This window comes from Mycobacterium neumannii, assembly GCF_002245615.1.
GTDB lineage: Bacteria > Actinomycetota > Actinomycetes > Mycobacteriales > Mycobacteriaceae > Mycobacterium > Mycobacterium neumannii_A.
Genome location: NZ_NKCO01000028.1, coordinates 1 through 57,671 on the forward strand (window position 1 = coordinate 1; position 57,671 = coordinate 57,671).

A 57,671-nucleotide genomic window follows, 5' to 3' on the forward strand; every position below is an offset into this window, starting at 1 on the left:
TGGATAAGGGGCAGGCGGCGGGGCGAAGGGATCGCCCGGGGGGGGCGGTGGCGGAGGCGCAGGTGCGGCCAGCGCGTCAACGGGTGCGGGCGGAGGCGGCGGAGCGAACGGGTCGAACGGCGGGGGTGGCGGTGGCAGCAGGTTGTTCACGGCCTCGACGGCGTCGTCGACGACATTGCGCGGCGTCGCACCCGACAATCCCTTACCGCACGTCGGCCACGCGCCCTTGCCCTGGCTGGCGAGCACGCGTTCGGCGACGGCGATCTGTTCTTCCTTGCTGGCCAGGTGTGCGGCGGGGGCGTACTCACCGCCGCCGTGACCGGTCCAGGTGCTCGGCGCGAACTGCAGACCACCCTGGTAGCCGTTGCCGGTGTTGATGGCCCAGTTGCCGCCGGACTCGCAGCTGGCCACCCGATCCCATTCGCCGTCGGTGGCGGCGTGGGCTTGGCCGGCGAGGGCAAGGCTTCCGGTTCCGAGCACAGCGCCCGTGAAGGCGACTTTCGCGACGCTTACAGCCGATGAAGCCGGCTTGCGGTGCCGTCCACTCATAGGTGCTTCCGGTCCTCTCTTCGGCGCCCACGAGGTCAGCTGTCGGGTTCGGGCTGGAGAGGTATTGCCCGGCCTTGTCGCACAATGCGATTCGGCTTCACCCCAAGGAACCGATCGGCTCCAGGTCCGTCTTTGACTCGGCGGACCGGTTGGGTCCCCCGCCTCCATCCAAGTTGTTCGTTGGTATCCCGTGCACCAACGGATGGAGCTCGGCGCGGTTGGGCACGGCGGGCCAGTCGGTTTGAGGTCGACCGGCTTGGGACTGAACCGTATCGGCTCGTTTTGGGCGCGTCATCTTTTGCCGATTACGGCGTTTTCGCCTTCGGCAAATCTTAAAAATCCTCTAAATGCCCAGCAGATTTCTGCGTTTCCGCAGGACTATCGCGCGCTAAATCGCGTCGTAGCCAGGTTGTGATCATTCCGTGATGTGACGGAAATCACCGTTATCCGCCGGCGAATGGGGGAAGAACATCGACGGTTTGGGCGTCGCGCAGCGCGACGGCGTCGTCGCGCACAGCGATGCCGTCAGTCAGAAAAGAGCAGCGTTTCAGCACTTTCGCCAGATTCTCGTCGCGCTCACTGAGCTGCCCGACGAGTTCGGCGAGCGTCGTTCCCGGCTGAAGCCGAATCGTCTCCCCATCGTTACCGGCGGCGGCCCGTGCGGCCGCGAAATAGCGGACGTTCACCGCAACCGTGGTCGTTGTCGTCGTCATTGCTTCCTTTGACTCATCCGCCGATCGCGCTCATCGGCCGATCGGGTTGTACGAAGTTCGGATCGTTGATTCCGTGGCCCGCCGCTTTCGCCCACATCGCCAGACGCCACGCGGCCTCGAGGGCGGCGTCGTCGGCGCCCGCGCGCATAAGGTGTCGCAGGTCGGTCTCTTGCTGCGCGAACAGGCAGTTGCGGACCTGGCCGTCGGCGGTCAGCCGGGTGCGATCGCAGGCGGAGCAGAACGCGTGTGACACCGAGGCGATGATGCCGACCTTGCCCACGCCGCCGTCGACGCGCCACAACTCGGCCGGCGCCGACCCGCGCGGGGCGGTGTCCGGGGTGAGGTCGAAATGCTGCTGCAGCGCGGCGAGAACGTCGTCGGCGGAGATCGCCTTGCCGCGTTGCCACGAGTGGCCGGCGTCCAACGGCATCTGCTCGATGATGCGTAGCTGGTAGCCGTGGTCGAGGCAGAAGCGCAGCAGCCCGACCGCGTCGTCAAGGCCGGTGACCGGGTCGAGGACGGCGTTGACCTTCACAGGGTCCAGGCCCGCCGTCTTCGCGGCCCGCAGACCGGCCAGCACATCGGGGAGCCGGTCCCGGCGGGTGATGGCGGCGAATCGCGCGGCGTCGACGGTATCCAGCGAGACGTTGATGCGGTCCAGCCCGGCCTGCCTGAGCCGTTCGGCCCGCTTGTCGAGGCCGATGCCGTTGGTAGTCAGCGTGATCTCCGGCCGGGGGCTCAGCGCAGTCGTCGCGGCGATGACGTCCTCGAGGTGGCGCGCGACCAGAGGCTCGCCACCGGTGAAGCGCACGCTTCTGACGCCGAGCCTCGTGACGGCGATGCGCAGCAGGCGGGTCAACTCCTCGGGCCGCAGCAGCCGCTCCAACGGCAACCAGTCCAGGCCCTCGGCGGGCATGCAGTAGGTGCACCGCAGGTTGCATCGGTCGGTCAACGACACCCGCAGATCGGTGGCGATGCGGCCGAAGGTGTCGATCAGCGGCCCGTCGGCCGGGGCGGGGGAGGACGGTGCGGCGGACGGCACGCCGAGGTGGACGACGGTCACGCGAATGCCCGCTCCGGGTTGTTCGCGGCGTCGACGGGCACGATCTCCTTGCCCAGCGGCATCAGCGACAGCGGGATCAGCTTGAGGTTGGCCAGTGCGAGCGGAATGCCGACGATCGTGATCGCCATCGCGATCGCGGTGATGATGTGCTCGAGGGCCAGCCAGACGCCGAACAGGATGACCCAGATGACGTTGCCGACCAGCGCGCCGGGCCGCGGCCCCGGCTTCTCGACGATGGTGCGGCCGAACGGCCACAGCGCATACATCGCGATACGAAGCGCGGCGAACCCGAACGGAATGGTGATGATCAGGACGAAACAGATCAGCGCCGCGAGCAGGTAGCCCAGCGCCAGCCACAGGCCGCCGAAGACCAACCAGATGATGTTGAGTATCAATCGCATATCGGCGCTTCTTCTCCTCCAGCGGTGGTCTTCAGCCTACCGATAAGGGGGTGCTGGCGAGTTAGAGGTCAGAGTAGGATCGAGCAGCACGCGTCCCGGCGCATCGGGGCGCTTTCCTTTTGTAGGTACAACGACGAGCGGGTGAGACCAGTGCCGACCGGCAGGGTTAAGTGGTACGACGCCGAAAAGGGCTTCGGGTTTTTGTCCCAGGAGGACGGCGAGGACGTCTACGTCCGATCCTCGGCGCTGCCCTCCGGTGTCGAGACCCTCAAGGCCGGGCAGCGCGTCGAGTTCGGCATCGCCGCGGGCAGGCGCGGGCCGCAGGCGCTGACGCTGACGCTCATCGATCCACCGCCGAGCCTGTCGCGCACGCGCCGGGAGGCCGCCGCCGCCGAGCGCAAGCACTCGCCCGACGAGTTGCACGGCATGATCGAGGACATGATCACGCTGCTCGAGAGCGCTGTGCAGCCCGAACTGCGTAAGGGTCGCTATCCCGACCGCAAGGCCGCCCGCCGCGTGTCCGAGGTGGTGCGGGCGGTCGCCCGCGAGCTCGAGGCCTAGTTTCTGGTCTTGGCGCCGAAGCCGAGGCCGAGCAGCGGGCGGACGGGGTACTGAAACTTCAGCCGAGTGTGGGGTCGCGTCACGCCCTCGACGGCCAAAGCGTGCTTCAATGCCACACTCGGCGGGCATGCTGAGTCGCATGGCATATGTGGCCGACAAATCCGACTCCGGTGGCGAGTTCAACCGCGACACCAAGTACATCGGCACTCGTATCACCGCCGATGGCCGCGACGGGTATCCCGTCGAACCCGGCCGCTATCGGCTCGTCGTCGCGCGGGCCTGCCCGTGGGCCAACCGCACGATCATCGTCCGACGGCTGCTCGGACTCGAGGACGCCCTGTCCATCGGCTTCTGCGGGCCCACCCACGACCAGGACAGCTGGACGTTCGACCTCGACCCGGACGGCGTCGACCCGGTGCTGGGAATCCCCCGGCTCAAAGACGCCTACCTGAAGCGTTTGCCCGACTACGACAAGGGCATCACGGTCCCCGCGATCGTCGACGTGCCAACCGGTGAGGTCGTCACCAACGACTTCCCGCAGATCACGCTCGACTTCTCCACCGAGTGGACGCAGTACCACCGCGACGGCGCGCCCGACCTCTACCCCGAGAAGCACCGCGACGAGATCGACGAGGTGGCCCACCGTATCTACACCGAAATCAACAACGGCGTGTACCGGTGCGGGTTCGCCGGATCGCAGGAGGCCTACGACAAGGCCTACGACAGATTGTTCTTCGCGCTCGACTTGCTCTCCGAGCGCCTGGACGGCCAGCGATATCTGGTGGGCGACACCATCACCGAGGCCGACGTGCGGCTGTTCACCACGTTGGCGCGCTTCGACCCCGTCTATCACGGGCACTTCAAGTGCAACCGCCAGAAGCTCGCCGAGCTACCCGTGCTGTGGGCCTATGCCCGCGACCTGTTCCAGACCCCGGGGTTCGGCGACACCATCGACTTCGTTCAGATCAAGCAGCACTACTACATCGTGCACACCGACATCAACCCGACGCAGGTCGTGCCGAAAGGACCAGATCTGGCCAACTGGTTGACACCGCACGGTCGAGAAGCCCTGGGCGGCAGGCCGTTCGGAGACGGGACACCGCCGGGTCCGACGCGCGAGGGTGAGCGGGTCGAAGAGGGCCACGGCGCCGGATGACGCCGACTCAGGACCAGACCGTGCGCACCGACCACTCGGCGTGCGGCGCCGGCACCTCCTCGTCGTCGATGCGCACCAGCGTGGGCAACAGCACGGCCAGCCCGGTGAGCTTGCCGCGCCGCGGGTCGACGGTCGGAATCGTCACCGCCAGTCGCGTCCCCGGGCGGAACTCCTCGACGACGTCGGAATCCTCATACTGGCGCAGCAACACCCACGGCGCCCTGGCGATCGCCGGTGGCACCGACAGCTGCACCGCGTCGCTCTCGGTGACGGGCAGTTCGCCCTGGTCTTGAAAGACCTCACACTTGGTGGGGTTGAGCACCTCGCAGTAGCGGTACGGGCCGACCCGCACGAGGTGTCCGTGCGAATACGCGCTGATCTCAGCGTATTTCGGTGAGTCGTCGTTGCCGCTGAGCCACCAGACGAGCACACCGGTACCCGCCGACGCGAGGATCACCACCGCGACGAGCGCGGCGATCATGCGTTTCACTCGTGCGCCACCGCCGCGGTCTCCGTGCGTCCGCCCTCCTGCTCGGCCAGCACGGGTCGGTTGCCGCCCAGACCCGGAATGAGCGAATCACCGCGGTAGCTCACCACGGTCTGCGCCAGACCGAGAATCAGCACCGAGGTGATCGCCGTGAAGCCCACCCACAGTTCGGTGTAGACGAGCACGCCGACCGCACCGCCGGCGACCCAGGCCAACTGCAGCACCGACTCCGAGCGGCCGAAGGCCGAGGCACGCGACTCCTCCGGGAGGTCGTCCTGCAGCGACGCGTCCAGCGAGGCCTTGCCGATCGCGCTGGCCCCCGACGTGAGCAGCGTGGCGATCGCGGCGACCAGCAGGTTGCCGGTCAGCGCTGCGGCCAGCGCCGCGAGGGTGACGACGATCGTGCAGCGCACCACCACCTGCGCCGGACGGCCCAGCTTGAGGCGCGCGCTGGTGAAGTTGCCCGCGAAGTTGCCGATGGCCGCGGCCGCGCCGATCAGTCCGAGTATGCGCAGCTGCTCCCACCCGCTGGCGTCGTGCGACTTGGCGACGAACGCCGGATACAGGAAAAGAAAGCCCACCATCACCTTGATGGTGCAGTTGCCCCACAGTGCGGCGATGGTGTTGCGGCCCAACGGCTGCCGCGCCGACTTCGGCGGAGGCAGATGCTCGGTGCCGCGCCGCAGTTCGCCCGTGCGACCGTGGTAGCTCAGCGTCGCAGGGACCTCGCCCTCGGTGACCTCGACCCATTTCGGGATCCGCATCGCCAGCGCCGCACCCGCCACCGACACCGCGACGATCACGTACAAGGCACCGGGCATCTGGAACAACTTGAACAGGTACTCCGCACCCGCGGCCACCGCGCCGCCGACCAGCGTGCCGCCGAGCAGACCGAACGTAGTCAGCCGCGAGTTCACCCGCACCAGGTCGATGGTCGGCGGCAACACCCGCGGCGTCACCGCGCTACGCAACACACTGAATGACTTGGACAGCACCATCATTCCGAGCGCGCACGGATACAGCACCCACGAAGGGAAGCTGCCGGTGACACCGTCGTAGTTGGCGATCAGCACCACCGCGAGCCCCGTGCGCAACGCGAACGACGTGGCGAGCGCGACGCGGCGGCCGTGTTGCAGCCGGTCCAGCGCGGGTCCGATGAGCGGGGCGATGACGGCGAACGGCGCGATCGTGATCAACAGGTACAGCGCGACTTTGCCCTTGCTCTCCCCGGAGGCCGCCGCGAAGAACAACGTGTTGGCCAGCGCGACGGCCATCGCGGCGTCGACGGCGAAGTTCGCCACCACCGGCCACGTCAACGCGGTCAGCCCCGACTTGTCGGCACCGTCCGCGGTCGCGGCCCTGTGCACCAGGCCGTACATCTTGGAGCCCATCTCGCGGCTGCGCTGCGCGGCCGCCCGTGTGACGGTGACCTTGTCGCCCTCGGCGCCGCCCATCCTGTGCGGCGGCGTCGTGGCACCGAATTCGCGGGTGGGCTCGTCGAGCGGAGGCAACCAGCGGTTGGCGCTGGGCGTCGGCCCGCTGCGCCGGGGACGACGGTAGTTCGGGTCGCTCGGGTAGTTCGCCATCCCCGGGTGCTCGTCACTCCACCGGTCGTCGCCCCAGCGGTCGTCGGCGGGCGGCCGTGGCGGGTAGTACCGAGGGTCACGCCGATCCGCAGAGTCTCGGGGGTCACGGCGCGGTCCGGTCACGATGTCGATTCTCCACCATCGAAGCGGTCGCGGGCGTGCAGCCAACCGGTGTGGCTGCCGGTTAGCCGGTCAGGCAGTATTGAGGGCGATGGACAGCGTGACCGAATCCGCCGAGCGGCCGGATCTGGAGGCGGTACTCCTGGGCGCCGTCGACGACGCGCGTGCGGCGATCGTCGAGTTCAGCGGCGAGGACACCGTCGGTGAGTACCTGGGTGCCAGCTTCGAGGACCCGACCGCGGCCACGCACCGCTTCCTCGCCGACATGCCGGGCTACCGCGGCTGGCAGTGGGCCGTCGTCGTCGCGGCGTGGCCCGGCGCTGACCACGCCACCATCAGCGAGGTGGTGCTGGTTCCGGGGCCGACAGCGTTGCTGGCGCCGAAGTGGGTGCCGTGGCAGGACCGCGTCCAGCCCGGCGATCTGGGCCCGGGAGATCTTCTCGCCCCGGCCCCGGACGACCCGCGTCTGGTGCCCGGCTACATGGCGACCGGCGACCCGCAGATCGACGACGTCGCACTCGAGGTGGGTCTGGGCCGTCGCCAGGTGCTCAGCCGATGGGGCCGCATGGACGCGGCGCAACGCTGGCACGACGGCGAGTACGGCCCGGGTTCGGCGATGGCGCGCTCGACGCGGCGGGTGTGCCGCGACTGCGGGTTCTACCTTCCGCTGGCCGGTGCCCTGGGCACGACGTTCGGCGTCTGTGCCAACGAGTTCTCCGCCGACGGGCACGTCGTCGACTCCGAATACGGTTGCGGCGCACACTCGGACACGCCCCAGCCCGCGGGCGGCGGATCCCCGCTCTTCGACCCGTACGACGACGGCGTGCTCGACCTGACCGAACCGGCCGACTAGCGGTTAGCTTTCGGCGGCGGCCTTGATCCGCGCGAGCGTCTCGTTCATCCCCTCGACGAGTTCACGTTCGAAGCTGGGCACGCCACCCATCACCGCGTTGACCAACATCGTCGACACCGGCTTGACCCCGTTCTCCGCGTGACGGGTCTCCACCAGACGGGTGCCGGTCTCGGTTGGCTCGAGCTCGTAGCTCCACACGGTGTTGTTCTCGTTGACCCGAAACGCCAGCTTCTTCTCCGGGACCACCTCGATGATCCGGCTCGTGGTGGGCCACATCAGGAACTTGCGCCGGTTGAGGTTGATCGTCCGCGCACCCGGCTGCAGCGGGCCGAACGTCTTCATGACCCGGCACTGCGGGCTCCACCGCGGCATGTTCTTGAGGTTCGAGACCAGCTCCCACACCTTCGCCACCGGGGCGTTGATTATCGTCTCGGCCTGCAACATCGGGGCTGCCATAGCCTTCTCCTGTCTGCTCATCTCGCGCTAGGTGAGTCCGCTCTGCGCCCCGCGCGATCCGCGACGCACGGCGCGACGTTGCCACAACCAGATCGCCGTGCCAAGGGCACCGACGCCTAGCCCGGCCACCGTGTACGGCCGCCATTCGTGTAGACCGGTCACCGTGAACGCCAGGATCGCAGCGACGACCCAACCGGCCGCGATCGCGACGATGACCGGAGCCGGCCTGAGCAGGCTGGCGGGCAACGGGGGCGGTTGCGGGGTCATCGCTATGAAAGGTAGCCCACCGCGCTGCGGTGCCGGCCGAGCGCGCCTGCCGTGACGCACACTGTGATCGACGTCGACGATCCCTCCGATCCGCGACTCGACGACTTTCGCGATCTCAACAGCGTCGACCGCAGACCCGACCTGCCCACCGGCAAGGGGCTCGTGATCGCCGAAGGCGTGCTGGTGGTGCAACGCATGCTGGCCTCGCGGTTCGCGCCGCGCGCGATGATGGGCACCGACCGCCGGCTGCAGGAACTCGCGGGCGACCTCGTCGGCGTCTCGGCCCCCTATTACCGGGTCCCCGCCGATGTGATGGCCGAAGTGGTTGGCTTTCACCTCAACCGCGGCGTGCTGGCGTCGGCATCGCGGCCGCGCGAGTTGACGGTCGCCGAGGTGTTGAACGGTGCCCGCACCGTCGCGGTCCTTGAAGGCGTCAACGACCACGAGAACCTCGGCTCGATCTTTCGCAACGCGGCCGGTCTCGGCGTGGATGCGGTCGTGTTCGGCACGGGCTGCGCCGACCCGCTGTATCGGCGAGCCGTTCGGGTGTCGATGGGCCATGCGCTGCTCGTGCCCTACGCATGGGCGCAGTCGTGGCCTGATGACCTGAAGTTGTTGCAGGACAATGGGTTTCGTCTGTTGGCGATGACACCCACGCCTACCGCAAGCACCCTGGCCGACGCGATGGCGGGCGTCGCCGACGACAAGGTGGCGATCCTCGTCGGGGCGGAGGGGCCGGGGCTCACCGAGCGGACGATGCGTGCGGCCGATCTGCGGGTGCGGATTCCGATGTCGCGGGGAACCGACTCGCTCAACGTCGCGACCGCTGCGGCCCTGGCGTTCTATGAGCGGGTTAGATTGGGCACCGGCGAGATTGAGCGGAGCGACGCGGAGTGAATGAGATGGCCGACGACTCGACGCCGTGGGCGATGGGGTTGACGGTGGCGGGGTTTGTCGCGGCGGTCGTCGCCGCCGCGATCGTCGTGCTCAGCCTCGGACTGTTGAGGTTGCACCCGCTGCTGGCGATCGGACTCAACCTGGTCGCGGTCGGCGGCCTGGCCCCGACGGTATGGGGGTGGCGCGACCGGCCGGTGTGGCGGTGGTTCGTGTTGGGCTCCGGCGTCGGCGTGGCTGCGGCGTGGTTGGTGGTGCTCGCCGTTGCGTTGAGCGGCTGACCTGGCGCGGTACGTCAGCGCTGGCCGCTGGACCGCACGCCCAGCAGAACGTCCTCCCACGCCGGGACCGCCGGCTTGGCCTTACCCCTGCGCGCCTTGGGCTGCTTCGGTGCGACCGCTTCGGCCTCCGCCTCGGGCTGCGGTTCCGGTGGACTGACCTGCACCGGGGGCTCAATCGGAAGCGTCGGCTTCTCGGCCTCAGCCGCAAACTCGGGCAGCGCGGCGACCGGACGCAGCGGGCGCGAGAAGTTCGGGTCGATCAGCTCGGAGGCCGCGTCGTCGAACGCCGTCACCGTCCCGCCGTGGGCGCCGGGGGTGAACCGGAAGTGGGCGACGTTGTCGGACATCCCCGCCTTCCACGCCAGCTGCACGGTCCAGCGGCCGTCCTCGTTGCGCCACGCATCCCATGCGGGGGCGTCGGGGTCGAGCCCGCGCGCGATCAACGCCGTCGTGACCGTCTCCAGCAGGGTCAGCACCGACGGACCGTCGGGAAGAACCGGGTGCGCGGCCGTCGCCAGCTCGGCGGCGCGGGAACGTTCGAGTAACACTGGGTGGGCGAACCGCTCGACACGGGCCACGTCGACACCCGACGCCTGGGCGACCTGCTCGATGGACGCGCCCGCCCTGATCCGCGATTGGATCTCTCTGGGGCGCAACACGTTGTGAACCTCGGCCTCGTCTCGTGTCTGGCTCGAACCCATCTGGTCACCTCGAACGGCGGCCCGCAACCGATCGTCGCGCCGCAGCGTGAATTTCTCGCCGGAGCCGTCGACCTCGCAGATGATTCGTTTGCCGTCCACATCGAGTCCGACGACTTTGAGTTCCCGCATGGCGACCTCCTCCGGGCTAGCGCAAAGCCCGATCAACCGGACACTACTGCGTTATCCGGGCGTTACCTGGTAGGACACGCCAGCTAAAGCCGCTCCCCGCCTGTTGGTCGCGGCTAAAGCCGCTCCACCACCCAATCGATGCACGCCGTGAGCGCGCTGACGTCGTCGGGCTCCACGGCCGGGAACATCCCCACCCGCAGCTGGTTGCGGCCGAGCTTGCGATAGGGCTCGGTGTCGACGATGCCATTGGCCCGCAGCGTCTTGGCCACGGCCGCGGCGTCGATGTCGTCGTTGAAGTCCACGGTGCCCACCACCTGCGAACGCAAGGCCGGATCCGCGACGAACGGTGTGGCGAACTTGGCCGCGTCGGCCCATCCGTACAGCCGCTGCGACGAGTCCGCCGTGCGCTTGACCGCCCAGTCCAGCCCGCCGTTGCCCAGCAGCCAGTCCAGCTGCTCGGCCAGCATGATCAAGGTGCCGATCGCCGGGGTGTTGTAGGTCTGGTTCTTGAGGCTGTTCTCGATCGCGATCGGCAGCGACAGGAACTCCGGCACCCAGCGGCCCGAGTTCGCGATCGCCTCGACGCGGGCGAGCGCGGCCGGCGACATGATCGCCAGCCACAGTCCGCCGTCGCTCGCGAAGTTCTTCTGCGGAGCGAAGTAGTAGACGTCGGATTCGGTGATGTCGACTTCAAGCCCACCCGCCGCAGACGTCGCATCGATCGCAATCAGCGCATCGCCCGACCCGTCGGGGCGCCGCACGGGGACCGCAACACCGGTCGAGGTCTCGTTGTGTGCCCAGCCGATCAGGTCGACCGACGGGTCCGAGGTCGGCTCCGGTGCGCTGCCCGGGTCGGCCTTGACGACGACCGGATCGCCAACGAACGGGTTCTTGGCGACGGCCGAGGCGAATTTCGCGCTGAACTCCCCGTACGTGAGATGCAGCGACCGCTTGTCGATCAGGCCGAACGCCGCCGCATCCCAGAACGCGGTGGTGCCGCCGTTGCCGAGGATCACCTCGTAGCCGTCGGGCAGCGAGAACAGCTGGCGCAGCCCTTCGCGCACCCGGCCGACCAGGTTTTTCACCGGCGCCTGGCGGTGCGAGGTGCCGAACAGGTCGCCCGCTGCGGCGAACGCACTGAGCTGTTCCGGTCGGACCTTGGAGGGCCCGCAGCCGAAGCGGCCGTCGCGCGGTTTGAGGTCGGCGGGAATCGTCAGCTGCGACATGCGGTCAACAGTAATGACCGGACCTGTGCCGTCGCCGTGGGGAGGGGCGGCAGAGAAAAGTCACGAAAGTGGGTAAACGGGCTTCATAGAGACCTCGCCGTGTCCATACTGTGACCTGTCGGGGACTGAAGCTCGAGCCCAGGGGGGCACGTGAACAGTCGTAGAAGAAGCTCGGTCCTGATATCTGTGTGTGCGGCCGCGGCGGCCGTCAGTGCCCCAATGCTCGCTCATGCCGACGGCGCCGACGACGGTGCGCTGCTCAACGAGATCAACGCTGCCCGCGCCGCGAACGGATGCGGTCCGGTCGCAGCGAACCCACAGCTGAGCGCGGCCGCGGCCCGGCAGGCCAACGACATGCTGGCCAACAATGTGCGAAGCCACACCGGTTCGGACGGGTCATCGGTCGGTCAGCGCATCACCGCCGCCGGCTACACGCAGTTCTCCAACGCCGGCGAGATCATTTTCTGGAGCACCGGGGTCGCCGCCGTTCCCGCAGAAGCCGTGAACTGGTGGATGAACAGCCCCGGCCACCGCGCGATCATCACCGATTGCGGCATGACCGAAGCCGGCGTCGCGGTCGTGCGCAACGGCGCCAGGGCCGCCGCTGTCGGCGAGTTCGGTAGCCGGTAACACCCGAACCGCCCGAAGGTCACCTCAGTGTGATCGCCATCACATGACACCGTATTTCAGGCGGTGTGACACATCGCGTTGAGGGGTATGTTCAGTAGGCGATACCTCCGGTACCGTTGTTGGACATCAGAGGCGCGAATGTAAACCTCATAGGGGAGGCTGAAGATGGCGCGGACTCGAATGGTCAGGCGATGGCGTCGCAACATGGAAGTCAGCGACGACGCCGATTACGTCGACACCCTCACCACACTGTCCGAGGGTTCGGTGCGGCGGAATTTCAATCCGTACACCGACATCGACTGGGACTCTCCGGAGTTCGCGGTCACCGACAACGACCCCCGCTGGGTACTGCCCGCCACCGACCCGCTCGGTGGACATCCCTGGTATCAGGCCCAGCCGCTGGAGCGGCAGATCGAGATCGGGATGTGGCGGCAGGCCAACGTCGCCAAGGTCGGGTTGCAGTTCGAGATCATCCTCATCCGCGGCCTGACGAACTACGCGTTCTGGGTGCCCAACGGGTCGCCCGAATACCGGTACTGCCTGCACGAGTCGGTCGAAGAGTGCAACCACACGATGATGTTCCAGGAGATGGTCAACCGCATCGGCGCGGACGTGCCGGGCATGCCGCGCATGCTGCGCTGGCTGTCGCCGTTCATCCCGCTGATCGCCGGGCCGCTGCCGATCCCGTTCTTCTTCGGCGTGCTCGCCGGCGAGGAACCGATCGACCACACCCAGAAGAACGTGCTGCGCGAGGGCAAAGAACTGCATCCGATCATGGAGCGGGTGATGGCGATCCACGTCGCCGAGGAAGCGCGCCACATCTCGTTCGCCCACGAGTATCTGCGCAAGCGCCTGCCGCATCTGAATCGCCGGCAGCGGTTCTGGCTGTCGTGGAACGTGCCGATCATCATGCGGGTGCTGTGCCAGGCGATCATCGTGCCGCCGAGGTCCTTCTGGCGGGAGTTCGACATCCCGCGCTCGGTGCGCAAGGAGCTGTTCTTCCGCGCACCCAAGTCGAGGCAGTTCCTGCGCGACATGTTCGGCGACGTCCGGATGCTCTGCCACGACACCGGGCTGATGAACTCGTTCGCCAAGCTCGTGTGGCGGATGTGCAGGATCGACGGTCCGCCCAGCCGCTACCGCAGCGAGCCGGCTCGCCAGCACGTGGTCGCTGCCGCGTAGGGAGCGCTTGTGCCCCATGTGATCACCCAGTCGTGTTGCAGCGACGGGTCCTGTGTCTACGCGTGTCCGGTGAACTGCATCCACCCGACGCCCGACGAACCCGGCTTCGCCACCGCCGAGATGCTCTACATCGATCCGGTGGCGTGTGTGGACTGCGGTGCATGCGTGTCGGCGTGCCCGGTCGGCGCGATATCGCATGATTCGAGGTTGACGCCCGCGCAGCTCCCGTTCGTCGAGTTGAACGCCGCGTTCTATCCCGAACCGGACGGAAAGCTGCCGCCGACATCGAAACTGGCGCCGGTCATCGAGGCACCGGTGGTGTACCCGAGGGCGGGTGGACCGCTCACCGTGGCGATCGTCGGCTCGGGACCGGCGGCGATGTATGCCGCCGACGAGCTACTCACCCAGAAAGGGGTGCGCGTCAACGTTTTCGAGCGGCTGCCCACGCCATACGGATTGGTGCGCGCCGGCGTCGCCCCCGACCATCAAAGCACCAAACGCGTGACCAAGCTGTTCGACAGGGTCGCGGCACAACCGGGATTCACCTTCTACCTCAACGTCGAGGTGGGCAACGACGTCACCCACGACGAACTGCTCGAGCATCACCACGCCGTCCTCTACGCCGTCGGGGCGCCCAATGACCGCCGGCTCGACATCGCGGGAATGGACCTGCTTCGCACGGGTACTGCCACCGAGTTCGTTGCCTGGTACAACGGCCACCCCGACTTCGACTCACTGCCCATCGATTTGAGTCACGAGCGCGTGGTCATCGTCGGCAACGGCAACGTCGCCCTCGACGTTGCTCGGATACTCGCCACACCGCCCGATGTCCTTGCGAGCACCGACATTTCCGATCACGCGCTCGCCGTGCTCCGCGCATCGAAGGTGACCGAGGTGGTGATCGCGGCCCGCCGCGGCCCCGCCGACTCGGCGTTCACGCTGCCCGAGCTGATCGGGCTGACGTCTGCGTGCGAGGTGGTGCTCTCGCCTGAGGACCACGCGTTGGTGGACCGCGACCTGGCCACCACCGAGGATCGGTTGACCCGCAACAAGTTGGAGATCCTGAGCAAGCTGGCGGATACCTCCGCGCCGGTGACGCGACCCCGTATCCAGCTGGCCTATTCGCTCACGCCGAAGCGCGTCGTCGGTGACGTCCGCGCCGAGGCGATGGAGTTCACGGTCACCGGCACCGACGAGGTGCGTTGGGTCGACGCGGGACTGGTGTTGACCTCGATCGGCTACCGCGGCAAACCGATTCGCGGGCTGCCCTTCGACGAGTCCGCCGCGGTCGTGCCCAACGACGGTGGTCGCGTCGTCGACCCGCCGTCGGGTACGCCCGTTGCCGGCAGCTACGTGGCGGGCTGGATCAAACGCGGGCCAACGGGCTTCATCGGCACCAACAAGTCGTGCGCCGCGCAGACCGTGCACAACCTCGTCGCCGACTACAACGAGGGCAGGTTGCGCGATCCCGTGTACAAGCCCGCGGCACTCGAGAAACTCATTCGCAGCAGGCGGCCCGACATGGTCGACTCCGCCGGGTGGAAGGCGATCGACGCCGCCGAAGTCGCCCGCGGCGGCGACGAACGACCGCGCGTGAAGTTCGCTGTGGTCACCGACATGCTCTCCGCCGCGGCCGACTCCCGCGGACCCGGGCTCGGCCGGCGCCTGCTGGCCGGCCTGCGCCGCTAGCTCCGTCACTGGTGCTGCTGCACCGCCTTCTCGATCTCCTCGGGGCTGACTTCACGCATCGGCTGCCCCATCGACCACACATGCCCGAACGGGTCGCGCAGCTCGCCGTAGCGATCGCCCCAGAACATGTCACCGAGCGGCATGACGACCGTCGCGCCGGCGTCGACGGCCTTCTGGAACTTGGCGTCGACATCGGTGACCGTCAGATGGATGGTCACCGGCGAGCCGCCGAGAGCTTCCGGCGTCGCAGACTTACCGTCGTTCATGTCCGGGAAGTCGTCGTTGAGCATCACGAGCGCCCCGTTGATGCGCAGCGCGGCGTGGAACAGCCTCTTGCCGTCGGGCCCCGGCACGCGGCCGAGTTCCTCGGCGCCGAAGGCCTTGACGTAGAAGTCGATGGCTGCGGCGCCGTCGCTGACCGTGAGCATGGGCGACACTGCTGGTTCAAAGTCGATGGCCATGTGGAGAGCTCCTCTCAAATTCGATGTGTCCCGCGGACGCGGTTGTCAGTACCGACCACGCGAGCGCGCTCAATTCATCGGTACGCGCTCATGCAACCACTGCCCACCGACAGATCAGAGGCTTCAGACGATCGAGAACGACGCCGGCAGAGCGTCGCGGCCCGTCAGCGCCATCAGCACCGTCTCGCCCTGCTGCTCGGCGGCGATGCGTGCCGCCAACACCAGCGCCTCCTCGAGCACAGGTGGCGGCAGCGTGAACGAAAGACCAACGGCGCGTGCGATGTCCAGGCTGTGCACGGCCAGCTCGAATGTCCGCGTCGGCAGATAGGTCCGCAACCGGATGCCCAGCCCGCCCAGCACCCGGATCAACGGGTCGTCCACCGTCTCCAATCGCGCGATCGCTCGGGAGACGAGGTCTGCCACTGCGGCCGCCGGGTCGTCACCGAGGTCGCGCCCCGCCTGCCTGCCGCGCTCGGCCACATCGGCGGGATTCAAGCCCAGCGCCGTTGGGTTCACCCGTGCGTAATACTCCTGCGGCGTGGCGATGTCCTCCGCCTCAGCGGTGGTCTCGAGGTACGTGAGCACCGTCGTCAGCGAGCGCGACGTGTGCCCGACAAGCGAGCGCAGGTCCCACTCGCCCAGACCAGGCCCGGACCACGCGTCGGCGGGAATGCGGCCGACCAGGTCCGCGAAACTGTGGGCCGCCGAGGCGAAGGTCTCCAGGGTCGAGGGCGCAGTCACGACCGGACGACTTGGTCCCAGCCCTCGACCGACTCAGGGCTGCGAGGCTCCGGCCCGACGTAGATCGCCGACGGACGCACCAGCTTGCCGAGCCGCTTCTGCTCGAGGATGTGGGCACACCAGCCCGCGGTGCGCCCGCAGGTGAACATCGCGGGCATCATCTTGGTCGGCACCTGGGCGAAGTCCAGGATCACCGCCGCCCAGAACTCGACGTTGGTCTCGATGGCACGGTCAGGTCGCCGCTCCCGCAGTTCGGCGAGGGCGGCCTGTTCGAGGGCGGCCGCGACCTCGTAGCGCGGCGCCTCGAGCCGCTTGGCCGTCGCGCGCAGCACCCGGGCCCGCGGGTCCTCGGCGCGGTACACCCGGTGCCCGAAGCCCATCAGCTTCTCGTTGCGGTCGAGGATGCCCTTGACGACGGCGCGGGCGTCGCCGGTCTGCTCGGCCTCCTCGATCATCGGGATCACCCGCGCCGGTGCCCCGCCGTGCAGCGGTCCGCTCATCGCGCCGATCGCACCGGACAGGGCGGCAGCGACGTCGGCGCCGGTGGAGGCGATCACGCGCGCGGTGAACGTCGAGGCGTTCATACCGTGTTCGGCGGCGCTGACCCAGTAGGCGTCGATGGCCTCGACGTGCCGAGGGTCCGGATCGCCCTGCCAGCGGGTCATGAACCGCTCTGTCACGGTTGAACATTCGTCGATGGTGCGCTGCGGGACCGCGGGCCGATAGATTCCGCGCGCTGATTGTGCGACGTAGGACAGAGCCATCACCGAGGCCCGGGCAAGGTGGTCGCGGGCGGTCGCGTCGTCGATGTCGAGCAGCGGGGGATAGCCCCAGATCGGTGCCAACATCGCCAATCCCGCCTGGACGTCGACGCGCACGTCGCCGCTGTGGATGGGCAGCGGGAACGGTTCGGCGGGCGACAGACCGTTGCCGAACTTGCCGTCGACCAGCAGCGCCCACACGTCGCCGAAGGTGACCCGCTGGTTGACCAGATCCTCGATGTCGACGCCGCGGTAGCGCAGCGCGCCGCCGTCCTTGTCGGGTTCGGCGATCTCGGACGTGAAGGCGACGACGCCTTCGAGGCCGGGGACGAAGTCTTCGGGCACCGCGCTCATGGCCAGATTCTCGCACCTGTGAAACGGCGCTCATCTGGCGGTTGCTGACACGACGGCAGCCGGTGTGGGCGTAGCGTTGGCGCGTGGCGGAGGTAGGCCCGGAACACTTGGCGAGGATGCGGGTGGAATACGGTTCGGTGGAAAAGGACGGCAGTCCAGACCTGGACGTGGATTGGCTGGCCGACGGCTGGGTTACGTTGCTGCGCAAGTGGTTAGCCGACGCCGAACGCGCCGGCGTGGCCGAACCCAACGCCATGGTCGTCGGTACGGTCGACAGCCGGGGACGGCCCGTCACCCGGTCGGTGTTGTGCAAGAGCGTCGACGACACCGGCATCACGTTCTACACCAACTACGACTCCGACAAGGGCGAGCAGCTGGCTGCGACGCCCTACGCGTCGGCCACCTTCCCCTGGTATCTGACCGGTCGCCAGGTCCACGTCCGAGGCCCCGTGACGAAGGTGTCGGCGGAGGAGACCGCTGGATACTGGTCGAAGCGGCCGCGAGGGTCGCAATTGGGCGCGTGGGCGTCGTACCAGTCGAAGCCGATCGCCTCCCGCGCGGCGCTGCTGGAGCAACTGGCCGAGGTGACGCGGCGCTTCGAAGGTCAGGAGACGGTGCCGGTGCCGCCGAATTGGGGTGGCTACCTGATCGCCGCCGACGTCGTGGAGTTCTGGCAGGGCCGGGAGAACCGTGTGCACAACAGGATTCGTCTCCAGGACGGGCGCATCGAGCGGCTCCAGCCGTAAGAGGCCGGGTTCGCTGCTAAGCGGCGAGGCTTCGAAATACAGACGTTGATCATGTTTCGAGGACGCCAATTTCTTAGCTCCTTCATAGGTTCTGCCGTTAGGATGCCAGTTGTGCCTGACGGTAGGGGGGCGCAGTCTGTCGGCCTGCGCGAGCGCAAGAAACAGCGCACGCGTGCGACCCTCATCGACGCCGCCGTGGAACTGTGCCACGGACAGGGTTTCGACAACACCACCGTGGACCAGATCGCCGCGGCGGCCGACGTTTCACCGCGCACCTTCAGCCGGTACTTCCCGACCAAGGACTCCATCGCGCTGGCTCTCGTCGATGAAATCGTCGACCAAGTCGCCCTCGAACTGGACCGCCAACCCGCCGAGCTGAACTACCTGGAGGCGATCCTGCGCGCCTACGTCGCGATGGGGGAGGCGGCCAAACACGCGGGACCCGACGATCTGCGCGCCGAGCGGGTGTTGTGCATCGCCCGAATCATCCTGTCGTCGCCGACGCTGCGACAGGTCACCGTCGAATTCCGGGGCAACGCGGTCGAACGCGCGCTCGCCAGGCGCATGGGCGTCGACCTCACCGACCGCCGGGTGCGGCTGGCCTCTGCGACGTGGAGTGCGGTGATCATGACGGCGCTCACCGATGTCGTGCAGGTCAACCGCGACTGGTCACAGGTGTCCATAGACGACCTGATCGAGCGCTTGGAGATGGTCTTCGCGGAGTTCACCGGCTTGTTGGGTAATCTGCGGCTGCCCGTCTGAGCAAGTGACCGCCCCCGGCGCGTCACGCGTGCCGATATGGGACTACCTTTTGTAGGAGCAATGTCCGAATACTCCCAGCAGCGACGAAGGGAACCTCGTGGCCGATAACGCGAAGAGTGGGGAAGGGCAAGCCACCCTCTCCTACCCCGGTGGCACGCTCGACCTTGACATCGTTTCCGCCACCGAAGGCGCTGATGGCATCGCGCTGGGTTCACTTCTGGCCAAGTCCGGCTACACGACCTTTGACGAGGGCTTCGTCAACACCGCGTCGACCAAGAGTGCGATCACCTACATCGACGGCGACGCCGGCATCTTGCGTTACCGCGGCTACCCGATCGAGCAGCTCGCCGAGAAGTCAAACTTCATCGAGGTGAGCTACCTGCTCATCTACGGTGAGCTGCCCAACAAGGAACAGCTCGCGGAGTTCACCACCCGGATTCAGCGGCACACGCTGCTGCACGAGGACCTCAAGCGGTTCTTCGACGGCTTCCCTGCCAACGCGCACCCGATGCCCGTGCTGTCGAGCGCGGTCAATGCGCTGTCGACCTACTACGAGGATTCGCTGGACCCGTTCGACGACAACCAGGTCGAGCTGTCGACCATCCGGCTGTTGGCCAAGCTGCCGACCATCGCGGCGTACGCCTACAAGAAGTCCGCGGGCCAGCCGTTCCTGTACCCGGACAACTCGCTGACTCTGGTCGAGAACTTCCTGCGGATGACGTTTGGCTTCCCGGCCGAGCCCTACGAGGTCGATCCCGAGATCGTCCGCGCGCTGGACATGCTGTTCATCCTGCACGCCGACCATGAGCAGAACTGCTCGACGTCGACGGTGCGGTTGGTCGGCTCGTCGCAGGCCAACCTGTTCACGTCGATCTCCGGCGGCATCAACGCGCTGTGGGGTCCGCTGCACGGCGGCGCGAACCAGGCGGTGCTGGAGATGCTGGAGAAGATCCGCCAGGCCGACTTCGACGTCCACGAGTTCATCAAGAAGGTGAAGAACCGCGAGGACGGCGTCAAGCTGATGGGCTTCGGCCACCGGGTCTACAAGAACTACGACCCGCGCGCACGCATCGTCAAGGAGCAGGCCGACAAGATCCTGGGCAAGCTCGGCGGCGACGACGAGATGCTGGACATCGCACGGACACTCGAGGAAGCCGCGCTCACCGACGACTTCTTCATCGAGCGCAAGCTCTACCCGAACGTCGACTTCTACACCGGCGTGATCTACCGGGCCATGGGCTTCCCGACGCGCATGTTCACCGTGCTGTTCGCGCTCGGCCGGCTGCCCGGCTGGATCGCGCACTGGCGTGAGATGCACGACGAGGGCAGCGGCAAGATCGGCCGTCCGCGCCAGGTGTACACCGGCTACACCGAACGCGACTACAAGGACGTCAGCAGCCGCTAGGTCTGTTGGCGCCTTCCGTCGAAGGTGGGTTACCCGCACGTTCTGAGCGTCCAGAGCGTGGCGTAATCCCACTTTCGGCGTCGCGTATCTCACTGCCAGGCGCCTTGCCGGACGAACAGTTGTAGTTTCACAATTGTTGGGTGAATGAAACCGTCGTCCGGTCATTGAGCGCTCGGCGCAAGGCCATCATTTTGGTGACCTGCTGCCTGAGCCTGCTGATCGTGTCGATGGACGCGACGATCGTCAACGTCGCGATTCCCAACATCCGCGCCGACCTCGACGCCAGCGGGCCACAAATGCAGTGGGTGATCGACATCTACACGCTGGTGTTGGCGTCGTTGCTGCTGTTGTCGGGCGCGGCCGCCGACCGGTTCGGCCGTCGAGGCACGTTTCAGATCGGGCTGACGGTGTTCGCGGTCGCATCGCTGCTGTGCAGCCTGGCGCCGAACATCGAGACGCTGATCGCCGCGCGCTTCCTGCAGGCGATCGGTGGCTCGATGATGAACCCGGTCGCGATGTCGATCATCACGCAGGTGTTCACCGGCAGGGTCGAGCGCGCCCGGGCCATCGGCATATGGGGTGGCGTCGTCGGTATCTCGATGGCCGCGGGGCCGATCGTCGGCGGTGTGCTCATCGAGTGGATCAACTGGCGCGCGGTGTTCTGGATCAATCTGCCGATCTGCGCGGTGGCGATTCTGCTGACCGTCGTCTTCGTCCCGAGGTCCAAGTCGCTGACCATGCGCGACGTCGACCCGATCGGCCAGTTGCTGGGCATGGCGTTCCTGTTCGGCCTCGTCTTCGTGCTCATCGAGGGTCCGGGGTTGGGTTGGGGAGACGTTCGTACGGTCGCTGTGGCAGTCGGCGCGGTCGCGGCCTTCGGCGGCTTCGTGGCGTACGAGGCGCGCAGGCGGGACCCGTTCGTCGATCTGCGGTTCTTCCGGAGCATCCCGTTCGCATCGGCGACCGTGATCGCGGTGTGCGCGTTCGCGTCGTGGGGTGCGTTCCTGTTCATGATGTCGTTGTACCTGCAGGACGCGCGCGGCTTCTCGGCGTTTCACACCGGCTTGATCTATCTGCCGATAGCCGTTGGGGCGCTGGTGTTCTCGCCGCTGTCGGGCCGGATGGTCGGGCGGTTCGGCGCCCGGCCGTCACTGTTGATCGCCGGGACGCTCATCACGGCGGCGACGGTCATGCTCGCCCAGCTGTCGGCGACGACGCCGGTCTGGCAGCTGCTGGTGATCTTCGCTGTCTTCGGTATCGGATTCTCGATGGTCAACGCCCCGGTGACCAATGCGGCGGTCAGCGGCATGCCGACCGACCGGGCGGGGGCGGCCTCGGCTATCGCCTCGACCAGCAGACAGGTCGGCGTGAGTATCGGTGTGGCGCTGTGCGGTTCGGTCGCAGGCGGTGCGCTGGTCGGGATGGGCCCGGACTTCGCGGGGGCCACCCGGCCGCTGTGGCTGATCTGCGCGGCACTCGGGGTGGCGATCATCGTGCTCGGCTACTACTCGACGTCCGGCAGGGCGTTGCGGTCGGCCGATCGACTGGAACCGTTGGTGACGGCCGATGTCCGGTAGTGCAGCCGACGAGGCGTGGCGGGCGATGGCGGCCTTCGTCGTCGAGAACCACGACAGCTGGAAGAGGGCGGTCGTCGAGCAGTCCGGGCTGCCGTTCAGCAGGGTGCGCATCCTGCGGCGGTTGAGCCGACGGCCGATGACCGTCAAGGAGCTGGCGCACGCCGCGACCATCGACGCGCCGGCCGCGACGGTCGCGGTCAACGACTTGGAAAAGCGCGGGCTCGTGGTGCGTCAGGTGGATCCGGCGAATCGCCGGTGCAAGCGGGTGTCGCTCACCGATGCGGGATGCGCCATGGTGGCCAAGATCGACGCGGTCGAGGACCCGGCACCAGAAGCCCTGGCGAACCTGGACGAAGCCGACCTCGAGGCGCTACGCGAGATACTCGCCAAACTGTCGGCGGATTAGCTCTCCAGCACTGCCATCGCGGCATTGTGCCCACCGATACCCGAGACTCCGCCTCCGCGACGTGATCCCGCGCCGCACAACAGGATTCGCTCATGTGCGGTCGCCACGCCCCAGCGTCGAGCCGGGGTGTCGAGTGGTTCGTCGTCCTCGGCGAACGGCCACGTCAACGCACCGTGAAAGATATGCCCGCTCGTCATGCCGAGCGAGTGTTCGAGGTCGAAAGTCGTCTTCGTCTCGATGCACAGTCGGCCTGCCGAATCTTCCATCAACACATCGTGAATCGGCTCGGCTAGAACCGAATTCAACGAACTGAGCACCGCCGACGTCAACGCGTCCCGCATCCGGTCCGGGCCGCCGGACGACACCAAGGGGTGGGGAGTATGCAATCCGAAGACCGTCAACGTCTGGGCTCCCGCGGCGCGGAGTTCGTCCGACAGGATCGACGGATCGGTCAGCGAATGACAGTAGATCTCGCACGGTAGTGGATCGGGTACCACACCGTCGTCCGCGCGCAGGTATGCCGAATCCAACTGGCTGAATGCCTCATTGATGTGCAACGTTCCGCCGAACGCCTGCTCGGGTGTGACGGCATCGTCGCGCAATCGCGGTAGGCGCCGCAGCATGAGGTTCACCTTGACCTGCGCGCCCGGCGTCGACTCCGGCGGTTTCTCACCCAGTAAGCCGGCGAGCACGCTCGGCGTCACGTTGGCCAGAATCACGCCGCCGTGGACCGTGTGATCAACACCGTTGCGGCGGTAGCGCACTTCGCCGTCGGGATCGATCGCGTACACCTCTGCACCGCAGGTGATTTCGGCACCATAGCCGGCTGCCGCGGCAGCAAACGCACCGCTGATCGCGCCCATCCCGCCGATCGGTACATCCCAGTCGCCGGTTCCACCGCCGAGCAGGTGGTAGAGGAAACAGACGTTCTGGATCAACGACGGATCGTCGAGGCGGGCGAAGGTGCCGATCAACGCGTCGGTGGCCATCACACCGCGGACGACGTCGCTGTCGACGGCCGAGGTGATCGCGTGCCCGATCGGCTCGTCGACCATCGACCGCCATGCGGTTTCGTCATCCACGAGAGCGCGCGCTTGTGTGCGCGTCAGAAGCGCTTCCAGCAGCGTCGGCCATAACCGCTCGACCAGCCCACCGCACCGGCGGTAGAACCCGGCGAACCGCGACTCGTCGTCGGCCGCGCCGATCGCGTCGAATGTCGACGTGGGGCCGATGAGCAGTCCGGTGCGGCCACCGGTAGTCGGGTCGGGCGTGTACGACGAATAGCGGCGACGCACCAGGCGAACCCGCGCGCCCAGGTCGTCGACGATGCGCCGGGGCAGCAGGCTGACGAGGTAGGAGTATCGCGACAACCGGGCGTCGACTCCGTCAAACGCGTGCGCGGAAACCGCCGCGCCGCCGACGTGGTCCAGTCGCTCCAGCACCCGAACCCGACGACCCGCCTTCGCCAGATACGCCGCCGCGACGAGACCGTTGTGCCCGCCGCCGACGATGATGACGTCGTAACTGGGGCTCAGTTGAGGTAGCCCTCGACCTCATCGGGCGGACGCACCTCGGCTTCGCGTGGATCGCCGCCGGTCTCCCGAAGCGCCCGGCGCTGCCGCAGCAGATCCCAACACTGGTCGAGCTGCACCTCGACGGCCTTCAGCCGTCGGTGCTCCTCGGATTCGTCGATCTCGCGATTCTGGAGCTGCGCGCGCAGCTCCTGCTCCTCGGCGACCAGCCTGTTGACCTGGTCGAGAATGTCTTGGTCTTTGGTCACAGCATCAGTCTGCCCGACTACCGTGAGTGCGGTGACTTCAAGCTCAGGGCAGAAGCCCGAAATCGAATTCCCCGACGGCCCTCCGCCTAGCGAAATGGTGATCACCGATCTGGTCGTCGGCGACGGCGCCGAAGCGGTGCCCGGCGGCAACGTCGAGGTGCACTACGTCGGCGTGGAGTACGACACCGGCGAAGAATTCGACAGCTCATGGAACCGCGGCGAGTCGATCGAGTTCCCGCTGCGCGGCCTCATCCAGGGTTGGCAGGACGGCATTCCGGGCATGAAGGTCGGCGGTCGTCGACAGCTCGTCATCCCGCCCGAGCAGGCCTACGGTCCCGCCGGCGGCGGGCACCGGCTGTCGGGTAAGACGCTGATCTTCGTCATCGACCTGCTGGCGACCCGCTGACCTGCCGTCGAAACTGAAGAACTGCGCGTTCGAACGGCAGATTTTCGCGCAGAGGCTCAGTTTCGGCGGCAAAGCTCACTGATGACCCGGCAGGCGCAGCAGCAGCCGAGCGCCACCCAGCGGGCTTTCCTCTAAAGAGGCTGTGCCGCCATGCAATTCGGCCTGCTGTGCGACCAGCGCCAGGCCGAGCCCCGAGCCCGACACCGACGCCGTCGATCCGCGAGAAAACCGTTCGAACACGACCGAGCGCTCCTCCTCGGGGATGCCGACGCCGTCGTCGTCGATCGCGATCTCCACGCCCGCTCGTGAACTGACCGCCGACAGTTGAACCCGCGTGGCTCCACCATGCTTCACGGCGTTGGCGATCGCGTTGTCGACCGCCAACCGCAGACCCGCGGGCAGGCCCACGATGATCACCGTCGGCGCAGGCACCAACGACACCTCCAGGTCGGAGTAGACGCGCATCGCGTCATGGGCGGCGCGGTCCAACAACTCCGTGATGTCGACGGGCACGTGGTCGTCGGCGGTCGACAACTCACCCTGTGCCAGGCGTTCCAGCGCGCCGAGCGTCGCCTCGATCCGCGACTGGGTGCGAATCACGTCGTTGACCACCTCTTTGCGCTGGTCCTCGGGCAGGTCGAGGGTCGACAGCACCTCGAGGTTGGTCCGCATCGCGGTCAACGGGGTGCGCAGTTCGTGGGCGGAGACGGATGCGAAATCGCGCGCCGACGCCAGCGCGGCCTTGGTCCGGTCCTGTTCCTTCCACACGCGTTCGACCAGGCCCTTGACCGCCTCGGCGATCTCGACGGCCTCGGTGGCGCCGCGCACCTCGACGTCGGGGTCCTCGTCGCCGGCATCGATCTGGCGGGTCTGTTGGGCCAGGCTCTTGAGCGGGCGCACCGCGAAAGCCGCCAGTACCCAACCGAACACCGACGCGGCGCCGACGGCGAACACGCAGATGATGATCACCCGCCGGTGCAGGTTGTTGGTGTCGGCAATCGTGGCCTCGTACGTGGCGCCGACGGCCACCGACATCGGCCCGGGGTAGTAGGGGATGTCGACGGTGCGGACGCGATAGCGCACGCCGTCGACGTAGGTGTCGGCGTATCCGGGTTCGAGTTGGGGGAGTACGACGTCGGAGTTGGACGTCACCTCGTCGCCGCGGTGCACGGTGATGACCGCGTCCTGGTTGGTCGGCGACTTCGGGATTTCGTCCAGGCCGCGGGGCAGGAACGGGATCGCGAAGCCGGCGGCCTCGTCGAGGCGGCGGTCGAGGCGTTCCTTACGGTCGTTGGTGATGCCGACCCAGACCACCGTTCCCACGATGATGACGACGATCGCCGCGCCGATCGCGGTGGCGAGCGCGACGCGGGTGCGCAGCGACGGGGTTCGGCGGAAGATCCGCGACAGCACGCTCATCACTGCGTCCGCAGGACGAACCCCACTCCGCGAACGGTGTGCAGCAGCCGGGGAGCGCCGCCTGCCTCGAGCTTGCGGCGCAGGTAGCCGATGAAGACGTCGACCACGTTGGTGTCGGCGGCGAAGTCGTAGCCCCAGACGAGCTCGAGTAGCTGTGCGCGTGACAGCACGGCGGTCTTGTGCTCGGCCAGCACCGCAAGCAGGTCGAATTCGCGTTTGGTCAGGTCGACGTCGACACCGTTGACGCGCGCGCGCCGGCCGGGGATGTCGACTTCCAAAGGTCCGACCTGAATGGTTTCCGAGGAGAAGGTCGCGGTGGACCCGCGCCTGCGCAGCAGCGCCTTCACCCGGGCGACCAGTTCCTGCAACACGAACGGTTTGACCAGGTAGTCGTCGGCCCCGGCTTCCAGACCGGCGACCCGGTCGTCGACCGAGCTGCGCGCCGAGAGCACGCAGACCGGCACGTCGTTGTCCATCGCGCGCAACGCCGTGACCACGCTGACTCCGTCGAGCACGGGCATGTTGATGTCCAGGACGATCGCGTCGGGCCGGGTCTCGGTCGCGCTGCGCAGTGCCTCGGCGCCGTCGACCGCGGTGGACACATCGAATCCGGACAGCCGCAATCCGCGCTCCAGTGAGGCCAGCACATCGGGATCGTCGTCGACCACGAGAACCCGGGGTGAGCCTGCGCCACTATCCATACAGCCAATATTGCCTGAAGTCCTCGTCGGATCGCGGGAAGCCGAGCGGACGGGAGCTGCGCCACCGCGCTGATGATGCGGAGCTCAATCGCGACGCCTCGCCGCCCCGACTGATGGCGGCGCGCGTCATCGCCTCGGATGCCGATTCGACATCTGGCGCACTCCCCGGCGATGAACGGTTTGCCGCACTCTTTTCCAATCTTTGCTGAGGCGGCCGGAGATTGCTATGGCGGCAAGCCGGTGCGCTGTGCTGGGAGCTCAGCGGTTCTGGGTTATCACCACATTGCCGCTCGTCGAACGGGCGGTCACCTCGGCGGCGTTCAGGTCGGTGGTTTGGGGCACAGTCACGACCACATTGCCGCGGGGTCCCGCGGACCCGCTTATGCGATACGGTGCTGGACCAGGCAATCCCAGAGTCACCTGGCCTGAGCCGATCGCTTCGGTGATGCGCGGAACTGCGCGAAATTCCACTGAGATGCGGCCGGATTGGGTTATCGCCCTGAATGATTCGGTGACCGCGATCCGTGTTCCAGTGTTGATATCTCCGTTTCGAATCGCGATATCAATCAAGCGTGCCGAACCGCTGAGCGTGACGGTGCCGGTATCGGTTTTGGCAATCAGTTGATCGACATCTGCCTCGCTCGTGATCGAACCGGTTCGGTGAGTGACCGTCACGCGCAGTTCTCTCGCGACGTCTGGCGGAAGGATGACCTTGATTTCCCGGGTGTCTGCGCCAATGGAGAAAGGGAATCCAGATCCGCTGCCGCCGAGAGCGACCCGGCTGCCAGAGGCATCATTCGCAATTGTCAATCGCGTGTCAGCGGCCCTCGTGAGTACGCGTAGATGCACGCGTGGCCGGTCGGCGTCGGCGTCGGTAATGAGGCGAACGCCCATTGGAACGTCACCCGTGTCGATGGTCAATGTCCGAAGGCCGGTCGGCAACTCGTGTGAATCGGTGACGACCCGACTGGCGCCGAGCCCGACCGCGAGCGTCCCCAAGCCGCCGACCGCAATGAACGCCACCAAAGCCGCGATAAGGACGAGTACCGCGCGCATCGCGGAGCGGCGCCCGCCCGCCCTCAGGGGCGGGCGGGGAGCCGACACATGGGGGTCTGCCATCGCTTAGGCCGGCGCGAAGGGTGGTATCTCCGTCCGACGCGGATGCTGGACGTAGCTGCTCCGGTCCACCGAGGTGGCGGCTCGCTTCAGTGTCAGCACAGCGTCGGTCTTGGTGGTGTGTGCATCATCGTTGTAAGCCTGCAGGCTCAACCACCCCGGCACATCGACGGCGTTGGCGATCTGCAGGAGAAGCCTCTCCAAGCGATCGATCTGTGCCTGCGCGGCGTGGGGCATCGCGGACTGCCAGTAGCCTGCCGCCACTCGTAGCGCCCCACCGAGACAGAAGCTGCACGGCCTTGCGCCGGGTTCGGTTCGTACGACATAGCCGCCTCCACCAACGTGCTCGGCGCGCTTCCGTACCCATCCGTCTGGAACGGCCGGGGTCGGGTGCACCTCACATCCCTCGGCGTCCCGGCAGTAGGTGCCTTGCGTCCACCCGCCTTCAACCTCGATGAGTGCCAAAGCGTCCTCGATAACCTCTCGGTCTGTCTTCATCGTGAGCCGATGATCGGCTGACGTCACTATCGTCGTCACGGTTTCTATCCCTTCTTGTTAAGACTCGAGGTAGCGCAGAACCGCAAGGACACGGCGGTTTCCGGTGTCGTCGGGCGCAAGCCCCAATTTCGTGAAGATGGAGGCGATGTGCTTCTCCGCGGAACCTGTCGAAATGTGCAGGGTCGCGGCGATGGCAGAGTTCGTCCTACCTTCGGCCATCAGTTGCAGGACGTCGCGTTCGCGAGGGGTTAGCTGATCCAGCGCGCTCCGGCGATGCGATCGCGCGAGGATCTGGGACACGACCTCTGGGTCGAGGAGAGTTCCACCGCCGCCCACGACGGACACTGCGTCCAGGAACGCCGGTACGTCAGCAACGCGGTCCTTGAGCAGGTAGCCGAAGCCGCGGGTGTCCGAGGTGATCAGCTCGGAGGCATAACGCTCCTCGACGTAGTGCGACAAGACCAATACGGGCGACTCTGGATTTTGGCTTCGCAGCTGCGCGGCGGCGCGAATTCCCTCATCGGTGAACGTAGGAGGCATCCTGACATCGACGATCACAAGATCCGGCTTTTCGTCGTTGACCAGGCCGAGCAGATTCGACGCATCAGTCACACTCGCTACCACCTCATGGCCGGCATCGACGAGTATGCGTTCGACACCTGCGCGCAACAACGCAGAATCCTCGGCGATCACGATGCGCATGGCAGCACCGCCGTGACAGTCGTGGACCCGGTGACCGGACTGGAAACCGTGAATGTGCCACGGACCGCGCGCACTCGATCGGCCAGACCACGTAAACCGGTTGCGGTTGCGCTGTCCGTGATTTGCGCGCCGCCGCGGCCGTCGTCGAACACCGAGACGTGGAGCTTGTCTTCGATCTCGTCGAGGCGCACCGTCACGATGGCCCGCGAAGCATGTGCGTGCCTGGCGACATTGGTGAGGGACTCGGCGACAACGAAGTACGCGACAGTTTCGGTCTCCTCTGGAATACGCCGCGGTAGGTCAATATCCAGCGTTGTCGGAACGGCGGCTCGATGTACCACCGCTGAGAGCGCGGCGTCCAGCCCTCGGTCGGAAAGGATCGTCGGGGCGATACCACGCACGACGTTGCGGAGTTCCAGCATCGCGTTTTTCGCGTCATCCTGGGCCTCTGCGATCAACGCCTTGGCAGCAGACGGGTCGTTGTCGAACTTGGTCTGTGCGAGGCCGATCGTCATCGCCAGCGAGACGAGGCGTGGCTGCACACTGTCGTGCAGGTCGCGCTCGATTCGGCGTCGCTCGGCGTGCGCCGATGAGACCGCTCCCATTCTGGCATCGGCGAGGGCGTTGACCTCGTCTTGCAACATCGTGGTTGGCGACGACGAGAGCAGCCAGCGGTCGAGTTGGGCGTCGAGGATGGGCGCAAAGACCACAATCGCTGCGGCGACCGCCAACGCGACCACGGCCAGCGGCCACGCCAGCGCCGGGGACAGGGAGTACAGGCCGGCGTCGTCGTCACTGTGACTGACGGCGATAGCCGCTGCCGGTGCCAGAAATCCGAACGCCAACAGTACGAATGCCAGGCCACCGGCGAGTAAGTCGTAGACCATCCGGAGAAGGTGATGCGCGCAGCCCTTCCAGAACTGAGCACTGCTGAGATCGAGCCACAATTGGTGGGCCCAGCGCTCAAAGCCCTTGTAAGGGGACCATTTTCGCGGCGGTGCGGGGATATTCATGCCGAATACGGCTTCGCTTCGCAGACGCTCCAGCCACTGCGCGCCGCGCATCAGATACACGAATGCGACCACGGCGACCAAAAGCCCGACCACCGATGGAATTGTCGCGATACCGACCAGCACGAGCATGCTCGGTAACCACAGCCAAACGATGGCGAGCACCGCGCCTACGATCAGCGACGCGCTGGGTAGGATACCGATCCGCCGACGCGCTGTTGGCGAGGTCGTATCAGCCGGGACCGGCTTGACCTCTGGATTCATGACTGTGACCACACCATCAACGTACGGAACGCCGAGGTGGGCCGAAACGGCGTTGACCCGACCAATTAGGGGGGGTTAACCCCCACATCGCCTCGCTGTGAGCGCACCGCAGCTGCCCTCCACCTTACGCCGGGAGGATAACCCGGCACGTCGCCGTAGTACCGTCCAATCGTGCTCGATTTGGCCTACGAAGACCGCGGCGACGGAGATCCGGTCCTGTTCATCACGGGTCAAGGTGGCCTCGGACGCACATGGGATATCCATCAGGTGCCGGCGTTCCGTGCAGCGGGTTACCGCGTCATCACATTCGATAACAGGGGGGTCGGCGCAACCGCAAATGCCGAGGGATTCACGACGGCGACCATGGTTGCCGACACCGCGAATCTGATTGAGAAGCTGAGTATTGCCCCCGTTCGGATCGTGGCCACCTCGATGGGCTCGTATATCGCCCAAGAACTGATGCTTGCCCGGCCCGATCTGGTGACTGAGGCAGCATTGATGGCCACGCGCGGACGTCACGACCGGGCGCGCGAGTTTTTCCGCGTGGCCGAACGCGAATTCGTCGATGCCGGTATAGAGCTTCCGCCCCGTTACGCGGCGAAACTGCGCTTACTCGAGAACTTCTCGCCGAAGACCTTGAACGACGACAGAATCGTTGGCGACTGGATCGATACCTTCACGATGTGGCCGACGAAGCCGACTCCCGGGGTTCGCGCCCAGTATGGGGTGGCGCCAGAAACCGATCGATTGCGTGTCTACAGGGTGATCACGACGCCGGTGCTGGTACTGGGATTCGCCGACGACCTCGTGATGCCGCCGTATTTGGGCGCCGAGGTGGCCGCCGCTTTCCCGAACGGACGGTACCTCGAAATCGCGGACGCCGGCCACCTGGGCTTTCTCGAGCGCCCCGAGGTGGTGAACTCGGCGATTCTGGACTTTTTCGCCGACGCTGGTCGGTGAGGCTCGAGCGGCTGGAACGCCAGACGCGGCCATGACTGCCAGCAGCCGTCACGCGCAAACGCGTAGTCCCGCAACCGATCACACTGATCGTCCGCTAAGTCGGAGGGCGCCAGATCGGTCGGCCCCCCATCTGGCCCTTCGTCAGAGTGCTGAACAAAGCGTGACCGGCGTAGCGCGGTTCCTCGAATTCGCTTCCGCATCAGACCGGCGGGAGGTACAGTCCGCAGCGCTCGCAAACGGCTGTGATGCGACTTGTCGGCCGGGGCGCAACCTGGATACCGTGCGGGAGCGCTGAAGGCGATGGATTACGATCGCGTATCGCGTTGGGAACGGGGAGATTGTGGAGGCCGACGGCATGCTTTACTCATCGAGATCGGGTTTTGCTCCCCGAGGCGCTTCAAGTTTGCCGTGACTCCGACACGGCGAGCGTGGGATCTTCCGGGTAATCCCAGGGTCGCCGTCTGGCGTGTCGCGGCAATGTGTAGTTGCATGTTCGAGCGGCTGGTAGCGACGGACATGGAGACGGACGGAGGGGATTCGCGATTTTCAGGATCTTTAAGAGGTTGTGGATCCCGCTGCTCATTCTCGTGGTGATTGTTGCGGGAGGTTTCACCGTGTCGCGGCTGCGTACGGTTTTCGGCTCAGAAAACCGTCCTTCGTACGCCGAGACCGCAATCGAGGAGCAAGAGCCATACACCACCAAAGAGCTGGTCTATGAGGTGTTCGGACCTCCCGGAACGACGGCGAACATCAGTTACTTTGATCCCGACGCCGAGCCTCAGTATGTCGAGGGAGTAAGTCTGCCCTGGTCGGCGACGTACGATCTCTCGGGCGCGGCGATCGTAGGCAACCTGGTCACGCAGGGCGACGGCGGCAGCATCGGCTGCCGCATCATCGTGGACGGAGAGGTCAAAGCGGAGCGGACCAGCCAAGGAGTGAATGCATTCACTTATTGCCTGGTGAAGGCCGCATGAAATGACGATCGCTCCGGTACGCCGCAAACCGCCATTCGTCGCACGGTGGATCTACCGGCTTGCGCCGGCCGTCATTCTCGGCTGGATCGCGATTGCCGTGATTCTCAGCACCGGCATCCCGTCGCTGGAACAAGTCGAGCGTGAAAACGCGATAACACTCACGCCGAATGACGCCCCGTCCTTCAGAGCTATGCAGCGAATGGGCGAGCTGTATGACGAGTCGCAGTCCGACAGCGTGGCGATGATCGTCCTGGAGGGCGAGGAGCCGCTCGGCGACGAGGCGCACGTCTACTACGACGAGTTGATCCGGCAGCTTGAGGCGGATCGGCAGCACGTTGAATACGTTCGTGACTTCTGGGGGGACCCGCTGACCGCAGGCGCTGCGCAGAGCGCCGATGGTAAGGCCGTCTATGTCCAAGTAAATCTCATGGGCAACCTGGGGCAGGCGGAGTCGAACCAATCGGTTGAAGCCGTCCGGGAAATCGTCGATGGCTTACCAGCCCCGCCTGGCGTCAAGGCGTACGTCACCGGGCCGTCTGCGTTCGTCGCGGATCTGGGAACAAGCGGTAACAGGACGGTCTTCCTCGTCACCGCGACGAGCATCGCTGTGATCTTCTTGATGCTGCTGCTTCTCTATCGCTCGATAGTCACCGTCATCGTCTCATTGCTGATGGTGGGGATTCAGCTTCAGGTCGCCAGGGGATTCGTCGCCTTCCTCGGCGATATCGGGGCCGTCGACCTCACCACCTACGTGGTCAACCTGTTGGTGTCACTGGTGATCGCGGCTGGAACAGACTACGGTATTTTCTTTTTCGGGCGTTATCACGAGGCGCGTCAAGCCGGTGAGGATCGCGTCGAAGCCTTCTACACCACATATCGCAGCGTCGGTAAAGTCGTTTTGGCGTCCGGCTCGACCATCGCCGGGGCCGTTTTCTGCCTGAGTTTCACCCGTCTGCCGTACTTTCAACCATTGGGCATCCCCGGCTCAGTGGGCGTGCTGGTCGCGGTCGCCGTTGCCCTGACATTGGTACCAGCGGTAATCGCTCTGGGTAGCCGCGTGGGACTGTTTGAGCCGAAGCGAAAAGTCATCACCCGTCAATGGCGGCGAATCGGCACCGCTGTCGTTCGGTGGCCCGGCCCGATCCTCGTCGCGACATTTGCGTTGGCGCTCGTCGGGCTCCTGGCCCTACCGGGATATCGACCCAGCTACAACGATCAGGACACCATCCCCGATTACATCGATGCGAACCAGGGCTTCGAGGCCGCCAAGCGGCATTTTCCGCCCGCTCTCATGATGACGCCTGACGTAGTGATGGTCGAGTCAGATCATGACATGCGCAATCCCGCCGACTTCCTGGTGCTGAATAAGCTCGCCAAGGGAATTTTGGAGGTCCCCGGCGTTGCTCGTGTCCAGGGTCCGACGCGGCCCTCAGGAGAGCCCCTCGAGCACACGACTATTCCGTACATGCTGAGCATGAACCAGGCGAGCCAGATGCAAATGCTGCCATTCCAGAAGGCCCGCATGGACGACATGCTCAAGCAGGCCGAGGAAATGACCAAAACGATAGCGTTGATGAACCGCATGTTTGCCCTGATGACAGAGCTCAACGCTACTACTCACCGCATGATTGCTACCACGCACGAGCTCGAAGAGATCACGAACGAGATGCGGGACAACATTGCAAATTTCGACGATTTCTTCAGGCCCATTCGCAATTACTTTTACTGGGAACCGCACTGCTTCAACATCCCCATTTGCTGGGCGATCAGGTCGGTATTCGACGTGATCGACGGCCTCGACGAGATCACCGTCACGATGCGCGAACTCGTCACCAATCTTGATCAGCTCGATTTGCTGATGCCCCAGCTGCTCGCACAGTTCCCGCCGATGATCGCGACGATGGAGAGCACGCGGACGATGATGCTGACGATGCACAGCACCATGTCCGGAACGATATCTCTTATGGAGGAGGGCAGCGAGAACGCCACCGCCATGGGCAAGGCTTTCGACGCGGCCAAAAATGACGACTCCTTCTACCTCCCGCCGGACATATTCAAGAACAAAGATTTCAAGAAAGTCATGGATGTTTTCTTGACGCCGGACGGTAAGGCGGCGCGGATGCTCATCACGCAGCGGGACGACCCTGCGTCACCGGAGGGCATCTCGCGGGTGGAGCCGATAAAAACGGCTGCCGAGGAGGCGCTGAAAGGAACGCCGTTAGAAAGCGCCAAAATCTCTATGGGGGGCACCGCGGCGCTCTCCAAGGATCTGGTCGAGGGTTCGACATACGACCTGTTGATTGCGGGTGTGGCGGCTCTATGCCTCGTTTTCATCATCATGCTGATCATGACTCGGAGCTTTGTTGCGGCCTTGACCATCGTCGGCACCGTCGCGATGTCGCTCGGTACGGCGTTCGGGCTATCCGTCCTTATCTGGCAGCACATCCTCGGCATCCAAATCCACTGGGTGGTCCTCGCGATGTCGGTGATCGTCCTCTTGGCTGTCGGTTCCGATTACAACCTTCTACTGGTCTCCCGGATAAAGGAGGAAATAGGCGCCGGGTTGAACACCGGCATCATCCGGGCGATGGCCGGTACCGGCCGAGTGGTGACCGCCGCAGGACTGGTGTTCGCATTCACGATGTTCGCAATGTTGGTCAGCGATCTCCGAACGTTAGGCCAAGTGGGCTCCACCATTGGGATCGGTTTGCTCTTCGATACGTTGATCGTGCGTGCGCTGATGACACCGTCGATCGCTGCGCTGCTTGGACGCTGGTTCTGGTGGCCGCGCCGTGTACGCCCCCGACCATCCAGTCAAATGCTTCGGCCTTTCGGGACTCGTCCATTGGTACGTTCCCTGCTGCTGAAGCAGGACCGTTAGGGCTGGTGACCGTGAACGATCCGTCTTTGCGCGTGTCGAAGGCAGTATGAGCGACCCGCATACCGCCAACAGACCGCCGTTCATCGCGCGAGCGGTTTACCTACTCTCGGTGCCGATCATCGTTGTCTGGTTGGCGATCACTGCGTACCTGTTCTTCGGGATCCCTTCGCTCGAGCAGGTCGGCAAGGAACGCTCCGTCTCACAGGTTCCTGAAGACGCCCCGTCGTACCAAGCGATGAGGCATATGGGCGAGGTGTTCAAGGAATCCGATTCTGACAGCTTCGCGATGATCGTCCTGGAGAGCGACAAACCGCTCGGGCCCGACGCGCATGCTTACTACGACGAGTTGATCCGCCAATTGCGCGATGACCCGGAGCATGTGAACCATGTACAGGATTTCTGGGCGGATCCCCTAACGGCCCCTGGCGCGGAGAGTAGTGACGGCAAGGCCGCCTACGTTCAGGTCAATCTCGCCGGTGATCAGGGCGAGGCGCTGGCAAACGAATCCGTTCGGGCAGTCCGAGACATCGTCGATGGAGTGCCCACGCCGCCGGGCGTCGCCGCCTTCGTGACGGGTCCCGCGCCGTTGGTGGCCGACATGAACAGGGCCGGCGACGACTCCATTCTCAAGATCACCATAGTAACCCTCGTGGTGATCCTGGTGATGCTGCTTTTCGTCTACCGATCGATCATCACAGTCTTCTTCGTGCTGCTCAGCATGGGTATCCAGGTGCAGGTGGCCAGGGGGGTCGTCGCACTCTTGGCCATGCACGAGATAATGGATCTTTCAACGTTCGCCGTCAGCCTATTGGTGTCGCTCGGCATCGCGGCGGGCACGGATTACGGGATCTTCTTTTTCGGGCGATACCACGAGGCGCGCCAGGCCGGTGAGGACCCGGAGACCGCCTTCTACACCACCTACCGCAGCGTCACCAAAGTCGTATTGGGTTCCGGCCTGACCATCGCCGGCGCGATCTACTGCCTGAGCTTTACCCGTCTGCCGTATTTCGAGACGCTGGGCGTCCCCGGGGCGGTGGGCATGCTCATGGTGGTCGCCGTGGCTGTCACGCTCGTTCCGGCAGTGATCGCAGTGGGTGGCAGGTTAGGGCTGTTCGAGCCCAAGCGCAAGATCGCCGTTCGACGGTGGCGACGGTTGGGCACGGCTATCGTCCGATGGCCAGGCCCCATTTTGGCTGCGACTTGTGCCGTAGCGCTTGTGGGTCTGCTGGCGCTTCCGGCATATCGGAGCAGCTTCAACGACCGCGAGTATGTGCCGCAGGACATTCCCGCCAATCTCGGTTATGCAGCCGCTGAGCGGCACTTTCCGCAATCCCGGATGATGCCCGAGATCCTGATGATCGAGGCAGACCACGATATGCGTAATCCCGCGGATTTCCTGGTTCTGCACAAACTCGCCAAGAACGTGTTCGCCGTGCCTGGAATTGCGCGGGTACAGGGTATAACGCGGCCCGAGGGGACCCCGATCGAACGAACTTCGATCCCCTTTTTGATCAGCATTCAGATGGCCAGTCAAAAGCAGATGTTGCCATTTCAGCAAGCCCGAATGGATGGCTTGCTGAAGCAAGCTGACGATATGAGCAAGATGATCGCATTGATGCAGCGGAACTATGAACTGACGCGGCAACTTTACGAGATCACCCACCGCATGAACGGCCTTACTCACGAGATGGAAGATACGTTGAATGAGTTGCGAGACAACATCGCCGATTTCGACGATTTCTTTCGGCCGCTTCGTAATTACTTGTACTGGGAGCCGCACTGTTTCAACATCCCCATCTGCTGGGCGATCAGATCCATATTCGACACTCTCGATGGCGCCGATAGAGTCAGCCTAAAATTGCGTCAGCTGGTCACCGAAATGGATCACCTGGATCAGCTCATGCCGCAATTGCTGGCCGTGATGCCCGAGATGGTCGAGTCGATGAAAACGATGCGGATGATGGTTTTGACCATGCATAGCACCATGTCGGGATTCCTCAATCAAATGGAGGAATCGACTGAGGATGTGACCGCGATGGGCAGGGCTTTCGACGCCGCCAAGAACGATGACTCCTTCTTCCTGCCTCCCGAAGTCTTTGAAAACGAGGACTTCAAACGCGCCATGAATCTCTTCTTCTCACCGGACGGCAAAGCGATGCGTCTGATGATCTCGCATCGCGACGAGCCCGGGACACCGGAGGCACTCGCACGCGTCGATGCCATAAGAGTCGCTGCCGAGGAGGCGCTCAAGACGACACCACTCAAGAATGCGCAGATCTACCTCGGCGGAACTGCGGCGACGTATAAGGATATGCAAGACGGCGCTACCTTCGATCTCTTGATTGCGGGCGTAGCGGCGCTGTGTCTCATTTTCGCCATCATGCTCATCATCACGCGAAGCCTTATGGCCGCACTTGTCATCGTGGGGACCGTCGCGCTTTCGCTCGGCGCGTCCTTCGGAATCTCGGTTCTTATCTGGCAGCACATTCTCGGAATCGAATTGCACTGGCTTGTGCTCGCGATGTCGGTGATCATCCTCTTGGCGGTGGGGTCGGATTACAACCTTCTGCTGGTATCGCGGATGAAAGAGGAGATAGGCGCCGGGTTGAACACCGGCATCATTCGGGCGATGGGCGGCACAGGGAAGGTTGTGACGTCCGCGGGCATGGTGTTCGCTTTCACGATGATGTCCATGGTCGTCAGCGATCTTCGCATCATCGGCCAAGTGGGTACCACCATTGGGGTCGGTCTTCTGTTCGATACCTTGGTGGTCCGCGCCTTCATGACACCGTCGATCGCAGCGCTCCTGGGGCGGTGGTTTTGGTGGCCGCAGAGGGTGCGACCCCGGCCTGCAAGCCGAATGCTCGAGCCGTATGGTCCTCGCCCCCTAGTTCGTGCGCTGCTCGGTGAACAGCGGTAGGCAAGCCAGACCACACGCGCTCGCGCTTGCTGACTCGCTGTTTCGGTTGTCGGTGAACTGGTATCGTCGGCCGAGCAGCAAATGGATAATTTGACCAACAAGATCTGGCCAGCGTCTACGGCGGACCAGTCTTGGCGTCGGCATCCGACAGTGCATGAGGGGGCATGGGGACTTGGCTTGAGCGCGCCGATCTCAGGGTAATGAAACGTTCAGAGGCGGCCGAACGATCAAACGCAGTGGAATCTGGATCCATCCGAACGAGAGGTACACACATGATCAAACTGACGATGACCCGAGTGGCCGTTGGCATAGCGGGTCTGGCGTTGTCGGTGACCGCCGGTGCCGGCGTCGCGTCGGCAACTCCTGACCTCGGTCCGGCTGTCAACACCACGTGCACCTACCCGCAACTCATGGCGGCGTTGAACGCGGCAGATCCAGTAGCCGCATCTGTCTTCAATTCCAATAACGCAATGAAGGCCGGGCTGCAACAATTCTTAGCCGCCCCACCGGATACGCGTCAGCGGATGGCACAGCAAATCGCGGCATCGCCGGAGAATCAGCCGTACATCGGCCTCTACCAAACAGTCTTCAACACCTGTAACAACTTCTAGGTCACCTGGGCGACGAGCTTCGATTCAGGCCTGACCGGACGGGCAGCAGGGCGAGTGTGGCTCTTTGGTGGAACTGTTCGTTTTGTGCTAGGCATCGAAATCGAATGATCTAGTTCCGCCAGCGTGCGGGCTGACACACCTAATCAATGTGGCGTGTCAGTCCGCACGCTGTGTTTTCCCGCCGACTTCTTTGCGAGCCAATCGTGGCGGATCCTGCCAGTCGTTTGCCCATACAACGGCTCCGCACTTCCTGTGGGCCTGTGCTTTCGCAGGCAAGTATTCGCTCGCGCTACTGACACATGTGCATAATTTGCTGGCCTACGACCACCTTGGCCGGCGTGCGGGGTCGGTCGACAGACCAAGCGAGCGACGCGAAAGCTGGGCCGAGGCTTTCACACTCCGGTTTGTCCGATTGTAAAGGCCCCTAACGGCATCAGCTTTGTGGGCGACGATCGCTCTTGGGCCAAGCGCGGACATCGGCGGTCGCTCACGCGGTCGGTCACCGCAGCGCAGCTCTATCTTTCGTTGGCGGCTTCACGTCAGCGTTTGCTGAAACGCACCGCACCAGCGAAGACGTGGTCCCGAGAAAAACTTTGCCAAATGCCTGAACACGACGGCTCTCTTAAGTATGGTTTGGTGCGGTCGCACCCATTAAACGACGCGGTCAGGAGGACTGTGAGTACCAATCCATTCGACGACGACAATGGCACCTTCTTCGTATTGGTCAATGAAGAGGAACAACACAGCCTGTGGCCGACTTTCGCCGATGTTCCAGCGGGCTGGCGCGTCGTTTACGGAGAAGCGGATCGCGCGTCGTGTCTCGACTACATCGAACAGAACTGGCCCGACATCAGGCCCAAGAGCCTTCGCGACAGGCTCGCACAGGCCCGAAGTACTGAAGCCTAGACCGACTGGTTTTTGGGGGGCTGGTGGATAGCGACAAGGAAACACTTCAGCTGGCACGGGGGAATGCTTCTGCCTCGCTCGATGAGGCGCTTCAGCTGACGCGGGGACAACTCGATATATGGCTCGCACAGCAGATGGGCCAACTCGCGACGGAGTGGCATGTCGGCCTTTTCGTGAGGATCGACGGTCGGATCGACCGCGATGCTCTCGAGTGGGCGATCGCGCGGGCCGTGCGCGAAGCCGAACCCGGGCGAGCTTCGTTCTTCGAGGAGAACGGCCAGGTTCTCCAGAAAGCGGTCGATTATCCCGATATCGAGTTGCCGTTCTTTGACCTGACCGAATCCGACAACGCCGTGGAAGAGGCCTATCGGACGGCGTTGTCGATCCAAGAAACGCCGATGCCTTTCAGCGGCCCTTTGTTCAGATACGCCCTATTCCAGACGCGCGCGGATCAATTTCATCTGTTCGCCACGTGCCACCACATCGTCGCAGATGGAGCCGGGCTCGTCCTGGTAGGCCATCGGGTTGCATCTCTCTACTCGGCAATCGTTTCCGGGACACCGATTCCCCCCTCGGTGTTCGGCTCGCTGCAGGACTTGGTGAACTGCGAGTCGGAGTACCAAGCATCCGATGACTATCTCGAAGATCTGGATTACTGGACCAAGAACATCCCGGCGGAGAGCGGAAGCTCGTACCGACTTCCAGGGACGCTGCACGAGCAGGATCCGCAATCGTCCTCTTCGCCAGTGCCCTTGGCCCGGGCGCTGCTCCAGCGAGTCGATGAGATGGCCGACGCCTGGAATGTGCCCCGCTCGTCGGTCATCACTGCGGCGTGCGCACTCCTGGTTTGCCAGTGGAGCGTCGACGGCACAGAGGTGGTGCTCGACTTCCCTGTCAACAGGAGGGACCGTCCCGAGCTGAAGACTCTTCCCGGCATGGTTGCCGGGGTGGTTCCGCTGGTCCTGAACGTCTCGCCGAAAGCCACGGTGGCCGACTTCTGCGGGTATGTCGACACTCGGATCCGAGAAGCTCTGCAGCATCAGAGGTTTCCGGTTCGCTCCCTCGAGCGAAGGACCCGTGCAAGCGGGCCGTTGCAGTCGGGCGACCGGGTCACGGTCAATTTCCTTCCGTCCATATTCAATCTGTCCTTCGGTGGCATCGCAGCATCCGCGTCATTCACCAATCCTGGTGCCGCGGGCGACGGCTTCGGGTTGCTCTTTCTCAGCGAGGGCGACGGGCTTTCTCTTGGCGTCTCAGGTGCTCTGCAGCCATTCTCGAGTTTTGGCGTCTCGGACTTGACGGCCCGCCTGGAACAGGTGTTGACGGCCATGACCGTCAACCCGAATCGGCGGCTCTCGTCGATCGAACTGCTCGCGGGGAATGAGCGTGCAGATCTCGACGTGTGGGGCAATCGGGCACTGTTGGCGCGGACGGCGAGTTCGACGGTGTCGATACCGGCCATGTTCGCCGAGCAGGTTGCACGTGCCCCAGAGGCGGTGGCCATCCGTTGTGATGGTGAAACGTGGACCTATCGCGAATTGGACGATGCCAGTAACCGTCTGGCGAACCTGTTGATCGATCGTGGAGCGGGTCCGGGCCGATGTATCGCCGTGATGTTTCCGCGCTCGGCCGAGGCCATCGTCTCGATTCTGGCGGTCCTGAAAACGGGCGCGGCCTATCTGCCGATCGATCCCGCACACCCGCCGACACGCATCGAATTCATGGCCGCCGATGCGGCGCCGCTGGCGGCAATCACAATTTCGGACTTGGCTGACCGCCTGGCCGGCTGCGATCTACCGGTGATCGACATCGCCGATCCCCGCATCGACGCGTACCCCACCACGAGCGTGCCGGCGCCGGCCGCAGACGACGTCGCCTACATCATCTACACCTCCGGAACGACCGGCACCCCCAAAGGGGTGGTCATCTCGCACAGCAACGTCACCGAGTTGATTGGATCATTGGATCCTGCGTTGGCGGGGCCCGATCAGGTCTGGTCTCAGTGGCACTCCTATGCCTTCGACATCTCCGGCTGGGAGATCTTCAGTGCCCTTCTGCATGGTGGGCGACTCGTCGTGGTGCCCGAATTGGTGGCCAATTCGTCGGAGGACTTCCACGACCTGGTGGCGGCCGAGAAGGTCACCATTTTGTGCCAAACCCCTTCTGCCCTGGGGATCTTGAAGCCGGAGCTTCTGGACTCGGTCACCGTCATGGTGGGCGGAGAGGCGTGCCCCACCGAGGTCGTCGATCGGTGGGCCGCCGACCGGGTCATGATCAACGAGTACGGCCCGACCGAGGCGACGATGTGGGTGGCCCTCAGCGCGCCGCTCGCTCCGGGTACCGATGTGCCGCCGATCAGCCCGCCCTTGCCCACTGCCGCATACTTCGTGCTGAACAAGTGGTTGCATCCCGTGTCGGCCGGGGTGGTCGGCGAGTTGTACTTGGCTGGTCCCCAGCTGGCGTACGGGTACGTGCGACGCGCGGGGTTGACCGCATCCCGATTCATGGCCTGCCCCTTCGGGGAGTCCGGGGCCCGGATGTATCGCACCGGCGATCTGGTGTACTGGGCCGCCGACGGCCAATTGCGTTATCTGGGACGAGCCGACGAGCAGGTCAAGATCCGCGGATATCGCATCGAACTCGGTGAAATCCAAGCCGCGCTGGCCGGTCTCGATGGAGTGCAACAGGCTGTCGTGATCGCTCGGGAGGACCGCCCCGGGGACAAGCGTCTGGTGGGGTACTTCACCGGCACTGCAAATCCCGCCGAACTTCGTGCCGCGTTGGCCGACCGGCTGCCTTCTTACATGGTTCCAGCCGCTGTGGTGGCGATCGAGGCGCTGCCACTGACCGTCAACGGCAAGCTGGACAAGCGCGCCCTGCCCGCGCCGGAGTACAAAGCGGTCGATAACTACCGCGCCCCGAGCACCGTTACGGAGGAGATCCTGGCGGGGCTGTATGCGCAGGTGCTCGGTGTGGAGAGGGTCGGAGTCGACGATTCGTTCTTCGACCTGGGCGGTGATTCACTGTCCGCGATGCGGGTCATCGCCGCCATCAACACCAGCCTGGATGCCGGTCTCGCGGTGCGCGCATTGTTCGAGGCGCCCACGGTAGCCGAGCTGGCTCCCCGTATCGGGGGAGATGCGGGTCGGCGTAAGCCGCTGGTGGCCGGTGAACGGCCTTCGGTGGTGCCGCTGTCATTCGCCCAGAACCGATTGTGGTTCCTCAACCAGTTCGAGGGCGGCGCTGCCACATACAACATTCCGACCGCGTTCCGGATCACCGGGGCGTTGGATGTAGAAGCGCTGGGTGCGGCCCTAGACGACGTCATCGCTCGTCATGAAGCTCTGCGCACCACGTTCCCGGACATCGACGGAGTGCCGTTCCAGGCGGTGTTGCCCGCACGGCAGGGGATGTGGAGACGCGGGCCCGCGGTCGTTTCGTCCCGTGAAGGAGATGTGGCCGCCGAGTTGGTGGCGCTGGCGGGGTATCGATTTGATCTGTCAGCGGAGATCCCGATCCTCGCGCGGATCTACTCGGTGGGGCCAGAACAGTACGTCGTGGGAATCGTTGTCCACCACATAGCTTTTGACGGATGGTCGCTGGCGCCGATGGTCCGTGACGTGGCTGAGGCGTATCGCGCCCGCCAACAGGGTCACGCGCCTGAGTGGGCGCCGTTGTCGGTGCAGTACGTCGATTACACCTTGTGGCAACAAGATTGGCTGGGGGTCGAGTCCGATCCAGACAGCGTGATCGCGGGGCAGCTGCAGTATTGGCGACAAGAGCTGGCGGACCTCCCGGAACTCGTCACGCTTCCACCGGACCGAGCGCGCCCGCCGGTCGCCAGTTACCGCGGTGACGAAGTGGAACTCCGCATCGAACCCCAGGTGTGGGCCGGGGTCAAGCAGTTGGCGGCGGCGCATAACGCGACGCCCTCGATGGTGTTGCAGGCCGCCATGGCGATCGTGCTGCACCGCGCCGGCGCAGGCGAAGACGTGGTCATGGGTACCCCGATCGCTGGACGGTCCGACCAAGCGCTCGACGACCTCGTCGGATTCTTCGTCAACACCTGGGTTTTGCGGGTAGGCGTCAAGTCGGGGCAGCCGTTCGGCGATGTGCTGGCCGAAGTGCGCCGAAAAGCACTCGATGCCTATAGCAACCAGGATGTTCCGTTCGAATTGCTCGTCGAACAGCTCAACCCCGCGCGGTCGACTTCGCACAACCCGCTGTTCCAAGTGTTGATGGTCTTCCAGAACAACATGCGTCCCGAAGTGCTGACGTTGGACGAGGTCGGCATAGAACAGCAGGCGGTCACCACCCGCACGGCCCGGTTCGATCTCGACATCGAGTTGGGGGAGGTACCGACCGAAGATCCGGCGGCGCCGATGGCCGCCGGCATGGTGTTGTACGCCACGGACTTGTACGAGCGAGCCACCATCGAGCGGTTGGTCAGCTGGTTCGGTCGAGTGATCGAAGCAGCGGTCGCTGACGCTTCGGCAGTAGTCGGCGATGTGCCCCTACTCGACGACGACGAGCGTCAACTGGTGCTAGAGGAGTGGTCGGGTAATACGGTGACGGCGCCGGTGGGTGTGGCGCCACAGCTGCTGGCCAGTGCGGTGGCCACCGATGCGAATGCGGTGGCCCTCGTCGATGGCAACCGAGAATGGTCCTATCGCGAGCTCGACGAGTGGTCGACGCGTTTGGCGCGGGCACTGATCGAGGCAGGTGTGGGTCCCGAGCGCGCCGTGGGCGTAGCGATGGAACGCTGCGCGGAGTTGGTCGTGGCCTGGTGGGCGCTGATGAAGGCCGGTGGGGCCTACGTGCCGGTGGACCCCGCCTATCCAGTCGAGCGGATCACCACTGTGTTGAACGCGGTGTCCGCGGTGTGTGTTCTGACAGTCGGGGAGGGAACCATCGCCGGGACGGGTGACCGCCCCATTCTGCGTATCGACGATCTGGACTTGTCGGCGCAACCAGTCGATCCCATCACCGACGCGGACCGGTTGGCGCCGCTGCAGGCACACAACACGGCCCACGTGATCTTCACCTCGGGATCCACCGGCACCCCGAAGGGGGTGGCTGTCAGCCACGCCGGCTTGTTGGGAGTTGCCGCGCTCCACGAAGTCTACGGAATGGGTGCCGACACCCGGCTGTTGTTGGTGGCCGCGCCGACCTTCGACGTGTCGATCGGTGAGGTGCTTCTGGCGGCAGGGTCGGGCGCGGCCTTGGTGGTGGTGCCACCCGATGCATACGCCGGTGAAGCATTGACGAGACTGCTTGAAAGCCAACGGGTCAACGCCGCAACGCTCACACCGACAGTGCTCTCCACGCTGGATCGCGGTCGGCTCCACAACGTGGACACTCTCATCACCACGGGCGAAGCGTGCCCGACAGAATTGGCGGCCGCATGGGCTACGGATCGCCGGATGTTCAACGCGTACGGTCCCACCGAGACCACGATCTGGGCCACTTCCAGTTCCACGATCGAGCCGGGCCAGCCAGTGGGAATCGGCGCGCCCATCGCCGGGGTGTCCGCCCTGGTACTCGACGCGCGGCTGAACCCGGCGCCCGTCGGGGTGGTGGGCGAGCTCTACCTGGGCGGCCCCGCATTGGCGCACGGCTACATGGGTAGGCCGGACCTCACCGCGGATCGCTTCGTGGCAAACCCTCACGGGCCCACGGGAACACGCATGTACCGAACCGGTGACCTGGTGCGCTGGACCCGCACCGGGACAGTGGATTACCTGGGTCGCGCCGACACCCAGATCAAACTCCGCGGACAACGCATCGAATTGGGCGAAATCGAGAACTCGCTGCTCGCGTGCGATCAGGTCACGCAGGCCGCCGCGTTGGTACATCGCGGCAATACCGGTGCCCACCTCGTCGCCTACGTCACCTTCGATCGCAGCAGCGCGGGTGATCATGACGCGGAAATCGTCAACCAGTGGCAACACGTCTACGACGAGTTGTACGACGCCGAGGCCGATACTCGCGACTTCGGCAAGGACTTCCGGGGCTGGAACAGCAGCCTGACCGACGACCCGATTCCGCTCGACGAGATGTTGGAATGGCAGTCGGCCACCGTCGACCGGATCATGGCCCTTCGGCCGCAGCGGGTGTTCGAGATCGGTGCGGGCTCTGGGTTGGTGTTGTCTCAGATTGCTCCGCTCTGCGACGAATATTGGGCGACAGACTTTTCCGCGCCGACGATCCAGGCTCTCCAAACGGCCGTGACTGCTCAGCCGTGGGGCGATCGGGTGCGCCTGTTGGTGCAGCCGGCCGATGCGATCGATGAGCTCCCACAAGGTCATTTCGACGTGGTGGTGCTCAACTCGGTCATCCAGTACTTCCCCAGCGCCGCCTACCTGACCGAGGTGCTGGCGGTGGCGATGCGGTTGCTCGCCCCCGGTGGCTCCCTGTTCATCGGTGATGTTCGCAATCACACGCTGCAGGGTGCGCTCCAAACGGCGGTTGCGTTGGCCCGCGCGGAAACCAGCGACACCAACGAAATTCGTGAGCGCGTCCAACGCGCCCTGGTCAGCGAAGTCGAGTTACTGCTCGCGCCAGAGTTTTTCACCGCCTGGGTCGCCGATCAGCAGGAGGTGGCCGGACTCGATATCCAAGCCAAACGGGGGCGGGCCGACAACGAACTGACCCGCTACCGCTATGACGTCGTGATCCACAAGTCGCCCGTCGCGGTGCGCTCACTGGCTGACGTGCCGTCATGGGCGTGGACCGAATGTGCGGGCCTTCGTGGGCTGCAAGACCAGTTGACCACCCAACACCCCGTGATGGTCCGTGTCACCGAAATCCCGCGAGCCGGGCTTGTCACAGATGTCTACATCGAAAGGGCGTTGGCTGCGGGCGAATCCGTCGATGAGGCACTCGCCGAAGCGATCGCGGCAAACCAAGACGCGGTGACACCCGATCAACTGCACCGCATCGGTGAGGCTGCCGGTTATCGCGTCGTCGTCACCTGGGGCGCTGATCCCGGCACCGTCGACGCCGTTTTCCTCGAGGGACAGCAGGATTCACCACTGACCGACCTGTATCTGCCATCCAACAGCACGCGTCAGCGCATCACCACTGCCAACGACCCGGACACCAACACGAAACTCACCGCGGTCCGACAGCAGCTGACAGCGCGGTTGCCGGAGTACATGGTTCCTTCACAGATCGTGGTGCTCGAGGAGTTCCCCCTCACCTCTTCGGGAAAGATCGACCGGAAGTCGCTGCCGGAACCGGTGTTCGCCGCGACGCCCTTCCGGGCGCCGCAGAGCGAAACCGAGGAGGTCATCGCCGGGGTCTTCGCGCAAGTATTGGGGTTGGACCGCGTCGGGGTAGATGATTCGTTCTTCGAGCTGGGTGGGGATTCGCTGCTCGCGATGCGGGTGATCGCTGCAGTCAACGCAAGTCTGGATGCCGGTCTTTCGGTGCGCGCGTTGTTCGAATCGCCCTCCGTGGCGCAGTTGGCGCCCCGCGTCGGTGACGAATCAACGCAGTTGGAGCCCTTGGTGCCGGTGCAGCGGCCTGAGCTGGTGCCGTTGTCGTTCGCCCAGAACCGGTTGTGGTTCATCGACCAGTTGCAGGGGCCGTCACCGATCTACAACATGGCCGTGGCGTTTCGACTGGATGGTCCCCTCGACGAAGGCGCGTTGGGTGAAGCGTTCTCCGATGTGGTCGCCCGCCATGAAAGTCTGCGCACGTTGTTTGTGGCTCCCGACGGGGTTCCGCAGCAGTTGGTCGTCCCGATCGAAGAGGCTGAGTTCGGCTGGAGCGTCGTCGATGCCGATGGATGGCCGGAGCACCAGCTTGCCGACGCCATCGATGCCGCGGTGCAGCACCCGTTCGACCTGGCTGGTGAACTCCCCCTGCGGGCAACGCTTTTCCGCCTCAACGACCGGGAGCGCGTGCTGGTGGCGGTGGTGCACCATATTGCTGCTGATGGCTGGTCCATCAGGCCACTGGTAACCGATATCGCGGTCGCATACGCCGCCAGGTGTTCAGAGCGGCCTCCGAGCTGGGAACCGTTGCCGGTGCAGTATGTCGACTACACGCTCTGGCAACGGGCGCAGTTGGGTGATCTGACCGATCCGCACAGCCGAATCTCTGCGCAGTTGGCTTACTGGGAGCAAGTGTTGGCCGGCCTGCCGGAACGCTTGGAGTTGCCGACGGATCGGCCCTATCCGCCGGTAGCCGATTACCGCGGCGCCACAGTCGAGCTGGAGTGGTCGGCGGAGCTGCAGCAGCGAATCGCCGTGGTGGCGCGTGAGTACGACGCCACCAGCTTCATGCTCGTGCAGGCGGCGCTGGCGGTGTTGTTGGGCAAGGTCAGCGCCACCAGTGATGTCGCGCTGGGCTTCGCGATCGCCGGACGCAGTGACCCGGCGCTCGACGCCCTCGTGGGTTTCTTCGTCAACACGTTGGTGTTGCGCGTCGACTTGGCGGGTGACCCCACGTTTGCCGACCTGTTGACGCAGGTGCGAGGACGCGGTCTGGCGGCCTATGAGCACCAGGACGTGCCGTTCGAGGTGCTGGTCGATCGGCTCAACCCCGCCCGGTCGCTGACGCACTCGCCGCTGGTACAGGTGTTGTTGGCGTGGCAGAACTTTACCGGTCAGGACAACGACATCGCGGGCTTGGGCCTGGGTGACGCACAAGTCACGCCGTTGGCCGTGGATACTCGCACCGCGCGTGTGGACTTGACCTTCACGCTGGGCGAGTATTGGAGCCAGGCCGGCGAACCAACGGGGATACGCGGCGAGGTGGAATTCCGCACCGATGTGTTCGACCCCGCCAGCATCGAGACGCTGATCGAGCGGTTGCAGCGGGTGTTGGTGGCGATGACCGTCGAACCGATGCGACGACTTTCGTGGGTCGACCTGCTAGACGAGACTGAGCATGCCCGTATCTACGGGTGGGGAAACAGCGCGGCACTGGCGCGGCGCGTACCTGCGTCGCTGTCGATTCCGGCGCTGTACGAAGAGCAGACGGCGCGCACCCCCGAAGCAGTGGCGCTGAGTCATGGGCAGCAGTCGTGGACCTACCGGGAGTTGGACGAGGCGTCGAACCGGTTGGCGCACTTACTGGTTGAATATGGAGCGGGTCCCGGGCAGCGGGTCGCGTTGCTGTTGCCACGTTCGGCCGAGGCGATCGCGGCGATCCTCGCGGTGCTCAAGACCGGGGCGGCCTATCTGGCGATGGACCCAGCGCACCCAGACGCACGGATCGAGTTCATGCTCGGCGACGCTGCGCCGATCGTCACGATCACCGCTACCGAATTGGCATCGCGAGTGGCGGGTCACGGGTCGGTCACCATTGATGTCGGCGATGCCAGGATCGACGACCAGCCCAGCACGGCCCTGCCGGCCCCGATGCCCGACGATATCGCTTACCTCATCTATACCTCGGGCACGACGGGGACTCCAAAGGGCGTGGCGGTACCCCACGAAAACGTGATCCGGCTGCTGGAGACGTTGAATTCCGAGGTACCCGCCGCCGGTGTGTGGTCCCAATGCCATTCCCTCGCCTTCGATTTCTCGGTGTGGGAGATGTGGGGCGCATTGCTGGGCGGGGGACGGCTGGTGGTGGTGCCCGATACGGTCGTCCGCTCACCAGAAGATCTGCATGCCTTGTTGATCAGTGAGAATGTCAGTGTTCTCAGCCAGACGCCCTCGGCGTTCTATGCGCTCCAAGCCGCTGAGGCCGTCTCGCCCGAAGCGCGGTATCGAAACACACTCGAGACGGTTGTGTTCGGCGGCGAGGCGCTCGAGCCACATCGCCTCCGGGCTTGGCTGCAGACACATCCGGGCGAACCGCGGTTGCTCAACATGTACGGCATCACCGAGACGACGGTGCACGCCTCGCTGAGGGAAATCGTTGCCGACGACGTGGGCAGCGCGGTCAGTCCGATCGGAGGGCCCCTCGCCCACCTCGGCTTCTTCGTGCTGGACGGCTGGCTCCGAGCGGTGCCCGCCGGCGTGGTCGGCGAGTTGTACGTGGGCGGCGCCGGACTCGCGTACGGGTACGTGGGCCGTGGCCCATTGACCGCCTCGCGGTTCGTGGCCTGTCCGTTCGGTGGTTCGGGTGCGCCAGGCCAACGGATGTATCGCACCGGCGATTTGGTGCGGTGGACTTCGGAAGGCGAGTTGCAGTATCTGGGCCGTGCCGATGAGCAGGTCAAGATACGCGGATATCGCATCGAGCTCGGTGAGATCCAGGCCGCGCTGAGCGCTCTGGACGGAGTGGAAGACGCGGTGGTCGTCGCACGGGAAGATCGCCCGGGCGACAAGCGTCTCGTCGGCTACGTGACGGGTACAGCGGAGCAGACCGAGATTCGGTCCGCGCTGGCCGAGCGGCTCCCGGCGTATATGGTTCCGGCAGCGGTGGTTTCGATGGCCGCGATACCGCTGACAGTCAACGGCAAGGTCGACAAGCGAGTCCTGCCCGCACCGGAGTACGCCGATGTGGACCGGTACCGCGCGCCGGCGACGTTGACCGAGGAGATCCTGGCCGGCATCTATGCCGAGGTGCTGGGGTCGGACCGGGTCGGAGTCGACGACTCGTTCTTCGATCTCGGTGGGGACTCGCTGTCGGCGATGCGGGTGATCGCCGCGGTCAACAAGGCGTTCGATGCCGGGCTTTCGGTCCGCGCGTTGTTCGAGGCTCCCTCGGTGGCCCGATTGGCGTCTCGGGTGGGTGAAGGCGGCGCGTTAGCGCCGTTGGTACCAGGGCAACGACCTGCGGTGGTGCCGTTGTCGTTTGCGCAGAACCGCTTGTGGTTCATCGACCAGTTGCAGGGCCCCTCGGCGATCTACAACATGGCGGTCGCGCTGCGGTTGGCGGGGCGTCTGGACACCGACGCGCTGGGTGCGGCGTTGGCGGATGTGGTGGTCCGCCACGAGAGTTTGCGCACGATGTTCGTGGCTCCCGAGGGAGTCCCGCAGCAACTGGTGCTGCCGGTCGCGGAGGCTGACTTCGGATGGCAGGTGGTCGATGCCAGCGGTTGGCCGTCAGACCGGCTGGCCGAGGAAGTTGATGCGGCGCGGCTGTACACGTTCGACTTGGCGAATGAAATCCCGTTGCGTGCAGCGCTTTTCCGGCTCGCAGCGGATGAGTACGTGCTGGTGGCGGTGGTGCACCATATTGCCGCGGACGGCTGGTCGGTCACGCCCCTGGTGGCTGACCTGGGCGTGGCCTATGCGGCCCGGTGCTCGGGTGAGGAGCCCGGCTGGGATCCGCTACCGGTGCAGTACGTTGATTACACGCTGTGGCAGCGCGCCCAATTGGGGGACATCAACGACCCCGATAGCCGGATGGCCGCGCAGTTGGCTTACTGGGAGCAGGCACTGGCGGGTATGCCCGAACAGTTGCAGCTACCCACGGATCGCCCCTACCCGGCGGTGGCCGATTATCGGGGAGCCTCGGTGGGCCTGGAGTGGCCGCCCGAGTTGCAGCAACAGGTCGCCCGCCTGGCTCGGCAGCACGACGCGACGAGTTTCATGGTTGTGCAAGCTGCGTTGTCGGTGCTGTTGGCCAAGTTGAGCGCCAGCAGCGATGTGGCCGTTGGATTTGCGATCGCCGGACGCGGCGACGCCGCCCTCGAGCAGTTGGTGGGTTTCTTCGTCAACACCTTGATCCTTCGGGTCGAGATGGCCGGTGACCCGACCGTCACCGAGCTTCTCGCGCAAGTCCGCGCACGGAGTCTCGCCGCTTACGAGCACCAGGATGTGCCGTTCGAGGTGTTGGTGGAGCGCCTCACCACCACGCGGTCGCTGACGCACTCGCCACTGGTCCAGGTGTTGTTGGCCTGGCAGAACTTCGCGGGGCAGGACTCCGACCCCGCGGCCGGGTTGAGTTTAGGCGATCTGCAGGTCACGCCCCTGCCGGCGGATACGCGCACTGCCCGTATGGATTTGACCTTCTCGATGGCTGAACGGTGGAGCGAAGATGGCGAGCCCGCCGGGATCTCGGGGGCAGTGGAGTTCCGCACCGATGTCTTCGACGCGACCAGCATCGAGGTATTGATCGAGCGGTTGCAACGGGTGTTGGTGGCGATGACCGCCGCACCGAACCTGAAGTTGTCCTCGATCGATCTGCTCGATGAGCTCGAGCACGCGCGTCTGGACCAGCTTGGTCATCGAGCGACGACGAGCCCTCCGGCGTCGGGGTCGATTCCAGTGGCGTTCGCCGAGCAGGTGGCTCGGACGCCTGCGGCGGTGGCACTCACCGACGGCGGACGATCGTGGACATATCGCGAACTGGATGAAGCCTCGAATCGTCTGGCGCACTTGTTGGTTGAGTACGGGGCCGGTCCGGGTGAGTGTGTGGCGCTGTTGCTGTCGCGCTCGGCTGAGGCGATCACATCGATTTTGGCGGTCCTCAAGACCGGGGCGGCGTATCTGCCGATCGACCCCGCGCTGCCGTCGACCCGGATCGAGTTCATGGTCGGCGATGCCACCCCGGTCGCAGCTATCACCACCGCCGGATTGGCCGGCCGGTTGGAGGGGCTTGACATACGGGTCGTCGATGTCGACGGCCGCGTCGTGCAGGAACAATCGGCAACGGCTTTGCCGGCTCCTGCTGCCGATGACATCGCCTACCTCATCTACACCTCGGGCACTACCGGCATGCCGAAAGGGGTGGCCGTTGCTCATCGCAACGTGACCCAGTTCGTTGCGGGCGCAGATGCCGACGTGCCGGTGGCGGGAGCTTGGTCGCAGTGGCATTCATTGTCTTTCGACGTCTCGGTGTGGGAGATATTCGGGGCGTTGTTGCAGGGCGGCCGGCTGGTCGTGATCCCCGAGCAGGTGGCTGGTTCACCCGACGACCTTCACGCTCTGTTGCTAGCCGAACAGGTCAGTGTGTTGTGTCAGACGCCGTCGGCGGTGGGCATGTTGTCGACCGAGGGGCTGGGGTCGACCGCGTTGATGGTGGCCGGCGAGGCCTGCCCCACCGAGGTGATGGACCGCTGGGCGCGGGATCGGGTGATGATCAACGCCTACGGCCCGACCGAGGCCACGGTGTACGCGGCGATGAGTGCGCCGCTGATCCCGGGTTCGGGTGTCGCGCCGATCGGTGCGCCGGTGGCGGGGGCGACGCTGTTTGTGCTCGATGGATCGTTGCGGCCGGTGCCCGCGGGTGTGGTCGGCGAGTTGTATATCGCCGGCGGGGGCGTCGCGGTGGGCTATTGGCTACGCAGCGGGTTGACCGCCTCACGTTTCGTGGCGTGCCCGTTCGCCGGTGAGGGCCAACGGATGTATCGCACCGGGGATTTGGTCCGGTGGGGTGCTGACGGGCAGTTGCAGTACCTGGGGCGTGCCGATGAGCAGGTCAAGATCCGCGGGTTCCGCATCGAGCTCGGCGAGATCCAGGCCGCGTTGGCCGCCTGTGAGGGTGTGCAGCAGGCCGTGGTGATCGTCCGCGAGGACCACCCAGGTGAGAAGCGACTGGTCGGCTATGTGACCGGATCCGTTGACGTGTCCGCAATCCGGGCCGCAGTGGCCGAGCGTCTGCCGGCATATATGGTGCCTGCGGCGGTGGTCACGATCGACTCGTTGCCGCTGACCCCCAATGGCAAGCTGGACCGGCGGGCACTGCCGGCGCCGGAGTACCAGGACGCCAAGGATTATCGGGCACCGACCACGCCTACCGAAGAGATCTTGGCCGGTATTTTCGCCCAGGTGTTGGGGTTGGAGCGGGTTGGGGTCGATGACTCCTTCTTCGTACTGGGTGGCGATTCGCTGTCGGCGATGCGCGTAATCGCGGCGATCAACACAAGCCTGGATACCGCCGTTTCCGTGCGTACGTTGTTCGAAGCTCCCACGGTGGCGCAGTTGGCGCTCCGTCTCGGCGAGGAGTCGACGCGACTGGAACCGTTGGTGCCGGTGCAGCGACCTGAGGTGGTGCCGCTGTCCCTTGCGCAGAACCGGTTGTGGTTCATCGATCAGCTGCAGGGGCCATCGGCGATCTACAACATGGCGGTGGCGCTGCAGTTGGTGGGGCGTCTCGATGCCGAGGCGCTAGGCGCAGCGTTGACCGATGTGGTAGGCCGTCACGAGAGTCTGCGCACGGTGTTCCCGACCGTCGACGGTGTGCCCCAGCAGGTGGTTCTCCCGGTCGGGGAGATCGAATTCGGTTGGGGCGTAGTCGATGCCATCGGCTGGTCCGAACACCAGCTTCACGAGGCCATCGATCAGGTCGCCGGATACACGTTCGATCTGGCGGATGAGATCCCGTTGCGCGCGCGGCTCTTCCGCGTCAGCGAGGATGATCATGTGTTGGTGGCGGTGGTTCACCATATCGCCGCCGATGGCTGGTCGGTCACCCCGTTGATCCGGGACTTGGCGGTGGCCTATGGCGCCCGCTCTGTCGACCAGGTGCCGGGGTGGGATCCGTTGCCGGTCCAGTACGCGGATTACACATTGTGGCAGCGCTCGCAATTGGGTGATCTGACGGACAGCGGTAGCCGCCTCGGCACCGAGGTGGCGTATTGGGAGCAGGCGTTGGCCGGGTTGCCGGAGCGCTTGGAGTTGCCCACGGATCGTCCGTATCCGGCGGTTGCCGATCACCGCGGGGACACAGTGGAGCTGCGCTGGCCGGCGCAGCTGCAGCAGCAAGTGGCTGCGGTGGCGCGTGCGCACAATGCGTCGAGTTTCATGGTGGTGCAGGCGGCGTTGGCGTTGTTACTGGGCAAGGTCAGCGCGAGCAGTGATGTGGCGGTGGGATTCGCGATCGCCGGACGGCGCGACCCGGCGCTCGAAGAGCTGGTGGGTTTCTTCGTCAACACGTTGGTGTTGCGTGTTGACCTGACGGGCGACCCCACGGTGGGCGAGTTGGTGGCGCAGGTGCGCTCACGCAGCCTCGAGGCTTATGAGCATCAGGATGTGCCGTTCGAGGTGTTGGTGGAGCGGCTCAATCCCACGCGGTCGTTGACGCATCATCCGCTGGTGCAGGTGATGTTGGCGTGGCAGAACTTCGCCGGACAGCGCAACGCTCCGGCAGAATTGAGTTTGGGCCCGGTACAGGCTACGCCCCTGCCGATCGAAACCCACACTGCCCGCATGGATCTGACGGTGTCGCTGGGTGAGGAATGGACGGAGACAGGCGAGCCCGCCGGGATCGCTGGGGTCGTGGAGTTCCGCACGGACGTGTTCGATGCTGCCAGCGTCGAGGCGCTGATCGAACGGTTGCAGCGAGTGCTGGCAGCGATGACGGCCGAACCGGCGCAGCGGGTTTCGTTGGTGGATCTGCTCGACGAGCCCGAGCACGCGCATCTGGATCAAGTCGGTCATCGCGCAGTACTGACGGAACACCCGGCGCGGGGGCCGGTGTCGATAACCGCGTTGTTCGATGATCAGGTGACGCGCATCCCCAAAGCGGTAGCGCTTCGATGCGGGGACCGCTCGTGGACTTACCGGGAATTGGACGAGGCCTCGAACCGGTTGGCCCACTTGCTGGTCGGTCTTGGTGTGGGCCCCGGTGAATGTGTTGCACTGCTGTTGCCGCGCTCGGCGGAGACGATCGTGGCGATTATCGCAGTGCTCAAGACCGGAGCTGCTTATCTGGCGGTGGATCCGGCGCATCCCGACGTGCGGATCAAGTTCATGATCGACGACGCCGTACCAATCGCGGCGGTCACCACCGAAGGCTTGCGCGCACGCTTTGACGGTTACGACCTGCCGGTCGTGGACGTCGAGGACCCCCATATCGACGCGGAGCCCAGCACTGCGCTGCCGGGTCCAGCTCCCGATGACCTCGCCTACATCATCTACACGTCCGGCACCACCGGTGTGCCCAAAGGGGTGGCTGTCAGCCATCACACCGTGACGCAGATGTTGGGGTCGATGCCCGCGCATCTTCCGCTGTCCGGCGTGTGGACGCAGTGGCATTCTTACGGTTTCGATGTCTCGGTCCAGGAAATCTGGGGCGCACTTCTTCACGGCGGTCGGCTCGTGGTGGTGCCAGACTCTGTGGTGCGCTCGCCGGAGGACTTCCACGCTCTGCTGATCGCTGAGCAGGTCAATGTCCTGAGCCAGACCCCCTCTGCTTTGGGTGTGCTCTCGCCGCAAGGCCTGGATTCGATCGAGTTGCTGATCATGGGCGGCGAGGCCTGCCCAGTGGAACTGGTGGAGCGGTGGGCGCCGGGCCGACTGATGATCAACGTCTGCGGTCCCACCGAGACGTCGATGTTCGCGGCGATGAGTGCACCACTGACCCCGGGTACAGGTGCGCCGCCGATCGGGTCCCCCGTGCCGGGCGCGGCGTTCTTTGTATTGGACCAGTGGTTGCGGCCGGTCCCGATGGGTGTGATCGGCGAGCTCTACGTGGCAGGGCGACTGGGGACCGGTTATGTCCGGCGGCCCGCGCTGACGGGTTCGCGGTTCGTGGCGTGTCCGTTCGGTGGCGTGGGCGAGCGGATGTATCGCACCGGGGACTTGGTGCGCTGGGATCCCGACGGTCAGCTGCAGTACCTCGGACGGGCCGACGAGCAGGTCAAGATCCGCGGATACCGCATCGAGCTCGGTGAAGTGCAGGCGGCGTTGGCGGGATGCGACGGGGTCGAACAGGCCGTGGTGCTCGCCCGAGAGGACCGCCCTGGCGACAAGCGGCTTGTTGGGTACGTCACGGGCACCGCCGACGCGGCCGAGATCCGCGGCGACCTGGCCGAGCGGCTCCCGGCCTATATGGTGCCGGCCGCGGTGGTGGTGTTGGCCGCGTTCCCGTTGACTCCCAATGGCAAGCTCGATAAGCGCTCGTTGCCGACACCGGAATACACCGACGGCGAAAATTACCGTGCGCCAGGCACTTTGAGCGAGGAGATTGTTGCAGGCATCTTCGCCCAGGTGTTGGGGCTGGAGCGCGTCGGTGTTGACGATTCGTTCTTCGATCTGGGTGGCGATTCACTGTCGGCGATGCGAGTGATCGCCGCGATCAACAAGTCTTTCGATGCCGGACTCTCGGTGCGGGCATTGTTCGAGTCACCTTCGGTGGCCCAGTTGGCACCGCGAGTGAGTGAGGGTGGTGGGCTGGAGCCGTTGGTACCCGTGCAGCGGCCCGACGTCGTGCCGTTGTCATTTGCCCAACAACGGTTGTGGTTCATCGATCAATTGCAGGGACCATCGGCGATCTACAACATCGCGGTGGCACTGCGACTCGGTGGGCCTCTTGACTCCGGTGCGTTGGGTCATGCTTTAGTCGATGTGCTCACCCGACACGAGAGCTTGCGCACGTTGTTCGTGGCTCCCGATGGGGTTCCTCAGCAGTTGGTGATGCCGGTCGAGCGTGCCGAGTTGGGGTGGCACGTTATTGACACCACCGGTTGGACTGAAGGTCGGCTGGAAGAGGCCATCGACAACGCGGTGCGCCAGCCTTTCGACTTGGCGACTGAGATTCCGTTGCGGGCGTTGCTATTCCGCGTCAACGAGGACGAGCATGTGTTGGTGGCGGTGGTGCATCACATCGCCGCTGATGGTTGGTCGGTCAGGCCGCTGGTGGCTGATCTCGCGACGGCTTATGGCGCCCGCTGTGCGGGACACGCTCCCGACTGGGCAGACCTGCCGGTGCAGTATGTCGATTTCACGCTGTGGCAGCGCGCGCAACTGGGCGACATCAAGGATCCCCAGAGCCGTATCGCCGCGCAGCTCAGCTATTGGGAGCAGGCGCTCGCCGGGATGCCTGAGCGATTGGAGTTGCCGACCGATCGTCCGTACCCGACGGTGGCGGATTACTCCGGTGCCCGAGTTCCTGTTGAGTGGTCTGCAGAGTTGCAACAGCAGGTCGCTCGCGTGGCGCGTGAGCACAATGCGACAAGCTTCATGGTGCTTCAGGCTGCCCTCGCGGTGCTGTTGGGCAAACTGAGTGCGACCAGCGATGTGGCGGTTGGGTTTGCGATCGCCGGGCGCGAAGATGCCGCATTGGATGCGTTGGTGGGCTTCTTCGTGAACACGTTGGTGCTGCGGGTGGATCTGAACGGGGATCCCACGGTCGCCGAGGTTCTGAGCGACGTGCGCTTGCGCAGCTTAGCTGCCTATGAACATCAGGATGTGCCGTTCGAATTGCTGGTCGATCGCCTCAACCCGACTCGGTCGTTGACGCATGCTCCCTTGGTTCAGGTGCTGTTGGCATGGCAGAACTTCGCCGGTCCAGCGGGCGACCCGGCCGCGGGTGTAGCTCTGGGCGAGCTGGAGGTGACACCGCTGCCGGTTGACACGCGCACTGCGCGAATGGATCTCACGTTCTCGTTGGGCGAGCACTGGAGCAATGACGGCGCCCCTGCAGGGATTCGCGGGGAGGTGGAGTTTCGTACCGATGTGTTTGACGCAGTCGGCATCGAGGCGTTGATCGGGCGGTTGCAGCGGGTGTTGGTGG

General features: G+C 65.1%; 43 protein-coding genes and 1 riboswitch (1 of these 44 running past the window's edge). Of the genes, 22 read left to right on the forward strand and 21 right to left on the reverse strand.

Features of this window, described 5'->3' with window-relative positions; translation table 11 throughout:
- The 4 genes from CEX88_RS26425 to CEX88_RS23015 form a co-directional block, all read right to left on the reverse strand.
- Positions 1-549, reverse strand: a 549-nt coding sequence (locus CEX88_RS26425; RefSeq protein ID WP_141209853.1) for a transglycosylase family protein, incomplete at its 3' end; no start/stop codon positions are given.
- 9 nt (positions 550-558) lie between these two features.
- Positions 559-739: riboswitch (cyclic di-AMP (ydaO/yuaA leader) on the reverse strand.
- Positions 740-992: 253 nt separating this feature from the next.
- The gene (locus CEX88_RS23005; RefSeq protein WP_094295274.1) at positions 993-1,262 is read right to left on the reverse strand and encodes a MoaD/ThiS family protein; all 270 of its coding nucleotides are present in this window, start codon (positions 1,260-1,262) and stop codon (positions 993-995) included.
- A gap of 13 nt (positions 1,263-1,275) precedes the next feature.
- The gene (gene moaA / locus CEX88_RS23010; protein ID WP_094295275.1) at positions 1,276-2,325 is read right to left on the reverse strand and encodes a GTP 3',8-cyclase MoaA; all 1,050 of its coding nucleotides are present in this window, start codon (positions 2,323-2,325) and stop codon (positions 1,276-1,278) included.
- Positions 2,322-2,726 (reverse strand): YccF domain-containing protein, encoded by a 405-nt coding sequence (locus CEX88_RS23015; RefSeq protein WP_094295276.1) that lies wholly within the window; start codon positions 2,724-2,726, stop codon positions 2,322-2,324. Before CEX88_RS23015 ends, moaA begins: the two co-directional genes overlap by 4 nt.
- 150 nt (positions 2,727-2,876) lie before the next feature.
- Between CEX88_RS23015 and CEX88_RS23020 the strand changes: the two genes are divergently transcribed.
- On the forward strand, positions 2,877-3,287 hold the full coding sequence (locus CEX88_RS23020) for a cold-shock protein (RefSeq protein ID WP_068195690.1): 411 nt from the start codon (positions 2,877-2,879) through the stop codon (positions 3,285-3,287).
- Between the two features lie 139 nt (positions 3,288-3,426).
- Complete coding sequence (locus CEX88_RS23025) at positions 3,427-4,443, forward strand: glutathione S-transferase family protein (protein WP_202931623.1); 1,017 nt, start codon at positions 3,427-3,429, stop codon at positions 4,441-4,443.
- Between the two features lie 7 nt (positions 4,444-4,450).
- On the opposite strand, the gene CEX88_RS23030 is transcribed toward CEX88_RS23025, so the two are convergent.
- Together CEX88_RS23030 and CEX88_RS23035 are read right to left on the reverse strand one after the other, a co-directional pair.
- Positions 4,451-4,933 carry a DUF2771 domain-containing protein gene (locus CEX88_RS23030; protein WP_094295277.1) on the reverse strand — a complete coding sequence of 161 codons (483 nt, stop codon included), beginning with the start codon at positions 4,931-4,933 and terminating at the stop codon, positions 4,451-4,453.
- The gene (locus tag CEX88_RS23035; RefSeq protein ID WP_202931624.1) at positions 4,930-6,516 is read right to left on the reverse strand and encodes an MFS transporter; all 1,587 of its coding nucleotides are present in this window, start codon (positions 6,514-6,516) and stop codon (positions 4,930-4,932) included. The genes CEX88_RS23030 and CEX88_RS23035 overlap by 4 nt, the downstream gene beginning before the upstream one ends.
- 211 nt (positions 6,517-6,727) lie before the next feature.
- Here CEX88_RS23035 and CEX88_RS23040 point away from each other — a divergent pair, with 211 nt between their 5' ends.
- Positions 6,728-7,489: a DUF3027 domain-containing protein gene (locus CEX88_RS23040; RefSeq protein WP_094295279.1), complete on the forward strand. Its 762-nt coding sequence runs from the start codon at positions 6,728-6,730 to the stop codon at positions 7,487-7,489.
- 3 nt (positions 7,490-7,492) lie between these two features.
- On the opposite strand, the gene CEX88_RS23045 is transcribed toward CEX88_RS23040, so the two are convergent.
- Both CEX88_RS23045 and CEX88_RS23050 read right to left on the reverse strand, forming a co-directional pair.
- The gene (locus CEX88_RS23045) at positions 7,493-7,945 is read right to left on the reverse strand and encodes an SRPBCC family protein (protein WP_094295280.1); all 453 of its coding nucleotides are present in this window, start codon (positions 7,943-7,945) and stop codon (positions 7,493-7,495) included.
- A gap of 27 nt (positions 7,946-7,972) precedes the next feature.
- Positions 7,973-8,212, reverse strand: a complete 240-nt coding sequence (locus CEX88_RS23050) for a DUF2530 domain-containing protein (RefSeq protein WP_066850511.1) — start codon at positions 8,210-8,212, stop codon at positions 7,973-7,975.
- Positions 8,213-8,263: 51 nt separating this feature from the next.
- Between CEX88_RS23050 and CEX88_RS23055 the strand changes: the two genes are divergently transcribed.
- Both CEX88_RS23055 and CEX88_RS23060 read left to right on the forward strand, forming a co-directional pair.
- A complete protein-coding gene (locus CEX88_RS23055) occupies positions 8,264-9,109 on the forward strand; it encodes a TrmH family RNA methyltransferase (RefSeq protein ID WP_066850509.1) in 846 nt (281 codons plus the stop codon).
- 5 nt (positions 9,110-9,114) lie between these two features.
- On the forward strand, positions 9,115-9,387 hold the full coding sequence (locus tag CEX88_RS23060; protein WP_094295302.1) for a DUF2537 domain-containing protein: 273 nt from the start codon (positions 9,115-9,117) through the stop codon (positions 9,385-9,387).
- A gap of 14 nt (positions 9,388-9,401) precedes the next feature.
- Here CEX88_RS23060 and sepH read toward each other — a convergent pair whose 3' ends face one another.
- Together sepH and serC are read right to left on the reverse strand one after the other, a co-directional pair.
- Positions 9,402-10,217 carry a septation protein SepH gene (gene sepH, locus CEX88_RS23065; RefSeq protein ID WP_066850507.1) on the reverse strand — a complete coding sequence of 272 codons (816 nt, stop codon included), beginning with the start codon at positions 10,215-10,217 and terminating at the stop codon, positions 9,402-9,404.
- A 113-nt stretch (positions 10,218-10,330) separates the two neighbouring features.
- Positions 10,331-11,443 (reverse strand): phosphoserine transaminase, encoded by a 1,113-nt coding sequence (gene serC / locus CEX88_RS23070; RefSeq protein WP_094295281.1) that lies wholly within the window; start codon positions 11,441-11,443, stop codon positions 10,331-10,333.
- Positions 11,444-11,662: 219 nt separating this feature from the next.
- Between serC and CEX88_RS23075 the strand changes: the two genes are divergently transcribed.
- The 3 genes from CEX88_RS23075 (at position 11,663) to CEX88_RS23085 (ending at position 14,944) form a co-directional block, all read left to right on the forward strand.
- Complete coding sequence (locus CEX88_RS23075; RefSeq protein WP_094295282.1) at positions 11,663-12,073, forward strand: CAP domain-containing protein; 411 nt, start codon at positions 11,663-11,665, stop codon at positions 12,071-12,073.
- Between the two features lie 165 nt (positions 12,074-12,238).
- On the forward strand, positions 12,239-13,255 hold the full coding sequence (locus CEX88_RS23080) for an AurF N-oxygenase family protein (protein ID WP_094295283.1): 1,017 nt from the start codon (positions 12,239-12,241) through the stop codon (positions 13,253-13,255).
- A gap of 9 nt (positions 13,256-13,264) precedes the next feature.
- Positions 13,265-14,944 (forward strand): FAD-dependent oxidoreductase, encoded by a 1,680-nt coding sequence (locus tag CEX88_RS23085; RefSeq protein ID WP_094295284.1) that lies wholly within the window; start codon positions 13,265-13,267, stop codon positions 14,942-14,944.
- Positions 14,945-14,949: 5 nt separating this feature from the next.
- Here the strand turns inward: CEX88_RS23085 and CEX88_RS23090 are convergent, their stop codons facing one another.
- From CEX88_RS23090 to CEX88_RS23100, 3 genes are all read right to left on the reverse strand, one after another.
- The gene (locus tag CEX88_RS23090; RefSeq protein ID WP_094295285.1) at positions 14,950-15,405 is read right to left on the reverse strand and encodes a VOC family protein; all 456 of its coding nucleotides are present in this window, start codon (positions 15,403-15,405) and stop codon (positions 14,950-14,952) included.
- Positions 15,406-15,528: 123 nt separating this feature from the next.
- Positions 15,529-16,146, reverse strand: a complete 618-nt coding sequence (locus CEX88_RS23095; protein WP_094295286.1) for a maleylpyruvate isomerase family mycothiol-dependent enzyme — start codon at positions 16,144-16,146, stop codon at positions 15,529-15,531.
- On the reverse strand, positions 16,143-17,261 hold the full coding sequence (locus CEX88_RS23100; protein ID WP_094295287.1) for a citrate synthase 2: 1,119 nt from the start codon (positions 17,259-17,261) through the stop codon (positions 16,143-16,145). The genes CEX88_RS23095 and CEX88_RS23100 overlap by 4 nt, the downstream gene beginning before the upstream one ends.
- 116 nt (positions 17,262-17,377) lie before the next feature.
- Between CEX88_RS23100 and pdxH the strand changes: the two genes are divergently transcribed.
- The 5 genes from pdxH (at position 17,378) to CEX88_RS23125 (ending at position 22,157) form a co-directional block, all read left to right on the forward strand.
- Positions 17,378-18,007, forward strand: coding sequence for a pyridoxamine 5'-phosphate oxidase (gene pdxH / locus CEX88_RS23105; RefSeq protein WP_094295288.1), 630 nt, complete (start codon positions 17,378-17,380; stop codon positions 18,005-18,007).
- A gap of 111 nt (positions 18,008-18,118) precedes the next feature.
- Positions 18,119-18,769: a TetR family transcriptional regulator gene (locus CEX88_RS23110; RefSeq protein WP_420799243.1), complete on the forward strand. Its 651-nt coding sequence runs from the start codon at positions 18,119-18,121 to the stop codon at positions 18,767-18,769.
- Positions 18,770-18,866: 97 nt separating this feature from the next.
- Positions 18,867-20,174 (forward strand): citrate synthase, encoded by a 1,308-nt coding sequence (locus CEX88_RS23115; protein WP_094295290.1) that lies wholly within the window; start codon positions 18,867-18,869, stop codon positions 20,172-20,174.
- Between the two features lie 140 nt (positions 20,175-20,314).
- A complete protein-coding gene (locus tag CEX88_RS23120) occupies positions 20,315-21,751 on the forward strand; it encodes an MFS transporter (RefSeq protein ID WP_094295291.1) in 1,437 nt (478 codons plus the stop codon).
- Positions 21,741-22,157 (forward strand): MarR family winged helix-turn-helix transcriptional regulator, encoded by a 417-nt coding sequence (locus CEX88_RS23125; RefSeq protein ID WP_094295292.1) that lies wholly within the window; start codon positions 21,741-21,743, stop codon positions 22,155-22,157. Before CEX88_RS23120 ends, CEX88_RS23125 begins: the two co-directional genes overlap by 11 nt.
- Here the strand turns inward: CEX88_RS23125 and CEX88_RS23130 are convergent.
- Both CEX88_RS23130 and CEX88_RS23135 read right to left on the reverse strand, forming a co-directional pair.
- Positions 22,154-23,692 carry a phytoene desaturase family protein gene (locus tag CEX88_RS23130; RefSeq protein ID WP_094295293.1) on the reverse strand — a complete coding sequence of 513 codons (1,539 nt, stop codon included), beginning with the start codon at positions 23,690-23,692 and terminating at the stop codon, positions 22,154-22,156. The two genes, CEX88_RS23125 and CEX88_RS23130, sit on opposite strands and share 4 nt — an antisense overlap.
- Entirely contained in the window at positions 23,689-23,937 is a 249-nt protein-coding gene (locus CEX88_RS23135) for a DUF2630 family protein (RefSeq protein ID WP_094288496.1), read from the reverse strand. The genes CEX88_RS23130 and CEX88_RS23135 overlap by 4 nt, the downstream gene beginning before the upstream one ends.
- 94 nt (positions 23,938-24,031) lie before the next feature.
- Here CEX88_RS23135 and CEX88_RS23140 point away from each other — a divergent pair, with 94 nt between their 5' ends.
- Complete coding sequence (locus CEX88_RS23140; protein ID WP_094295294.1) at positions 24,032-24,343, forward strand: FKBP-type peptidyl-prolyl cis-trans isomerase; 312 nt, start codon at positions 24,032-24,034, stop codon at positions 24,341-24,343.
- A 75-nt stretch (positions 24,344-24,418) separates the two neighbouring features.
- Here CEX88_RS23140 and CEX88_RS23145 read toward each other — a convergent pair whose 3' ends face one another.
- Positions 24,419-25,762: a HAMP domain-containing sensor histidine kinase gene (locus CEX88_RS23145; protein ID WP_094295295.1), complete on the reverse strand. Its 1,344-nt coding sequence runs from the start codon at positions 25,760-25,762 to the stop codon at positions 24,419-24,421.
- Positions 25,762-26,472, reverse strand: a complete 711-nt coding sequence (prrA, locus tag CEX88_RS23150) for a two-component system response regulator PrrA (protein ID WP_197696891.1) — start codon at positions 26,470-26,472, stop codon at positions 25,762-25,764. Before prrA ends, CEX88_RS23145 begins: the two co-directional genes overlap by 1 nt.
- Here prrA and CEX88_RS25950 point away from each other — a divergent pair.
- Positions 26,442-26,672, forward strand: coding sequence for a hypothetical protein (locus CEX88_RS25950; RefSeq protein WP_126315814.1), 231 nt, complete (start codon positions 26,442-26,444; stop codon positions 26,670-26,672). The two genes, prrA and CEX88_RS25950, sit on opposite strands and share 31 nt — an antisense overlap.
- A gap of 49 nt (positions 26,673-26,721) precedes the next feature.
- Here CEX88_RS25950 and CEX88_RS23155 read toward each other — a convergent pair whose 3' ends face one another.
- From CEX88_RS23155 to CEX88_RS23170, 4 genes are all read right to left on the reverse strand, one after another.
- Positions 26,722-27,486 (reverse strand): hypothetical protein, encoded by a 765-nt coding sequence (locus CEX88_RS23155; protein WP_094295296.1) that lies wholly within the window; start codon positions 27,484-27,486, stop codon positions 26,722-26,724.
- 99 nt (positions 27,487-27,585) lie between these two features.
- Positions 27,586-28,077, reverse strand: coding sequence for a DUF6197 family protein (locus CEX88_RS23160; protein WP_094295297.1), 492 nt, complete (start codon positions 28,075-28,077; stop codon positions 27,586-27,588).
- Positions 28,078-28,134: 57 nt separating this feature from the next.
- A complete protein-coding gene (locus CEX88_RS23165) occupies positions 28,135-28,779 on the reverse strand; it encodes a response regulator (protein ID WP_066848564.1) in 645 nt (214 codons plus the stop codon).
- Positions 28,767-30,053, reverse strand: coding sequence for a sensor histidine kinase (locus CEX88_RS23170; RefSeq protein ID WP_066848561.1), 1,287 nt, complete (start codon positions 30,051-30,053; stop codon positions 28,767-28,769). The genes CEX88_RS23165 and CEX88_RS23170 overlap by 13 nt, the downstream gene beginning before the upstream one ends.
- Before the next feature lie 171 nt (positions 30,054-30,224).
- Here CEX88_RS23170 and CEX88_RS23175 point away from each other — a divergent pair, with 171 nt between their 5' ends.
- The 7 genes from CEX88_RS23175 to CEX88_RS23205 form a co-directional block, all read left to right on the forward strand.
- A complete protein-coding gene (locus CEX88_RS23175) occupies positions 30,225-31,013 on the forward strand; it encodes an alpha/beta fold hydrolase (protein WP_066848558.1) in 789 nt (262 codons plus the stop codon).
- Positions 31,014-31,564: 551 nt separating this feature from the next.
- Positions 31,565-31,987 (forward strand): MmpS family transport accessory protein, encoded by a 423-nt coding sequence (locus tag CEX88_RS23180; protein ID WP_066848586.1) that lies wholly within the window; start codon positions 31,565-31,567, stop codon positions 31,985-31,987.
- Position 31,988: 1 nt separating this feature from the next.
- Entirely contained in the window at positions 31,989-34,868 is a 2,880-nt protein-coding gene (locus CEX88_RS23185; protein WP_094295298.1) for an MMPL/RND family transporter, read from the forward strand.
- Positions 34,869-34,914: 46 nt separating this feature from the next.
- Positions 34,915-37,788, forward strand: coding sequence for an MMPL/RND family transporter (locus CEX88_RS23190; protein ID WP_094295299.1), 2,874 nt, complete (start codon positions 34,915-34,917; stop codon positions 37,786-37,788).
- Positions 37,789-38,060: 272 nt separating this feature from the next.
- Positions 38,061-38,399, forward strand: a complete 339-nt coding sequence (locus CEX88_RS23195; protein ID WP_094295300.1) for a hemophore-related protein — start codon at positions 38,061-38,063, stop codon at positions 38,397-38,399.
- 675 nt (positions 38,400-39,074) lie between these two features.
- Positions 39,075-39,305: an MbtH family protein gene (locus tag CEX88_RS23200; RefSeq protein WP_066848546.1), complete on the forward strand. Its 231-nt coding sequence runs from the start codon at positions 39,075-39,077 to the stop codon at positions 39,303-39,305.
- Positions 39,306-39,328: 23 nt separating this feature from the next.
- Positions 39,329-57,671 carry part of the coding region annotated (locus CEX88_RS23205) for a non-ribosomal peptide synthase/polyketide synthase (protein ID WP_476638875.1) on the forward strand (this coding region is incomplete at its 3' end). Its footprint extends 4,539 nt past the window's final position, so 18,343 of the 22,882 annotated nt are shown.

What these genes read in the sequence shown, in the direction of transcription:
- CEX88_RS23190 (WP_094295299.1), top strand. Translation starts at nt 34,915, where the DNA reads ATGAGCGACCCGCATACCGCCAACAGACCGCCGTTCATCGCGCGAGCG.
- CEX88_RS23035 (WP_202931624.1), bottom strand. Translation starts at nt 6,516, where the DNA reads ATGGCGAACTACCCGAGCGACCCGAACTACCGTCGTCCCCGGCGCAGC.
- CEX88_RS23005 (WP_094295274.1), bottom strand. Translation starts at nt 1,262, where the DNA reads ATGACGACGACAACGACCACGGTTGCGGTGAACGTCCGCTATTTCGCG.
- CEX88_RS23185 (WP_094295298.1), top strand. Translation starts at nt 31,989, where the DNA reads ATGACGATCGCTCCGGTACGCCGCAAACCGCCATTCGTCGCACGGTGG.
- pdxH (WP_094295288.1), top strand. Translation starts at nt 17,378, where the DNA reads ATGCGGGTGGAATACGGTTCGGTGGAAAAGGACGGCAGTCCAGACCTG.
- CEX88_RS23060 (WP_094295302.1), top strand. Translation starts at nt 9,115, where the DNA reads ATGGCCGACGACTCGACGCCGTGGGCGATGGGGTTGACGGTGGCGGGG.
- CEX88_RS23195 (WP_094295300.1), top strand. Translation starts at nt 38,061, where the DNA reads ATGATCAAACTGACGATGACCCGAGTGGCCGTTGGCATAGCGGGTCTG.
- CEX88_RS23050 (WP_066850511.1), bottom strand. Translation starts at nt 8,212, where the DNA reads ATGACCCCGCAACCGCCCCCGTTGCCCGCCAGCCTGCTCAGGCCGGCT.
- serC (WP_094295281.1), bottom strand. Translation starts at nt 11,443, where the DNA reads ATGTCGCAGCTGACGATTCCCGCCGACCTCAAACCGCGCGACGGCCGC.
- CEX88_RS23100 (WP_094295287.1), bottom strand. Translation starts at nt 17,261, where the DNA reads ATGAGCGCGGTGCCCGAAGACTTCGTCCCCGGCCTCGAAGGCGTCGTC.
- sepH (WP_066850507.1), bottom strand. Translation starts at nt 10,217, where the DNA reads ATGCGGGAACTCAAAGTCGTCGGACTCGATGTGGACGGCAAACGAATC.
- CEX88_RS23040 (WP_094295279.1), top strand. Translation starts at nt 6,728, where the DNA reads ATGGACAGCGTGACCGAATCCGCCGAGCGGCCGGATCTGGAGGCGGTA.
- CEX88_RS23145 (WP_094295295.1), bottom strand. Translation starts at nt 25,762, where the DNA reads ATGAGCGTGCTGTCGCGGATCTTCCGCCGAACCCCGTCGCTGCGCACC.
- CEX88_RS23090 (WP_094295285.1), bottom strand. Translation starts at nt 15,405, where the DNA reads ATGGCCATCGACTTTGAACCAGCAGTGTCGCCCATGCTCACGGTCAGC.
- CEX88_RS23160 (WP_094295297.1), bottom strand. Translation starts at nt 28,077, where the DNA reads ATGAAGACAGACCGAGAGGTTATCGAGGACGCTTTGGCACTCATCGAG.
- CEX88_RS23015 (WP_094295276.1), bottom strand. Translation starts at nt 2,726, where the DNA reads ATGCGATTGATACTCAACATCATCTGGTTGGTCTTCGGCGGCCTGTGG.
- CEX88_RS23165 (WP_066848564.1), bottom strand. Translation starts at nt 28,779, where the DNA reads ATGCGCATCGTGATCGCCGAGGATTCTGCGTTGTTGCGCGCAGGTGTC.
- CEX88_RS23025 (WP_202931623.1), top strand. Translation starts at nt 3,427, where the DNA reads ATGGCATATGTGGCCGACAAATCCGACTCCGGTGGCGAGTTCAACCGC.
- CEX88_RS23080 (WP_094295283.1), top strand. Translation starts at nt 12,239, where the DNA reads ATGGCGCGGACTCGAATGGTCAGGCGATGGCGTCGCAACATGGAAGTC.
- CEX88_RS23170 (WP_066848561.1), bottom strand. Translation starts at nt 30,053, where the DNA reads ATGAATCCAGAGGTCAAGCCGGTCCCGGCTGATACGACCTCGCCAACA.
- CEX88_RS23045 (WP_094295280.1), bottom strand. Translation starts at nt 7,945, where the DNA reads ATGGCAGCCCCGATGTTGCAGGCCGAGACGATAATCAACGCCCCGGTG.
- CEX88_RS23140 (WP_094295294.1), top strand. Translation starts at nt 24,032, where the DNA reads ATGGTGATCACCGATCTGGTCGTCGGCGACGGCGCCGAAGCGGTGCCC.
- CEX88_RS23125 (WP_094295292.1), top strand. Translation starts at nt 21,741, where the DNA reads ATGTCCGGTAGTGCAGCCGACGAGGCGTGGCGGGCGATGGCGGCCTTC.
- CEX88_RS23075 (WP_094295282.1), top strand. Translation starts at nt 11,663, where the DNA reads ATGCTCGCTCATGCCGACGGCGCCGACGACGGTGCGCTGCTCAACGAG.